This window comes from Herbaspirillum sp. Sphag64 (assembly GCF_014192645.1).
Taxonomy (GTDB): domain Bacteria; phylum Pseudomonadota; class Gammaproteobacteria; order Burkholderiales; family Burkholderiaceae_D; genus Herbaspirillum.
In genome coordinates this window covers 57,096-114,766 of the sequence record NZ_JACHYE010000006.1, presented here as the reverse complement: position 1 = coordinate 114,766, position 57,671 = coordinate 57,096, and the positions used below count along the sequence as shown (strand labels likewise).

Below are 57,671 nucleotides of genomic sequence, written 5' to 3'. Positions count from 1 at the left end.
TCCAGAAAACGGACCGCCACACCACTGGCGGCGAGCATGATCCACTGCGTCTGATGCCGGTAAGCAGCGCGGAATTGCTGCTTCTGTGGCAGGCCCTGCTGCAACCAGGGACGGTATAGCGTGCCCCCCAACACCGCCTGCAAACGTGCGGCCAGCGCTTCGCACTCGGCGCGAACCAGCCAGATGCCCAACCCTTTACCGTCAGCAGTGGTTGACGCAATGTTCATGTTCAGACCTCGCCTCCGCCTGGATTGACTGCAATCTCGCCAGCCTCGTCAGCCGCCTCGTCAACTCCGGCCTTGTTCTTCTTGACCACCCGAAACAGGTGCGTGAACTCCTTGGAATACAGGCTGGACTCAACCTGCTTGCCCTTATCCAGCGCCGCACCAACCAGCATCATGGTCGTCAGGTTCCAGCTGCCGCGTTTGGTCTCCTCCAGCACGGTACCCAGCGTGCCCTGATAGGTGCGCTGATCGGGCCAGGTCGCACGATAGACCAGTGTGACCGGCGTCGTATCGGGATAGTGCAGGCGCAGGTCGGTGACGATTTTCTTCAGATGCGGTCCGGACAGGAAGATGCACATCGTCGATTGATGCTCGGCCAGACGCGCAATCGACTCCAGTTCCGGCACCGCCGACGCACGCCCTGAGACCCGCGTCAGGATCACTGTCTGCGACACCTCAGGCTTGGTCAGCTCGGCCGCCACGGTGGCTGCGGCAGCCGTAAACGAGGATACGCCCGGCACCACCTCGTAAGCAATACCGAGCGCGTCGAGTCGTCGCATCTGCTCGGCAGTAGCGCCATAGATGGCAGGATCGCCCGAATGCAGACGCACCACGTCGATATCTTGCTCACGCGCACGTTCATAACAGGCTTGCTGTTGTTCCAGATCAAGTTGGGCGGTATCGATCAGTTCGGTACCGGGCGCGCAATGCTGCAAGACCTCGGTGGGCACCAGTGAACCGGCATATAACACCATGCGTACGCTGCCCAGCAGACGCGCACCACGCAAGGTGATCAGGTCGGGTGCACCGGGACCGGCACCGACAAAATAGACTTTCATAGGCTAACCTTCATAGTATTTCTTTCCTGTGCTTGTGTTCGTGCGCTGGAATTGCCGTGCTTCATGATTGGTGTCGTCTTTCCAGCGCCGTCTTGCGGATCAGCAAAGTCGCCAGATAGCCACTGATGGCGTGATCGCGGTCACCTGCCTCCACCTCGCGCAGGTCGTTGGCAAGGACTTCACCGTCGAGCCCGATGCGCCGTGCAAAGGCGCAGTACTGGGCGATCCCCATGTTTTTCAGCAAGTCCAGCACCCACGGCAGGCGTGCACCGACCTTCATCAGTACCACGATGTCGTGGCTTTCAATCTCTTGCCGCAGTGCTTCCGGCGTTTCCGGGCATGGCAAGATCAGGGTCCGCTCCTTGCCCACGCCCAACGGCCAGTCCAGCGCCGATGCGGCAGCGGCATAGCTGGTTATGCCGGGAAAGGTGCGATGCGGAAACACTGGCAACAGATCCTGCAAGGCTGCCAGTACGTAACCATAAGTCGAATAAGTCAATGAATCGCCGATGGTCAGATAGGCTACGCTGCGCCCGGCTTGCAGATGCGCTGCAATCTCCTGCGCCAGTTGTGCATAGTGCTCGCGCAGGACGTTGCGGTCCGGGTCCATGTTGAACTCGACATCACGCAGGCGCTGCGGCTCCAGCACGATGCCTGCCAGACATTGCAAAGCCACCGACGTCTCCGCACTACGGGCGCGCGGTACGTAAATCAGGTCGGCCTGCTGCAATGCCTGCACCGCCGCGACTGGCACATAACCAGCCGGGCCGGGACCGACCCCGATGCCCCAGAACATGGCAATGCCGTTTTTGTTTGCTTCCGCATTCATCACATGACCCATTTCAGTGCTCACTTCATCACTCAAACATGCTCTCCCAGCAAATTGCCATCCAGATCAAACAGTCGTACCTCCAGACGCTGTACCGCTGGTACACGGGCCTGGGCCAACATGGCAATCCGCGCTTCGATGGCGCGCCATAACGCAACCGATCCGGGTTCATGCCGTAATCGTTCAATGGCCGCTTCGACGGTATTGGCCTGCTCGATATCGGCGATCAGACTGGCATCAAATCCCAGCGTATCAGCCAGCTCGCGTGCCATGCGTGCTACGCCGCCCATGGCCATGTTGCTCTTGCTGGAATGGGTATCCCAGACGCCGTCGAGCACCTTGGCCAGTTTGCCGGGATGACCGGCCAGCCACAATTGTTCCAGCGTCGCGCCCTGCTCGCTGAGCGCGGTCTGGGTGAAATCCAGCGCATCGCCGAGGAAGTTGGCAATCTGTACCGTGCGCGGCTCAGGCAGACCCAGCGTATCGCGCGCAAAGCTGCGGCCAATCTTGCCGGGCAAGTAGGCTACACAGGCCGCGATACCACCTGGGCGCACCGGGTCGGCCAGCGCTACCCGGACATACACTTCGATCGAGGCAATCCATGAAGCCAATGACATCGGCTCGACGATCCCCGAGGTACCCAATATCGAAATACCACCGACAATGCCCAGACGCGGGTTGAAGGTTTTGGTCGCAATCTGTTGGCCGTCTTCGCAACCGATGGTCAGATCAAAACCAGTGTTATCGGCGACATGCGCAAGACCGACATCCGCCAGCACTTCCTGCACCGCCAGCCGCATCATCTGACGCGGCACCGGATTGATCGCCGGTTCGCCCACGGCCACGCGCAAGCCCGGCTGAGTGGCCGTACCAACACCAGGGCCAGCCAGAAAACGCAATTCTCCGGTAGTGTTGCGTGTGACCTCTGCGAAAATGGTGGCTCCGTGAGTATTGTCCGGATCGTCACCGCCATCCTTGAGCACTTCGGCCCGCACCGCACCGGTAGGCAGTACCTGCAATGCCTGAATCGGCACCAGCAGATAATGCTTGCCGTCGGGCAAACTGACTTCGACCTTGCTCATGGCTTCGCCGCCGAGCAAACGTGTCAACGCCGCCTTGACCGCCGCGGTAGCGCAACTACCCGTGGTGCGACCACGTCGCAGACCATTGGTGGCGAGTACCGCGAGGTCAAATTCGGCGCGTTCAGCTTCCGCCATCGCCACTCTCGCTCTGTATTTCGCTCTGTGCTGCAATCACCTGCCCGATGGCATCAATCATCATCGCATTGACCACGGTGGCTGCCCAAGGCGACCCACCGCGCGTGCCGCTATTGGTGATGCGCGGCACCTGCAGGCAACGGCGCAGGTCATCCTTGCTTTCGCGGGTACCAACAAAGCCGACCGGCAAACCAATCACCAGCTGCGGCCGCCAGCCGTGGTCGCGAATCAGGCGGGTTGCTTCAACGATGGCGGTCGGCGCATCACCAATTGCCAATACCAGATTGTTGCCAAATTTCTCCCAGGCACGGCGAATCCCTGCCGCCGAGCGGGTAATGCCCTGAGTCTGCGCCATCAGATGGGATTCACGGTCATGTACGCCGCACCAGGTTTCGATCCCAAGCTGCTCGACCAGAGCGCGTTTGAGGCCGGTCTGGACCATCGTAACATCCGTGACCACGCGTTTGCAGCGCAGCAAGGCACGGACGCCTGCCTCGACAGCACCGGTAGAGAAGTAAATATCATCGACGGCATTGAAGTCACCGCTGGTGTGCACCAGCCGCTGCAAGACTGTCAGATGCTGTGCCGGGAAGCCCGACCAGTCGCGCCCAGCGGCAATGATCTCAAAGCTCTCGCGCTCAATCGGATGTGGCTCATAGGGTGGAAATACCGGTGCGGTCTCGACCTCCGGTGCGCGCTCCAGCAAACCACGCACCTGCAGGTGATGCGCCTGTTGCGGCTCACCCAGTTGCTGCTCGAACCCGACGATTTGCACGCGGTACTTGCAGAGTGTGCAATTCATTGCAGCACGTCCTTCTACCGCGTCGCGGGCGCGCTCCAGCATGACGTCAGCCAGATGACGATGCACCCCCAGATAACCGGCCTTGAGCACTTCCAGTTGCGGCTCACGCTGGGCCAGATCGTCGGCAGCGGCATAAATACGTTTGACCAGCACACCATCAAACAGGAAGAACGGCAGCACCACGACGCGTGCAAAACCGAGCAAGGCAGCTGCCCGCAAGCCATCCGCCACAAGTGGTTTGGCGGTGCCGGAATAACAGACGTAGACGCCACCAAAACCCATGCCCTCTTCCAGCATCCGGGCCATTTTGGAAACTTCGCCATTGGCATCCGGGTCAGTGGTACCGCGGCCAACCAGTACCAGGCAGGTATCGTCACGACGTACGGTGTGGGGCGAACTGGCTTCCGCCGCCATCACCCGCTCTTGCGCCAGTTGCAGTAATTGCGGATGGAGATTGAGCGCAGCGCCAAAATGGAAGTCAACCTGCGGATGCTCCTTGGCCAGTGCCAGTACTTCGGCAGGCATGTCGTTCTTGGCATGCCGTGCGGCCAGCAAGACGCCCGGCACAACCGCAACCTGTTTGCTGCCAGCGGCGATATTGGCTTCGACCGCCGCGCTGATGGTGGGGCTGGAAAATTCCAGATAGCCGTGCGTCACCACTTGCCCTGGTACGCGCTGGCGCACCAGTTCGACTAGCGCCTCAAATTCACGCACCGCGTCGGGGTCACGACTGCCGTGACCGGCCAGCACGATGCCATAGGGCGCTGCTGCTGATGATGATGCTAGCGATGCTGGGAGCGTCACTTCTGCGGCGTTCAGATTCGTCACGCAACCTCCGGTGGTGGTTCGATCTGGCTGGCCATGGGGACGTGGGTACGAATGAGCATGATGCTCATGTCGCTGAATTCCTTGGTAGCGCACTCGGCTAGCGTTCCGTGCCATTCAGCTTCAGCACGGGTCAGGTTTTCCCATACCTCAGTCGGATGGTCGGGCGCTACTCCCTGTTCCAGCAGATAAGCCGCAATGTGGAGCGGCATGAAGGAGCGTGCAGCGTCCCATGGGCAAGGAATCACGATGGCGTTACGACCATCCTTGAGTACATGCACCAAGTGGCGCTTAAAAGGGCTCAGATCACCGCGCCGGTGGAAGGTGATGAAACTGGTTTCGTCGAAACAGACCTTGGCACGCGATGCCAGAATTTGCGCCGAGGAAATCCCGGGCAAGGTTTCCACCGGATGACCGCAGGCACGTTCGACCCGCTCCAGATATTGAAATCCACTGAAGTGGATATCGCCCATGAACACCACGACACAACGTTTGCCGGCATGATGGGCAGCGGCAACCTTGTCCAGCTGGGCGACCTGATCGCGGTAATTCATCAGCACCACCTCAGCACTGGCCGGGATGATGCTTTGCACCACATTGACGACCGCGTCAAAGCCAGCGACGACATCGGCATTGCGGATCAACTCCGCACCGCGCTGGGTCAGGTAGCCAATATCGCCGGGACCGGCGCCGATACAAATAATCATGTTGCGTTTCCTTGAGGGCTCATTACTGAGTATTTATGACGTATAGCTTATCGGCTTAGGCCTTGATGCTACTGCGAATGGTCAACGCCAGCATGTCGGCGGACAGGTCTTCCAGCGTCAGGCATGGGGCTCCCAGCACCTGCGCCAGTTGCGCTGCGCGCCCGAGGCGCACGTAGCCGCTCTCGGTATCGATCACCAGAGCCGGGATGCCGCGTGCCGCCAGTTGCTCGGTCAAAGTCAGCGTTTCACGCCACGGATCATTGCCAGATTGCAAGGCCACATTGCCTTTGCCATCGCTGAGCAAGACCAGGACCGGCGGCGCACTGGTATTGCTGCGCGCTGCAATGTCCAGCGTTTCCAGCGCCAGTTGCAGGGCATGCGGCAAGGGCGTACGACCGCCCGTAGGCAACTCGCGCAAGCCTTGCTCAGCCAGATCGACACTACGTGTCGGCGCCAGCAAGAGGCTGGCCTGCTCGCCGCGAAAACCGATCACGGCCACCTGATCGCGGCGCTGATAGGCATTGGTCAACAGATCCAGCACTGCGCCTTTAACCGCCTCCATGCGCCGCTGCGCCGCCATCGAACCGGAGGCATCGACCACGAACAGAATCAGATTGGCAGCCTTGCCCACCTTGACCTTGCCGTGCAGGTCACTGCTTTGCAGCGAGATCACGGTACTTTCTTCCGCGGCGCTGCGTAATAAAGCACTGCGTACGGTAGCCGCGACGGCCAGATGCCCGGGATTGCTGTCGGCCACCACGCGCACGGTGCGGCCACGACCGCTATCGGCCGGTTCGCTGCGTCGTCCCGCAACCGCACTGAGCTGGCCGGATGCACGCTCGACCTTGATCTGGGGCGCTGCACCTGCGCTGACCGCATGAAACACTTGCTCGTTGGCACCAGCGTTGTCCGGCTTGCCGTCCTGCTCCGCTTCGTTATGGTCGCTGGAGCTTTGATCGCCTGCCTCTGATTGTGCTTCTGGCTGTGATGACTGAGGTGGAGGCTGATCTTGTTGCCGATCTTCCTGCTGATGTTGCTGCATCAGATCATCAAGCTTGTCCTGATCCAACCCCGCCTGTTCAAACGGTTTGCGACGCCGACGATGCGGCAGTACCAGTTCAGCGGCGTTGCGAATATCCTCCGGCGTTACCCGCGCCCGACCATCAAGCGCCGCCAGCGCCCGTGCCGCCTTGTGCATCACGATATCGGCGCGCAGGCTGGCGACTTCAAATTCGCAGCAAAGATGGCTGATCAGGTCCAGCAAGGCATCGTCCAGCACTACTTCTGCCAAAGCTGCCTGCGCCGCCGCAATCTGCGTGCGCAAGTCTTGCTGCTGGGTTTCCCAGTTGGCAGCAAAGACGACCGGGTCAGCTTCATAGGCTAGCCGACGACGTACCACCTCGCCGCGCAACTGCTTTTCACGGGGTGCGGTGACTTCGACCATCAGACCGAAGCGATCCAGCAACTGCGGCCGCAGGTCGCCCTCTTCCAGATTCATGGTGCCAATCAGCGTCAGCCGTGCTGGATGCGATACCGACAGGCCTTCGCGCTCAATCGTATTGACACCCATTGCCGCAACATCGAGCAAAACATCAACCACATGATCAGCCAGCAGATTGACTTCATCTATGTACAGGATGCCGCGATGGGCGGCTGCCAGCAGTCCCGGTTGCAAGGTATTTTGCTCACCCTTGAGGGCACGTTGCAGATCCAGCGTGCCCAGCACCCGGTCCTCAGTCGCGCCCAGCGGCAACGTGACAAAAGGTACCGCAGCCGATACCGTCTGTTGCGCAGTATTGCTCGCATTGTCCGCATTGCAGACCGGGCAGCATGCCGCTGCTGCGCCGGGCAGGCAATTGAAGGCGCAGCCCGCAACCCGTGCAATGTGCGGCAATACACCCGTTAAGGCACGTGCTGCGGTACTTTTGGCAGTGCCCTTGTCGCCGCGGATCAGAACCCCGCCCAGACTGGGATCCACCGCACAGAGTAACAAGGCGCGCTTGAGCTGGGGTTGCCCGACGATGGCGCTGAATGGATACAGGGGAGTCATACCATTGACGGCGCTCATTTATGCACTGCGCGGGGTTTCGCCACGCGCCTCCAGTAAGGTTTCACTATTGAGATACAGCTGACGCAACTGCTCCAGCGTCTGCGCCTCGGGCTGCGCCCACATGCCACGACTGGCAGCTTCCAGCAAGCGCTCGGCAATCGCATTCTGGGCCCATGGATTGGCCTCTTCCAGAAAGCGCTGCATACCCGGATCAAACGCATAGGTCTGCGCCAGCTGCTCGTACATCCAGTCATCCATGACTTGTGCCGTCGCATCGTAGCCGAACAGATAATCGACGGTGGCAGTCAGCTCCAGACCGCCTTTGTAGCCGTGCTTCTGGATGCTCTCCAGCCACTTCGGATTGACCACGCGGGAGCGGAACACGCGCAGGGTTTCCTGCTTCAGGTCGCGTACTTCTGCGCGCGCCGGATCATGGCTGTCACCAAAATAATGGCGTGGCTGCTGTCCGGTCAGTGCCCGAATGGTGGCGATCATGCCACCGTGATATTGCAGGTAGTCGTCGCTGTCGAAAATATCGTGTTCGCGATTATCCTGATTATGCAAAGCCACCTGCACACCAGCCAGCCGGGTGCGGAAGGCATCGCGCTGATCGCTGCCCTGCGCATTGCCCTGATGGCGTGCATAGGCATAGCCGCCCCAGTTGATATAGGCCTCGGCAAAGTCAGCATCGGCCTGCCAGTTGCGCTCCTGAATCAGCGGCAGAATACCGGCGCCATAGCTACCGGGCTTGGCACCAAACACGCGATATGCGGCACGCTGCTGCGCCAGTTCAGGCGCGAGCCCCTGCCCGATCCAGTTGCCGACGTCCTGCAGATAATGCTTGCGTACGAAATTCTGCTCAGCTGGTTCATCCAGCGCGATCACGGCATTGACGGCGTCGTCGATCAACTCAATCAGTTGCGGGAAGGCATCGCGAAAGAAACCGCTGATACGCGTCGTCACATCGATACGCGGGCGTTGCAATTGCGCCAGCGGAATCACTTCGATCCCCGCCACCTGGCGGTTACCGGCACGCCAGACCGGTTGTACACCGAGCAGACAAAGAATCTGTGCCACATCGTCGCCATGGGTCCGCATGGCGCTGGTACCCCAAATGCTGATGGCGACACTCTCGGGATAGCTGCCGGTTTCGCGCAGATGGCGCTCCAGCACTTCACGCGCCAGCTGTTGGCCGACACGCCACGCGGATTGCGAGGGCACGCTGCGTGGATCGACCGAATAGAAATTGCGACCAGTCGGCAAAATATGCGCCATGCCACGCGTGGGTGAACCACTCGGGCCAGCAGGGACATAACCGCCAGACAAACCGTGCAACAGATTGCCGATTTCGTCACCGGCACGGTGCAGATTGGGCAGCAGGTTCTCGCAGGTGAAACCGAGCACCCGTCGCAAACCGGCGAAATTGTCGTTCTCGGCGCGGGCTGCAACTGGCGGCGTAACAGGCTTGGACACTGGTGCAGTGAACCGGGTACGTGCCTGTAACTTCATTTGTCCCAAGGCACTGGCAGGCACGCGGGCGGCGGCAATCTGCAGGCGTGGCTTGTCGATACTGAGATCACCAAACATCGCTTGCAGAATAGTGTCGATGGCGGCGGTCTGATAATCGTTTTCCTGCAGGGTCTGCATCAGCCGCAGGCATAGCGCATCGATCGCCTCTATCGCATCGGCACGCGTCACAACCGCCCGTCCGGCGATGCGGGCCAGCGCGCTGTCGACATTGAGGCGCTGGCCCTTGTTGTCGAGCAACATGTCTAACTTCAGGCCAAACAGCTTGGCCATCTCCTCTTGCAGGCCGGGAATATCCTGATTGGGCAACCGTGTGAGCGAGACCAGCATGTCCGGCATCTGGTCGGCATCGGGACTACGGCCGAGAATATGCAGCCCATCGCGAATCTGCGCTGCGCCGAGTTCGCACAGATAGCCATCCAGATCCTCGATCAGGTGGGCAACGTCCGCCCCGCCCATCTCGGCGAGTGCTTCGGGCAAGGCCTCGTCATGGGGGTGATCGTGGTCGTGCGCATGATCGTGACCATGCGGGTGGTCATGATCGTGGTGCCCGTGATGATGATGGTCGTGGCCGTGGTCGTGATCATGGTGCAGCAGCTTCATCTGCAGATCGCTGTCGAGATTGGTCTGTTTGACCAGCTCCCAGATCTGCTGCTGCAACAGGGGTAACTTGGAAGGGTCAAGAATCTCGACCTGATAATACTCATCCACCAACTGCGTCAATTGTGCCAACGCGCCATAACTGTCGGCCGTGGTCATCGGTGGCGTCAGGTGGTCGACCACTACCGCATGCCCTCGCCGCTTCGCCTGCGAACCTTCGCCGGGATCATTGATGATGAACGGATAAAACAGCGGCATATCACCCAGCAACGCATCCGGGAAGCAGTTTTCAGAGAGCCCGACACCCTTGCCGGGCAGCCATTCCAGCGTGCCATGCTTGCCCACGTGCACAATCGCATCGGCTTGCCAGACGTCGCTCAGCCAGCGATACAGTCCATAGTAATGGTGGGTCGGCGGCAAATCGGGTTGATGATAGATCGCATCCGGATCCATGCCGTAGCCACGTGGTGGTTGCAGCGCCACGAAGGCATTGCCCAGCGCCATCCCTGCCAGTACCAGATGCTGGTCGTGCACATACGCTTCACCGGGCGCAGCGCCCCATTGGGCCTGCATTTTTTGTTGCAGCGCCGGTGGCAACTCGGCAAACCATTGTGCGTATTGCTGAGCAGGAATGCGTCCCGCAGCCTGCTGCAACTGCTCGGCAGTGAGATAAATATTGTCGTAGGAGCAACGATCAACCAGTGCATGGATCAAGGCAGTACCGGTTTCCGGCAGCTCGCCAATCTGATAACCGGCAGCCTGCATCGACTCCAGAATCCGCATCAGTGACGCCGGTGCGTCCAAGCCGACCGCATTGCCAATCTGCGATGCCTTGCTGTTGGAGTTGGTGAAGATGAAGGCGATGCGTTTGTCGGCATTGGGCAACGCGCGCAGACGCGCAAAGCGTGTTGCCAATCCGGCAATGCGTTGAACCCGATCGGCCAGCGGCTCAAATGTAATCGCCTCACCTCCCAGCGCAGCCGTCTGTGTCTTGAAAGACAGCGGCACGCTGATAATGCGCCCGTCAAACTCGGGCAACACCACATTCATGGCGGCATCCAGTGGGTTCATACCGCGCGAGGATTGCTCCCACTGCTCCTGCGTCATGCCACTGGTCATGGCTTGCAACACCGGGACATCGAGCTGCTCCAGCACGGACACCGACCACCCCGCCGGCGTTGGCCCGCCGGGCGTGATTTCACCCATCGCAAACGAGGTAGTGTTGATGACGACATCGACATAGGTGTCGGTACCGGACTGGGCGCTGCTGAAATATTGCAACGCCGCTGGCAGGCTGGATTCTGCCACCGTCGTGCGTAGCGATGCAGTGAAAATCGGCAGCACATCGACTCCCCGCTGCTCAAGCGCTTCGACCAGCGCATCAATGAAGCGGGTATTGCCGCTCATCCAGTGCGCTCGGTAAAAAATGATACCAACCGCAGGCTTGCGGCGACCAGCAACATCGATGCGCAGGCGCAACCAGTCGGCAATACTGGCCTGTTGCTCCAGGTCGGGATGGTAGATGCCGTGCTCGGGCAAGACCACCGGTGCCTCATAGGCAAAGCCGGTCAACAGCAGCCGGTCGGCAAGATAACGTAGTAGCTGCGCCAGATTGACGCTGCCGCCCGCATGAAAGTAGGCCAGCGCTTCGCGCAGGATATCGGCGGGCACGGTCGACACTGCCGCCAGCTCGGCATCGGGCTCACCCGTGCCGCTCAGCGCGATCAAGTGCCGCCCTTGCGCCTGTGCATGACGCAACAAGGCTGCAAAACCCGGCACGCTGCCAAGACGCCCCAGCACGCGCAGCACGATTACCTGGGTATCGGCCAGCGCTGCCGCCAGCAGTGCATCCATCTGCGCGTCATTGTCGACGCGCTGCAGATTGATCCCCAGCGTGGAGGGAAACTCTTCTGGTAACTGGCTCTGTGCATGTTGCAGCATCGCCAGATCAGTCGATGCATGGGTCAGCAAGGCGATACGCGCAGCAACGATGACTTTGTGTGTCGCTGGTTGGAGATCAGACATTCGGCATCTCCTCCAGCGCCAAACCGACATCACCCTCGCCAAGCCGATGAAACACCAGATCAGTGACTTCGCGTCCTTCGGCCAGATGCTCGGCCACCACACGCTCGATGGCAGCCGCATCCTTGCAGCGATACCAGACACCCTCCGGATAAACCACCAGCACAGCCGCCTGCGATTTGCAGGCCACCATGCAATGGGTGCGGGTGCGCTTGACCTTGAGCTCCGGACGCGCATCAATCTGTTCGCCGAGGACGGCAAACATCGCTGCGGACAACACCCCGTTGTCGGTACAGCGCGGACCAGTGCACATCAGCACATGTCGCTGGTGGGTTCTCATGGGTTGTCCCTACTCAAAGCACCATGCTGCCCCGCAAGAACGGATCGGCGTCATGGCATTCATTGTTCAACGATGCAAAACGGAAGGGATTCAGACAAAGCAAATACAAGCAAGCCACCCGCGGTGGCACGCCTGTCTGAGCTGTCCGTCGATCGCCCTCCGCGATGCAAAACTTGTCGTATGCCAGGGGCCGGTCTCCGGGCTGACGAATGACACTGATCAATGCAGTGTCGGAAACCGCGCCTTCCCATGCCTGACGGCACAGTGGCTGCGTGCGGATTCACGGATTCGCTTACCGTTGCGGGGGCAGCGTCGGCATTACCCGTCTACACAACAATTGCACCAACCGCCGTCACAACAAAAATAAATGAAGATGACTTGAGAAGAGCAACTTTAAGAGACAAACGCACCGACTTCCCGTTTAAAACCAATACCAGAAAAAGTATTGGCTACCCTAGGCAATGCTATCGCGGGAGTATAGGTGGGGCGGCAGCTTCTGGCAAGCTGAGCAAGCCGGCCAAGGCGGTACTGTGCACCGCCCCAACGGGAGCGATGCCGTCCGGACAAACAACATTGAGGAGCGTTACTAAAGGTTGCTATACAGCAAGACGCGAATACTCACCGGCAGAGTTGATCGCCAATGCTGCCACATCAGGAAGGCCGGCGCTCTGATGCGCATCACCTTCCTGTGCCGTCATCAACTCCACCGGCGATACCCCGCTTCGAGCCGACAATGCCGCAGAATCTTCCTCGCCCAACTGAAAGGTACCAACCGCTTGCCACAGATTTTGCGCCTGCTGCTGCAACTCCGCCGTGGCCTGCGCAGCCTGTGCCACCAGCGTGGCATTGTTACGGGTGACCGCATCAATCTGCGCCAGCGACTGATTCAGCTCTGCAATACCGTGGTTCTGAGCATCACTGGCCGCGGCAATCTGGTCCATGATGGTGACGACCTGCCCGACAGAATCAACAATCTCGTGCATGGTACGACCAGCGTCGTCAACTTGCAGACTGCCCGCATCGATACTATCCACTGACGCGCCAATCAGGGTCTTGATTTCCTTGGCAGCAGCGGCACTACGCATGGCCAGTTGGCGCACTTCGGTGGCCACCACCGCAAAGCCGCGACCAGTTTCACCAGCGCGGGCAGCCTCTACCGCCGCATTCAGCGCCAGAATATTGGTCTGAAAGGCAATACCGTCAATCACGGAAATAATGTCGACGACGCGCCGCGAACTATCCTTGATCGAGGTCATCGTGCCAACCACTGACGCCACGATCTCGCCGCCGCGCGAGGCCACATCGGCCGCCGACCGGGCCAACTGATTCGCATCACCAACCTGCGCCGTGTTGCGACTGACCAGCCCGCTCAATTCTTTCATTGCATCTGCGGTCTGCCGCAACGACTCAGCCTGCGCATCGGTGCGCTCGGCCAGATCACGATTGCCGCTCGCCGTTTGCTGTGTCACATCGAACATGCTTTGCGCACCAAAGCGTACCTGTCCCACCGCCCGCTGCAGACTCTGGTTCATGCTGCGCAGGGCGCGCAACAGTTGCCCGGTTTCATCATTATTGCCTGGCGCAATGTAGGCCGTCAGATCCCCGGCAGCTACCCGGCTTGCCAGCTCCACGGCCTGATTGAGTGGACGGGTAATGCTGCGGTTGAGACGCCACGCCACCAGCCCCGCCAACACCATGGCGGCACCACAGATCACGATGGTCAGCAGCGTAATATTGCGACTACTCTCGGCATAGGCATCAAGGTCATGCTGAATCTGTTGTTGCTGTAACTGCACCAGTTTATCGATGGCCTCCAGCCACTGCGTCTGCAACGGCGCAACCTGCGCATTGAGCAATTTGCTGGCCTGACCGGCATTGAAACCAGCGGCAAACTCGGCAGCCTGACTGATCAATGGCTCGCTGCGCTGATCCAGCGCCTGCATCTCTTGAACAATCGCTTGCTCCGGCGCAGTCAGCCCGGCATTGACCAGCGCCGTCTGATTGAGCCGGTAACGGGCACGCTCTGCCACGATACCGGTCATTTCCTTTTGCATCCGAAACAGATCATTGAGCGTGCCGATATTGCGCGCCGCCTGCCCCTGACGAAACAGACTCTGACGCATCGCTGCTGCAATCCCGGACTTGCCATTGGTATGACGTAACGATTGCGCCAGTTGCTGCTGGGCACGATGATTGGAAAAACCGGCCAGTGCCGTCACCGCCGCCATCAACACGAGAATCAAACCAAAGCACAACGACAAACGAAGACCGATCCGAAGCGCGGGAAATTTCATGCAAGTGTCTCCTGTTACATGCCATGAAGCACCCTGAAGCGTCATGACATGGCCATGATCCAGGCCGGCAAACCAAGGAAAGCACATACCGGATCAGGCTATTTTATGTAGTTTTACTAGTTTTTTTTGAGATTCTGGCATAGGGGGGACTTAATTTCCAGAAATTTTCTGAAAATATCGCGAATTCCTGCAAAAATAAAAAGAACGAGGTAAAAGAAAGGAATGTAGTTTATGTAGTTTTGCTACTAGCGCCGATTGCAGACCATTAGTGCAAATGATCAGCACTTATCACCACGCACCATGCGCAACGCGATAGCTGCGCACGGTGATTAGCGTCGTACTCAACCGGCCAATGCCTGAGTGACGATATCTTGTGCAGCGGCAAAAATGCACTCCAGATGCGCTGGGTCGCGGAAGCTCTCTGCATAAATCTTGTAGATATCCTCGGTGCCCGATGGACGCGCCGCAAACCAGCCGTTATCGGTCACGATCTTGACACCACCGAACGACTTGCCATTGGCTGACGCCGTCGTCAGGACTTGCCGAATGGGCTCACCAGCCAGCTCTGCCGAACGGACGTTATCGGCCGACAGGCGTGATAACAGGCGCTTTTGCTCAGGACTTGCCGCAGCCTCGATCCGCCCGTTATAGGGACGACCCAGCTGCGCAGTCAGATCATCGTAGATCTGACCAGGATCGCGACCGGTACGCGCCGTCATCTCTGCAGCCAGCAAACCGGCAGTGATGCCGTCTTTGTCGGTACTCCAGGGCGTGCCATCAAAGCGTAAAAAGACCGCACCGGCACTCTCTTCGCAGGCAAAGCCCAGTGTGCCATCGGCGAGGCCGTCGACAAACCATTTAAAGCCGATCGGCATTTCCTGCAATGGGCGCTTGAGCTGCGCAGCCACCCGGTCGATCATCTGACTGCTGACCAGCGTTTTGCCAATCCCGGTGGTAGCACGCCAGCCTGGCCGGTGATTGAACAGATACCAGACCGCTGTCACTAGATAGTGATTCGACGGCATCAGTCCGGCACTGCGGGTTACGATGCCATGGCGGTCATGATCGGTATCGCAGGCAAACGCCATATCAAAGCGCTCCCTGACCGCAATCAGCGCATGCATGGCGTGCGGTGATGAAGGATCCATGCGGATCTGACCATCCCAGTCCTGCGGTACAAATCGGAACGTCGGATCAACCTCAGTATTGAGCAACTCCAGCTGCAGATTGAAACGATCCGCAATTGCGCTCCAGTAATGTACGCCAGCGCCTCCCATCGGATCGACGCCAATACGTACACCGGCATCGCGAATGGCAGCAAGATCAATGACGCTGGGCAAATCACCAACATAGGCATCCAGATAATCGTATCGATGGGTGCTGGCAGCGCGCAAGGCACGCTCGTAGCTGATCCTCTTCACGCCGCACAACGCATCACGCAAATACTGATTGGCGCGGGTTTCGATCCAGCTGGTGACGACCGTGTCGGCCGGGCCGCCATGACTTGTGTTGTATTTATAGCCACCATTGTCAGGTGGATTGTGGGATGGCGTAATCACGATACCGTCTGCCAGCGCCGTCGGATGTGTGCGGTTATGCAACAAAATCGCGTGCGAGATAGCGGGGGTCGGGGTGTAAGGTGTCGATGCGCCGCGGGCAATCATGGTCTGCACGCCGTTCGCCGCCAAAACCTCCAGTGTGGTCGCCAACGCAGGAGTCGACAGCGCATGGGTATCGATACCAAGGAACAGCGGGCCGCGTATCTGATGTGCAGCGCGATAGTCACAGATCGCCTGGGCCATCGCCAGCACATGCCATTCGTTAAAACTGTGCTGCTGTGAACGGCCGCGATGGCCAGACGTACCAAACGCAACCTGCTGTGCAGATATCACCGGATCGGGCTGCAAACTGTAATAGCTGGTCACCAGCCCTGGCACATCAACCAGGGAGGACGTGGCGGCACGCTGACCGGCCAGGGGACTGATACTGCTCATCGTGTTAGCTCATCTTCAAAAAAGTCACTGGCGCGGATTATGCAACCACAAAAGTCCATATTGTAAATTGAATAAGACCACTGCTTCCCAAAATCCTGCCGCTCTATCAGGCCGGGATGACGAAAGCGATGATTACATCAAGATGTCATTTTTCTAAGGTATTGGTAGCGATTGCCGACGTTCATTATTGTTGCGAATTTGTTGCCGCGCTGCCCTACACAACCGATTTCAGTGCGCTCAAAACAAGATAAAGAGACAATCATCAGATGGATCCGAAACTGCCTGAATTGAGTGAACTGGAGCGCATCATCGAGGCTGGTGCCCCTTTGTTGCGCACCCGCTCCGCCTGCGTCGTCAGCTTTAAGGGAAACACCTTCCCGGTCCATGTACTGAGCATGGGAAGCGACAACCCCGACGCACCAACTGTTGGCTTCTTTGGTGGCGTGCACGGTCTGGAACGGATTGGCACCCGCGTCTTGCTGGCATTTTTACGCAGCCTGCTGAGCCGTCTCAAATGGGATGCTACGCTACATCATCAACTGCAGTCAGTAAGGCTGGTATTCATGCCATTGGTCAATCCCGCCGGCATGTGGAACAACACGCGCGCTAATCCGCAAGGAGTCGATCTGATGCGCAATGCCCCGATCGATTCGGTGGAGAGAGCGTCCTTTCTGGTTGGTGGCCAGCGCCTGAGTCGCCGCTTGCCCTGGTACCGTGGCGCGATCAACGAACCGATGGAGGCGGAAGCGCAGGCCCTGTGCGACGTGGTACGCCAGGAGCTGACCAGCCGGCACTTCAGCATCGCGCTGGATTGTCACTCCGGGTTCGGCCTGCAGGATCGCATCTGGTTTCCGTTTGCACACAGCGCGCAGCCTATCCGCCATCTACCTCAGATCGCGGCACTGGAGTCGCTGTTTTGCCAAACCTATGCCGATCACCACTATGTGTTTGAACCACAAAGCCAACAATATCTGACCCATGGTGACCTTTGGGATTATCTGTACCTGGAGAGTATTTCGGGTAAGGACAAAGTATTTCTGCCGCTCACACTGGAAATGGGGTCATGGCGCTGGGTCAAGAAAAATCCACGCCAGCTGTTCTCACTCGATGGCATCTTCAATCCCAATGCTCCCCATCGCCTGCAGCGCGTGCAGCGCAGCCATCTGTTGTGGTTCGACTTCCTCACCAGAGCAGCGTTTGCGCATCAACATTGGCTGCCCGCCGATGGCGGCAAGATGCCATGAGCACATGGATCCTGCTGCGCGGCCTGATGCGTGAGGCGCGCCATTGGGGAGATTTCCCACAGGTGCTGGCGGTCGGAATACCCGGGGCGCAGATTCTGACATTGGATCTTCCCGGTAACGGCAGCCATCATCAAGAGCGCAGTCCAGGCACGATCGCGGCGATGACGGAACACTGTCGGCAACAATGTCATGCACTAGGCATCCCCTCACCCTACCACTTGCTAGCACTCTCACTTGGCGGCATGGTTGCAAGCGACTGGGCTTCGCGCTATCCAAAGGAGGTTGCAGGTGCGGTGTTGATCAATACCAGCTTGCGTCCTTACAGCCCCTTTTATCATCGGTTGCGACCGCAACAATATGCAAGCCTGATTGGATTGCTTTGCGATCCGACCAATTATCCGACACGTGAGCGCACGATACTGCGGCTGACCAGCAATCGTGCGGCGCCAGATGAGCTGCTGCAATCCTGGATACACTTTGCCAGACAACGTCCGGTGCAGCTTATGAATGTCTTGCGCCAGTTGCTTGCTGCACTGCGCTACCGTGCACAACCACCACCGTCCTCAGTTGCATTGCTGATACTCAGTGGCGGCGGCGATCGACTGGTCAACCCGCGTTGCTCACTGGCGCTGCATGACCATTGGCAAGCGCCATTACGCATCCAGCCAGACGCCGGTCATGACCTGACACTGGATGCACCGGACTGGGTGGTGGAGCAAGTACGCCGATGGCTCACTTCAGAGGAGTAATATCAGTATCTGATTCATGTTCACATGAACAAGAAATGCAATCATTGTTTTCACATGATTCAAGCAATGCACGTTACGATTGCCAAGCATGATGGAAATATATATATTGTTTATATTATTATTTCAGGAGCCATTATGGCAACCAGCAAAGCCGCCACCCCGACAACAACAAGCTTGAAAAAAGCTGTCGCAAAAACCGTCACCAAAGCGCCAGCCAAAGTAGCTACCAAAGTAGCAACGAAGCCTGTGACCAAGAAGCCAGTTGCTGCAAGCAAGGTGACCGCACCAGCAAAGGCAAGCACAACAAAGAAGGTATTGGCCAAAACAACGCCGGCAGCATTGAAGAAGTCTTTGCCAGCGGCAGTCAAGCCCGCATTGAAGCAAGTTACCAAGCCGGCAGCCAAAGCAGTGGCACCGCTCAAGGCAGAAAAGAAAACCGAACTCAAGCTCAAGAAGGTCAAGCAGGTGCGTGACAGCTTCACCATGCCCGAAACCGAGTATGCAGTGCTGAGCCAGGTGAAGAAGAATTGCCTGAAAGTGGGCTTTGAAATCAAGAAAAGCGATTTGCTGCGTATCGGCGTTTCGCTGATCAAGAAGCTGGAAACTGGCCAACTCAAGACATTGCTGGCTGGCCTGACGCCTTTGAAGGTTGGGCGCCCAAAAAAATAAGCTAGCGTCGTTCTCTTCCTTTCGAGGGTACGCAACTGCAACTGTAGAAACAGCTGCACTCGTTGCCAAGCTGGCGCAACACGACCATCATCAATGCCTTCAGCAGGGCATCAGAAAATGGGTAGTTGCGCCAGTGTCACCTCGTTTTTGCCATCAGTCGCTGGCATCATCGCAATGGTCTTGACGCCAGGCCGCAGCTTGATTGCCTGTACTCTTGGCCCCGGCAACACTTTCTCCCCCTCCGGTAGCACAGTCCACACATCTTCCCCGTATTTCAAGGCTTCCAGCACATGAATGACATGGCTTTCTGATGGCATGACCTTCCAGCGGTTGGTGGTGGTATTGGCCAAGCCCCAGCGCACGTATTGCACCAGCCCCTGAGGATTGTAACGAACGGCGGTAATGACGCGGATAAGTGCCATGGTTTCGCTCTAAAAAAGGGGCCAATGATAAAGGAAAACGTCGTTCAGTTCTTGCCTTCAATTGTTTTCAGGGCTACCCATTTCTGATCCTTGACCTGAAACACTGTGTACACAGGATTTTCTAGATTGCCGTCTGCATCAAAGCTGATCCGGCCGGTCAAACCGGTAAATTTCAAGTGATGCAGTGCCACACCCAACGCACGTCGATCCAGTGAATTAGCCTGCCGGATCGCGGCGGCGACCAGCCCGACTGCATCATAAGAGAATGGTGGTTTGAGTCCGACCTCTTCGCCAGAGCGCTCCTTGAAATTTTTCTGAAACTGCAACCAGGCAGCACCTTGATGCGGCAGCTTGCACGGCTCGAGAATGACGGTGCCGTTACCAGCAGCGCCAGCACTTTGCAAGAAGCGTGATCCGACGATGCCCCCCACCGTCACCAGCGGCGCCTTGATCTGAAAGCGCTGCATTTCTCGCACCAGTTGCGCAGCCTGCGCTTCGAGACCGGCAAACAAGACAGCGTCCGGTGCACTTTGCTTGACGCCTTGCAAAGCAGCATTGAAATCTGAGGTATGACTGCTGAAGTCATACTGACCAACGATATTGCCCTGTAATTTTCCAGCCGCAATATTGAACTGCCTGACATACTCGATACCAAACAAGGTCTGATCGTGAATGACGACGATACGCTTGGCCTTCATCTGCTCCACGACGTAGTTGGCTGTGTTAGAGGCATTTTGGCGATCATGCGGCAAAATACGAAAGGCGGCACCAAAGCCCTGAGTGGTATACGCCAACGCAGACGAACCAATTGCCAGTTGAGCAATACCAGCCGCGTTATAGATTTTGGAAGCAGCAATACTGACACCGGAATTCCAATGGCCAATCACCGCCACCACATCGGTTTTAGCGAAATATTGCGCGACCAGCTCACCTGTCCTCGGATCACTACGGTCATCCTGCACCAGCAGCTTGAAAATCAGCCGGTCGCCGTCGAGATGAATCGCCTGCCGGTTCAGATCCTCGATTGCCAACTCTGCCGCCAGCACCAGGCTCGGCGCTGCACCGGACGACACGCCTGTGAGCGGCGCGGCATAACCGATCGTTACCGTTCTATCGGCGGCCCGCGCACTGCTCAGCGACAGCATCACAAGTAGCGCCAGCATTGCCGCAGCGAATGAACATCTCATGAAGAATCTCCTTGCCTTGTGAGCATTGAACACTTGCAGCAACGTGAGAATCTATTCAATCAGAAATTGAGCTCGGCCTGGACCGGCATGCCAAGTCGTAAGGCATTGCCAAACCCGGCGACGACGATCGCGTTTTGCCCAAAGGTCACACCGTCCACCCGCGCATCAGCACGATACGTCGTCAAAGTGTCCAGCGGCTCATGGGGCCACTGCGTATCGCGCAGTCCGGAATGCTGGTCAATACCGGGCATCGGACAACGTGCGCAGGGCTTGACCAGCCGCAAGACAATCTCCTTGCCTGGCTCGCCCAGCGTGAGCGTATCAATATAGTCCTCCTCATAGGCAGGCAAGCCAGTGAGAACCAGATTGGGACGGAAGCGATTCATCGGAATGGGGGGAGCACCCTTCTGCTGCATGCGCGCATTGAGATCATCCAGGGATGCCGTGGACGTTACCAATAAAGGAAAACCATCAGAAAACTGCGTCATGACACGGCGCTCGCCAGTCCAGCGCAGACTGCATTGCCGCATCACCTCAGGATCGAAGCACACCAGTCGGGCCTCGGCACCAAGATACGAAGAGAACCAGTCATGAAATTCCGGGCCGCAGTCTAGCGCGTCCAGCGCTGTCCCCCACACCGTCACGGCGATTTTTGGTGCTTTGAATGGCACTACAGTCGGCAACACCAGTGGTGCCATGCCGGGTGCCCGTACGATCAGTTCCGATTCGCTTGCCAGATTCAGACGAATGGTTGCCATGAGCGGAAACGCACGCTGAGACAGAAAGTCACCCCGCGGATCAACCAGCATCCAGCGGCGGTCCAGCGCCAGGCCGAGCGATTCCACCGTAGCTTCGTTCAGATTGATCGCGCCGCAGGATTTGATGGGGTGGATATGGAGGCCGGTCAGTGAAATCATGAGCGAGTGTCCTAGCTTGTCTTGGTGAGTTTACTGCCGTCATATTATTGTTGCCTGCAGAGCGAGTGTAGCCGATCGCATACCTTCGGGTACGCACATCACTCTCAAAAATCTGCAGGCATGTTTTTTTTGCGACACACTGACTTCCAATGTTCACTCCGCCCAGGTAAAAGAAGGTGACATCGAGGCGAAATCAGTTCATCGCCATCCGTACATCCACGCCAACTCAGCTTTGCGTGGGAGCGGCACCACGCAACATCGTCTTGATGCCGCGTATTGCCTGACGGATGCGCGCTTCGTTCTCGATCAACGCAAAGCGGACATAGTCGTCACCATATTCACCAAAGCCAACGCCGGGCGACACGCATACCTTAGCCTGCTCCAGCAATAAACGCGAGAACTCAAGCGATCCCAGATGACGATACTGCTCAGGGATGCGCGCCCAGATATACATCGATGCCTTGGGGATGTCGACCATCCAGCCCGCTTCATGCAGGCCCTTGACCAGCACATTGCGGCGACTCTCATAATTGGCGCGAATCGTTTCAACGCACGATTGATCGCCTTCGAGTGCTGCAATCGCAGCAACCTGTACTGGCGTGAAACTGCCGTAATCGTGGTAGCTCTTGATCCGGGCCAACGCGGCGACCAGTTCCTTGTTACCGACCATGAAGCCAATCCGCCAGCCCGCCATGTTGTAGCTCTTGGAGAGCGTAAAAAATTCTACCGCCACGTCACGCGCGCCAGGCACCTGCATGATCGATGGGGCCTTCCAGCCATCAAAGGTGATATCCGCATAGGCCAGGTCATGCACCACCAGAATGTTGTGCTCCCGCGCCAGCTGGACCACCCGCTCAAAGAACTCCAGCTCCACGCATTGCGCAGTCGGGTTGGAAGGAAAACCAAGCACCATCATCTTCGGCTTGGGGTAACTCTCGCGAATGGCACGCTCCAGCTCGGCAAAGAAATCGACGTCAGGACTCATGCGCACCGAGCGGATATCGGCACCGGCAATCACCGCGCCCCAGATGTGGATTGGATAGCTGGGATTCGGCACCAGTACGGTATCGCCCTTGTCCAGCGTGGCCAGCATCAGGTGTGCCAAACCTTCCTTGGAACCGATAGTGACAATTGCTTCGCTATCCGGATCAAAACTGACGTCGTAACGGTCCTTGTACCAGTGGGCAATAGCACGCCGCAGACGTGGAATACCTTTGGATGCCGAGTAGCCGTGCGTATCGGGCCGTTGCGCAACTTCGACCAGTTTGTCGACGATATGCGGTGGCGTCGCACCATCGGGATTACCCATCGACATGTCGATGATGTCTTCGCCGCGACGGCGCGCAGCCATCTTGAGCTCAGCGGTGATATTGAATACGTAGGGAGGAAGGCGATCGATGCGCGCAAAGCTGCGCACATGGCGAGATGTGGTCATGTTGGTCTTTCACGTAAGCGCCCGGAACCGTCCGAGCGACGTTGGATCAAGGAGGATCCGGGAATGATTCTACGATAGTTTTTCAGAACTGGAAAAGTTCTTTTTTTGTTCCTGTCGCGACGGTAAGGCCCCAATCGCGATACCAACCACAATCATTGCCATGGCGATCAACAGCGTGGTCTCAATCGGCTCGCCCAGTGTCACCGACGAACACACAATGCCAAATACCGGCACACCCAGCAAGCCCAGCGAGGTCGTCATCGCCGGTAAAGCGTGGTTGACCTTGTTCATTGCCCAATACGCAATCGCAATCCCAAACGCACCACTGTAGAGAACTTGCATCGTGAGTGCGGGGTTCCAGTCGACCTGTGGCGGCCCTTCTACGAACCATGCGCAGGCCGAAAGCACACAGCTTGCCAGTAATGCCTGCCAGAACAGGAGATCAAATGTCTCACCAATCCAGCGATGGCCGCGCATGTAAAGAATGCTGGCAGCCCAGAACATGGCACCCAGCAAAATCAGTCCGTTGCCCAGCAGTGCCGGCTGATTGTTCCAGTCAAATGCCAGCGGATTGAAGATCAGCAACAGACCTAATAATCCGAGCCCGGCGCCGATGGCCCGACGCACGGTAAACGCTTCGCCGAGAAACAGTCGCGCACCAGGTGCCACCCACATCGGAGTGGTATAGGCCAACACCACCGAACGCCCTGCCCCGACATGCTGCATGCCAATATTGCACAACATCGAATAGGCCGACATGTGGAGCAACCCAAGACTACACACCACCGGCAGGTCACCACGATGGGGCAGCTTGAAGCGACCTCGACCGACACTCAGCACCAGCAATACCAGGGTCCCAATGATGCAGCGGATCGCCGCAGCCCAGATGGGGCTGAGATATTGCAGGCTCGCCTTATTGACCGACCAGGTGGTGCCCCAGATCAGCACCACCACGCTCAGCAAGACGATTGCCTGCCGCGACGATAAGGAAGATGGTCGCATCGCTTCAACGTCCCTGTTGTGCCATGCAATCACCGAGACTGCGACGCTGTTGTCCTGCATTGTCGAAATTGGCAGGATCAAGCCAGGCTTGAAACGCCAGCTTGAGCGCCGGCCAATCCGTATCAATGATGGAAAACCATGCCGTGTCACGGCTGCGTTTTTTGTACACGATGGCGCGCCGGAAGATGCCCTCAAACTGAAACCCATAGCGCAGTGCGGCCGCGCGCGAAGGGGCATTGAGGCTATCGCACTTCCACTCGTATCGGCGATAGCCGAGTTCGTCAAACACCCGCCGCATCATCAGGAACATGGCTTCGGTCGCTACGCGCGTGCGTTGCAGACGCGGCGAGAAGTTGATATTACCAACCTCAATGGCGCCATGGGCAGGATCAATACGCATGTAAGAGGCAACACCCACCGCTTGTCCGCTGGCGAGATCAATGATGGCGTGCATCAAGGGATCCTTGCTCAGACTCATCGTGGCAATCCAGTCCTGATAGGCCGCCAGACTGGCTGGCCGTTCAGCAAACAGATAGGTCCAGTTGCGACCATCCACGTCTTCACTGTTGGCGGCGTACAGCTGCTCTGCGTGTGCCAGAGCAACAGGCTCCAGACGACAGTAACGGCCTGCCATTGGCAACGATGGCGGCAACGTACGCGGGGTCCAGTCTGGCATGGCCAAGCCCACGGGCTGCCCCAGCGCGTTGTTCGTTGTGTACTTGTCTGAAGAGGTCATAGCTTGGCGATTCCTTCAAAAAATGTGAGGTGTGTGACGAAGATTAATGATAAATTTGGTTTTACAAAAGATCCAATATTCACTATTTTCAAGATACCAATTCAGTCATCTGCATTGGATCTTGTGTAACCACAAACGACACCAGCGACACCAGTAACGATGAACACTTCACCCTTCCCCTTTGACCTGACCGGATTGCAGTTGCACCCAGGCCGAGGTCTGGCGGTACAACTGGCGCAAAGTCTGCGCAACAGGATTACGCAGGGCGAGCTGGATCTTCAGGTCAAGCTGCCGACCACACGTGAACTGGCACTGGCGCTCAATATTTCCCGCACTACCGTAGTCAGGGCCTACGATCAGCTGTATGCCGAGGGCTACATCAGCGCTCGGGTCGGCGATGGCACCTATGTTTCGGCTCCCGCCACGGCGCTCGCCGACAGTATGTCGCCCGCGCCCGTCCTGCGCCCACACAAGAGTCAGCAGCGTTTATCGGCCTTGGGAGAACGTCTGGCAGCGACTGAGAAGTTACTGCCACCAGCCGGCGAACCACGTGCATTCCGGCTTGGCGTGCCGGCCCTGGACCTGTTTCCGGCATCGATATGGGTACGCCTGCAGGCTGATTTCTGGCGTCATGCGCCAACGCATCACATCGGCTATAGCGATCCGGCCGGCAATCCGCAACTACGTAGCTTGCTGGCGGGTTATCTGCGCAATACACGGGGACTGATGTGCGATCCTGATCAGATCATCATCACCGCCGGGGCGCAACAAGCCTTGTTCATGTGCGCGCAACTGCTGCTCAATCCAGGCGATCTGGCGGCGATTGAAAATCCCGGTTATCCGCGAGTCGCATCTGCCCTGACGCTGGTCGGTGCACAGCTCTTGGGAATTGACGTTGATAGCGATGGCCTGATGACGGCGCAGCTGGAACAACTGCAGCAAAACCACGATATACGCTTGACCTACGTGACACCATCACATCAATACCCCACCGGAGTGACGATGTCACTGGCACGTCGACTGGAGCTGCTGCAGTGGGCCGAGCAACACCAGAGCTATATCCTGGAAGATGATTACGATGGCGAATACCGCTACCGTGGCGCACCGCTGGCGCTTCTGAGTTCGCTGGACCGGCATCAGCGCGTGTTGTATACCGGCACCTTTTCTAAAATCGCCTTTCCGGGATTGCGACTTGGCTATATCGTCGCGCCGCCAGCATTAGTCAATCCGCTGGTGAACCTGCGAATGCAATATGATCGTCATTCTTCCGTCGCGGATCAGGCCGTGATGGCGGAATTCATCGCCCAGGGACACTTCCTGCGCCACGTACGGCGCATGCGCCGTGCCAGTCGCGCACGCCGCGATGCCTTGTGTGATAGCTGGGAGCGATTCAAACCGGGTGGCCTGAACTTACCAGTCATAGACGCCGGCTTACATTGCACCATCCGGCTAGCTGCGGGGCAGAACGAAGACGAACTGGTCGCCAAAGCCGCTTCAGCCGGTATTGAGGTGGCGGGTTTATCGCGTTTCTGGCTGCCACAAGAACGCGCCAGTGCGAACGCCGGCGGCCTGGTGCTGGGGTTCGGTGCAGTGGAACCAAGCGTCATTAACAACGCGGTCAAGACGCTGGCGAAAGCCTGGCGCTAAGGTCACACGACATCACTCGACGTCAAGCAACGCCCCGCTAGCGGGTAAGCAGCGCAGCAAAGACGGGAATCAGCCACGGCGCGAGAAAAGCAGTCAGTACACCGTTCAGCCCCATCCCCAAGCCTGCGAAAGCCCCCATTTCGGGATTGACCTGAAATGCCCGTGCGGTACCGATCCCATGCGAAGCAACGCCGAGCGCAAAACCACGCACCTCGGGCGAGTCAATGCGCAAACGATTAAACAGAAAGCGTGCCGAGATCGCACCAAAAATGCCGGTACTGATCACCAGTACCGCCGTCAGCGCTGGCAATCCTCCCAGCTTTTCTGCCACACCCATGGCGATCGGCGTAGTGGCCGACTTGGGGCCAATCGAGACTGCCATCTGATAGGAGCCGCCCAGCAGCAGCGTGATCACGACCGCTGACACAATGGCCGTAGCCGAGCCTGCCAGCAAGCCGCACAGTAATGGCAGGAACGAGCTCCGCAAGCGAGGTAGTTGCCGGGCCAGCGGAATGGCCAGCGCAACAGTTGCCGGTCCGAGCAGAAAATGCACGAATTGCGCACCTGCAAAGTAATCGCTGTAAGACATGCCCGATAGCAACAGCACTGCACTGACCAGTGCGATGGCAATCGCTACCGGATTGGCCAGTGGCGAGAACTTGCAACGGGTATAGATGGCGAAGGCGAGTACATACGCGCATAGCGTCAGCGTCAGGCCCAGCAATGGTGATGCCGCAAGATAGACCCAGATCAGCCCGAGGCGTGGCAACTCATGCATCTGGCGCTCCCGGCTTGGACTGTGGCAATGATTTCTGTTGTTCCCGCGACTGCTGCCAGCGCATCACAGCCCTTGTCACCAACGCCGTCACGGCCAGCGTCAACAAGGTACTCACCACAAGCGCAGCAATGATGGCGACCCATTGGCCGCGCACCTGCGTCGCGGCGGCGACGATACCAACGCCGGCCGGCACAAACAGCAGCGACAGGTGGCGCAGCAATTCACTGCCTGTCGCTTCGATTTTCTCCAGCAATGGCGGATACAGCACTAGGACCATAAATAGCAGCAGCATCCCCACCACGGGACCTGGTACCGGCAACTTGAAAGCAAAGGTGATTCCTTCACCGAGGCACTGAAACAGCAATAAGCTGGCAAAACTGATGAGCATGTGACCCTCGGTGTCGAAGTATCGGCGGCACTGCGGGGAGCAGTAAAGGCTGCAACCTTGTAACGTCTACGCTGCGTCAGGATAGTTTAGCTTCTTCAAAGCGCTGCGACAGTTCAGCGCGCAGCTTCTTGCGCAACTTTGCCGCTTCAAAACGACGCTTTTCTTCCCCTGTGAACGGCCGCAATGAAGGCACCGCTACCGGCTTGCGCTCACCATCAACGGCCACCATGGTGAAGAAGCAACTGTTGACATGACGGACTTCCTGGGTGCGAATGTTTTCGGCAACCACCTTGATCCCGACTTCCATCGAAGAGGTGCCGGTATGGTTGACGCTGGCCAAAAAACTGACCAGTTCACCAACGTGGATCGGTTGCCGGAACATCACCTGATCCACACTCAAGGTCACGACATACTGGCCCGCATAGCGACTGGCGCAGGCATAAGCAACCTGATCGAGAAATTTGAGAATGGTGCCACCGTGCACATTGCCAGAAAAATTAGCCATGTCTGGCGTCATCAGGACCGTCATGGTGAGTTGGTGAGATGGCATGTCCATGGTGCGCGGCTTTCTCCGAAAAAGGGAATTAAAATAAGGTCAAAACACCGGATCGACCGACCAGTTCTGATCAGCTTTGCCGACAATGAAACGCCCCCGGATCTACCTCCGGGAGCGACAAAGCGGCAAGCCTAACCGGATTGAGTCGGTCTCGCAAGTTTTGGGCCACATCTTCAAGCTTGTTGCAACATCATGGCGCTAGCCGAACATCAAATCAACGGCAAATACACAAATAGTGCAATGCGCTCAAGCAGTTGCTCAGTCTGTATAGTCCCTTGCATTGTGCAGGAACTGCCGCAACGAGGCAGTAATGGCATCCGGCGACCACCCCGCCATATGCGGTGTCAGCACAACATTGTCGAATTCCAGCAACGCTTGTGGAGGCTTTGGTTCACTTTCGTAGACATCGAGCCCGGCACCACCCAGTTCACCATCCTTGAGCACCTGTGCCAGCGCGGCCGTATCGACCACGCTGCCACGGGAAATATTGACCAGAAAGCCTTGCGGACCCAGCGCGTGCAATTCTTTGGTGCTGATCAAATGCCGGGTTGCCGCGCCACCGGGTGTCGCAATGACCAAAGCATCGGCCCAGCTTGCCAGGTGCAGCACGCTATCCAGATAGTGGTAATCCACATCGTCGCGCCGGGTACGGTTGAAATAACCGACTTCCATATCGAAGGCCGCTGCGCGCCGGGCAATCTTCTTGCCAATCGTACCTAACCCGACGATACCCAGACGTTTGCCTGCCAGCTGTGGCGGCAGGCGTAGGTCGTCGCGCCAGATACCCTCACGGCATGCCTGATCCAGCCGCGGGATATTCCGCATCACTGAGAGCAGCAAGCCCATTGCATGGTCGGCCACACAATCGTCATTGGTACCGGCACCGGTACCAACCTTGATACCGTGTGCACGGGCATGATCGGTATCAATATTTTCAAAACCGGCACCCAGCGCGCAGACCAGCTCCAGCTTTGACAAGGCCTGCATATCGGCAGCACTCAGTCCAACGGCACCATTGGTCAGCACCACCTTGACCTCGCTTGCCGCTCCCTGAATGGCGGCAATGCGCGTCTCGCGGTCAGGTGCATAGATGATGTCAAACTTGTCGCCAATGAGGGCTTGGCTTTCTTCGGATAGATAAATCAGTACCAGCAGAGGTGTTTTCATGACGAGGATCTGGAGGATGTGCGTAGAGGTCGAGGATGAGGAAGAATGCGTCTTATCTGGGCAGCATTGAAAGGTAGCAATGTGAATTTTAGGACAAATCAGTAAATATTGTTGCCGTCCTTGATCAATCGTGGATATCGGCCAAAACAGCTGAAAATCAGTGACATTTCAGCGCGAATACTCCCGGCATAACAACAAATTGGTACAAAACCAGGCTTGACTGCGTATTTACCTTCCTTTATATTGCGCCCATCTCAATTTCCCGGTGAAAACACGAAGTGGACAGTTGCTCTGGTCATAGTTGCCCGACGGGTCGATAACCCGGAAACTTCTTCTCTCGCAGCTTTTTCTCTTTGCTGCAACCGAAGTGTTTCCGGTTGCAGTATCGCGGTGAATTCTCACCCGATCCAATTCCTCCCGTCTCTTATTATTAATTTGCTTGCGCAGGGTCTGACGCGTCATGTCTTTATCTTTTCGGCATGGCGATCGTCTGCCGCCTTGTGCGCAACATGTTCGCACCATCACTTGAGGTGCGGCATTCGATGTGGAGGTAATACGAATGGATCCAGGCGTTTTTGCAGCACGTATTTTGCTGGCATTACTGCTAGGCTCGATCATTGGTGCCGAGCGGCAAATGCGGCAACGCATGGCTGGTCTGCGCACCAATGCATTGGTGGCGATTGGCGCCGCCTTGTTTGTGATGGTGTCGGCATTTGAAAGCGACCCACAGGGTGCGACCCGGATCGCCTCCTATGTGGTTTCAGGGATCGGCTTTCTCGGTGCCGGAGTCATCATGCGCGAAGGCATCAATGTACGAGGTCTGAATACCGCCGCTACCTTGTGGTGTTCGGCAGCAGTCGGCGTTTTGTCGGGACTGGGACATCCCTTAGAGGCCAGTATCGGCGCAGCCACCATCCTTGGTGCCAATGTTTTTCTGCGCAGCGTCTCACATCTGATCAATCGCCAGGACCTGCAAGGCGCGACCGAGATCGAACAGGTCTACCGTCTCTCGATTGTCTGTCGCCCCGACGATGAGGTGCAGGTCCGCACACTGATGCTGCATATGCTCAATGGCATGCCACATCTGATTGTGCAATCGCTGCACAGCGAGGACTTGCCTTCCGGAAATCAACTTGAAGTCCGTGCCGATCTGATCACCTCGCCCAGCAATCATTTGCAACTGGAACAGATTGTCAGTCGTGTGAGTCTGGAAAAAGGTGTCAGTGCCGCACGCTGGGCAGTGCTCAACCCGCTCGAAGTGTAAACAGAGATCCGCCCGCAGGTTTGACCTCGAATCAGCCTGACTGGGCGAATAGCATTAACCAAGACGACCAATACGGCGTCGCTACATGACATGGTGTCAACAAACAGCCAGCGTGCAAGCGAGCCCGGTGAAAAGGAGTCCATCATGCGTATCACCAAACTGGAAACCAAGCTCGACAGCTTCTTCAGCAACCATTATTTTCTGGCAGCGGCGCCTGCCGCACCGGTACGTCACCCGTACCAGATTCTGATTACCTGCCGCACCGATGCGGCGAGCCAGGTGGAACAATTGATTCGCACCCAGCTAGGCGACGATTTTGAGCATGTCTATGCGTTAGCCATGCAGGCGCGCGAGCACTTGCCACTGACCGACTTTGACATTGCTATCCAATGCACAACTACGGAGCGTGCGGCAGTGGTGCGTTTGGTCTCGCGGCTTGGACTGGAGGCAGATGTACGCAGCGTTTGCTGGCAAAGTGTTCCACAAGGAGCCAAGTAGTCTTGCAAGACTGGGCAGCCAATGATGGCTGCGATAAAGCGTATGAATTTACCCACTCCGATGCACAGTTGACAGCAATACTGCTATCGTATCAACTCCGGGTCGACAACCGCTCTTGCAGGCAGTGTTGACGCGGAGAAGATGTTGAAGCGATGATCGTAAAAAATCTTGAAGTGAACTGGTCAGCATTTCTAACAACGATATCCGCTCCAATGACGAAGATGGAATCGATATAAATGAGACAAAACGATGCATCTCCACTCGCTGACGAACTGACAGCGATAGGTCCGGGAGCCGTTGCCAATGCCACCCGCCGTGGCAACCCTCTACGCTTTGCCACGCATTTTGTGATCCTGGTCTGCGTTTCCATTTTCACCCTGCATATTTATTTTTCATGGAGCCTCCGGGCCCGTGACATTGATGATGCGCAGGTATCGGCGGCGAACCTGTCCGGCGCACTTGCAGAACATGCAGAAGCGACGGTGACCTCAGTCGATGCTGCCTTGTTCGGTATCGTGCAACGACTGGAAGTCGAGGGTAACTCACCAGATGCTCTCGCCCGTCTGTATCCGCTGCTGGCCTCGTTCGTGGAGGAGTTACCATCGTTACAGGGACTGTTTGTCTACGACAGCAATGGCAAGTGGCTGGTCAATTCCATGGATGACGCACCCTGGATGCTCAACAATGCGGATCGCGAATATTTTATTTTCCACAAGACCCATCCAGATCGTAATGCTCATGTCGGCACGCCGGTGCAGAGCCGCTCTACGGGCGACTGGGTCATCCCGGTGTCACGCCGCATCAATCGTCCTGATGGAAGCTTCGACGGCGTGGTGTTAGCCACAGTGCCAGTGAACTACGTTCTTAATTTCTACAGCCGCTTCAACGTCGGCAAATATGGTGCAATCATGCTGGCGACGCTTGATGGGACATTGCTGGCGCGCCTGCCATTCATGGGAGCGACGCCGGGTAGCGACGTCAGTCAGACGGATATCGTTCGCTACCACGTCAGCAAATATCCCCAGGGCGTAGCCATGATCACCGATAAACAGGGCAAAGTCTGGCTGTATGGCTACAAGCGACTAACCCGCTATCCGCTGTTTGTAACTGCGTCGCGCTCCTATGAAGAAGTGTTGTCAGATTGGCATACCCAGATCCTGATTCAATCGATCGGCGTGATGATTCTGCTGGTCTTGCTGTCCTGGATCGGACGCCGCCTTGTCAATCAGATCAAGCTCCGTGCAGAAGCGCAGCGAGAGCTTCTGCTGGCGCGTGAAAAACTGGTCGAAATGAATCTCAAACTTCAGAAAATGGCGCTTGAGGACGGTTTGACCGGTGTCGCCAACCGTCGCCAGTTCGATATTACGGTGGTCAATGAATTCAATCGTGCACGTCGCGAACGTCAACCGATTGCGTTACTGATGATGGATGTCGACAATTTCAAAAAATACAACGATACCTACGGCCATCCGGCGGGTGACGTTTGCTTGCAAAGCATCGGCCAACTGATCAAAACCAATCGCGCAGCCGATTTCTCGGCGCGCTACGGTGGCGAAGAATTTGCGGTGTTATTGCCCAATACCGACCTGAAAGGTGCAGTCGTTGTTGCCGAAAACATCTGCCAGGAGGTCCGGAATCTGAAGATTCCCCACAGCAAAAACTCTGGTGGGATCGTCACCATCAGTATCGGTGTCGACGCTTTCATTCCTGATCCGGCCGGAAGCAATGTGATTGATCTGATCAGTGCCACCGACCGCGCCTTGTATATCGCCAAGGCACGCGGCCGCAATCAGGTGTGCAGCACGCACGAACTCCCTGAGCAGCCACCAGCAATCTCAGTGCCCTAGTGGCAAATACGTGAACTCAGTGCTGTCTGAGCATTTCCAGGGCTGCTTTGCGCGCTTCCTGCTGGGCCGCCCGCTCATCGTCAAATACCAGCTCCGGCAGCACCCTCTGGCGCGGGAAAATGGCATGTCTATGCATGGGATTGCATGACGGGCCGTAAATGGTCAGGGTCGCGGCCCAATGACTGCTGTCAGCGGCCAGCCTGACTCCGGCGTACTCAACATCGTAGTTTCCTATGTGCTCTACCGGCATAATAGTCTCCTCTGTTTTTCCTGCTTTGCCTCGTTGCGAACGACGACTTGCTCATTGCAATAAGCTTGCCCTCAGAGAACAGCATAGACCTGTAATTTGCCCAAGCCAAGTAAAACTGTGGGCATTTCCCTACGTCAGGACTCTTGCATCCGATTGACCGACCGCCATACCGACTGCTACGCTGCCGCTATGCCTGAATTGTCGGTGGTCAGCATCAAAGGCCCATCGGTCGGCTTGTCGAAAGTCAATAAAAACGATACGGAGACATCCATGGAATCGACTGACTACGAGGTTCTCACAACGGCACTGGCCTGGCAGCAACAAGGCTACCGTGTGCTGCTGGGAACCGTCGTGCACACCTGGGGTTCGGCACCACGTCCAGTCGGTGCCATGATGGTGCTGCGTGAAGATGGCCATGTACGTGGCTCGGTGTCCGGCGGCTGCGTGGAAGACGATCTGATCCGCCGCTTGCTGACGGGAGATTTGCAGCAGGACCTGCCTTTTGTCGTCGAATATGGCCTCAATGCCGACGAAGCGCATCGTTTCGGCCTGCCGTGCGGCGGCACACTGAAGATATTGCTGGAGCCACTCTCGGCCCGGTCGCGCATTGCCGAACTGCTGCAGTCAGTGTCACAAGGCCTGCAGGTCATGCGGTCGCTGGATCTGCGTAGCGCTGAGGTTGAACTGGTCAGCGGCACGCCACTGCGGCAGCTATCGTTGGAGCAGGACAAGTTGCAGGCACCGTTCGGACCGCGTTATCGCCTGATCATCATCGGTGCGGCGCAAATGTCGCGCTATGTCGCCCAATTCGCCCTGGCGCTGGATTATCAGGTCATTATCTGTGACCCACGCGAAGAGTATCTGCAGGAGTGGGATATTGCCGGCGTCGAATTATCTTCAGAAATGCCCGACGACTTGCTGCTGCGCTTGCAGCTCGATGCCAACAGTGCCGTCGTCACCCTCACCCACGACCCCAAACTCGACGATCTGGCTCTGCTCGAAGCGCTCAAGTCGCCAGCCTTCTACGTGGGCGCCATTGGCTCACGCACCAACAATGTCAAACGTCGTGAAAGATTGTCCCTGTTTGACCTGAGTCATGCAGAAATCGACCGGCTGCATGGACCTGTGGGATTATTCCTCGGTGCACGCACGCCACCTGAGATTGCCATTGCAATCCTGGCTGAAATGACCGCCATCCGCAATGGCGTCAGCATCAGCCAGACGCATGCAGCGCGTCCTGCGCACATCGCCATCAATGGTGGTACCTGCATGATCAATTCCTAACTGGCTGAAAGATCGGCTCGCGTATCAATATCACGATGGATACCCTTGTCTTCCACCAGCACCTGATGCACCGGGTGACGCTGTAACAGACTGCGCGCGCCCTGATCGCCTTGCAGTTGCAATAACTGTTCGCGATGCGCCGCGCTGAACGCAACAGGATTGCCGCGCTTGCCTTGATAGGATGGCGCTGCAATGGCAACGCCATCCTGCAGCGCAGACAACAGTGCGGCATGCGTAGCAGGCTGGACAAACGGCATGTCACCGAGTGCCACGATCCAGCCGGCCGCGCCGATTGTGTGTCGTACCCCGCACATCAGCGATGTACTCATGCCCTGTGTCTCGATGCCACAGGCGACCAACTCACAACCAAGGTCAGCCAGTCGCTGAGCCAGCTCGGACTGTAGCGAAGACACAACGGCAAGCACCGGCACCACCGCCAGCAGGTTCATTGCAGCCGCCTCGACCACCCTACGGGATGTTCCAGGCAAGGTCGCCAGCAGCTTGTTATCACGCCCCTCGGCATCGAAGCGCGTACCGCGTCCAGCTGCCAGCAACAGGCCTTGAAATGGTGTCTGAGCTTGCCTAAGCACCGGTTCAGTCGGCACTGCAATCATGACCTGATCCGGTTTGCATGCTGTTGCAGCAAGGTAGTGCACCCCGCCGCTGGTAAGGGCTTGCTCAAGAAATAGCCCTGCATCTTGTCGCAACCATGCGAGCGCATAATGTCCATTTGCGCCTGCTCCTCCACACCCTCGGCCAGCACCTCCAGATGCAGGCTACGACCCAGTGCGATGATGGAGCGCACCAGCGCAACGCTATCGGCGTCGGTTGCCAGATCGCAGACAAACGAGCGGTCGATTTTCAGCTGATCCACCGGAAACCGCTTGAGATAATTGAGATTAGAGTAACCGGTACCAAAATCGTCAATCGACAATCGCACGCCCATCGCCTTCAGATTGCACATCACACCGATACTCTTTTCAGGCGATTCCATAGACACACTCTCGGTCAGTTCCAGCTCCAGATATTGAGCCGCAAGCCCAGTGTCTCGCAAGCAGTTTTGTATCATCATGACCAGATTATCCTGTGAAAACTGCTTGGCCGACAGGTTGACCGCCATCATCAACGGCGGCAATCCCATCTGCTGCCAATGGATCGCCTGCAAACAGGCCGTACGCAAGACCCATTCCCCGATCGACAGGATCAGTCCCGTCTCCTCAGCGATACCAATGAAGTGCTGTGGTGATACCAGACCGCGTTCCGGATGCTGCCAGCGAACCAACGCCTCAACACCGACAATGGCACCATTACTCAAGCCAAGTTGAGGCTGGTAATGCAGAACCAGTTGGTCTTTTTCAATCGCCTGACGCAGTTGTGATACCAGTTGCAATCGCTCGCGCACCTGGCTGTTGAATTCCGGCGTATAAAACTGGCAGCGCTCCACCGGATGCTCCATGGCGCGGTGTAAAGCGATCTCGGCGGCCTCCAGCAAGAACTCGCTATGAACACCATCATCCGGATAAAGCGCAACACCCATCTTGGAAGCCAGATAAATGGCTGGATGGCCATCCAGCGTATAAGGCTGATCCAGCGCATTGAAGATTTCCTGTACCCACAATGCACTGAGCGCCTGTTCCTGCAGCGGCAACGCCAGTGCAAAACAGGTATCCCCAAAGCGCGCCAGTGTCGCCTCGTGGCTCAACAATTGGGTGAGCCTCCGACTGACCTCCATCAGCGCGATGCCACTGATGCCCGCACCGAGGCTTTCACGCAGCGTCAGCAGGTCATGAATATCCACCAGCATCACAGCAATACACGTACCACGCTTTTCACGCTGGAATCGACTGATGTCCTGATCGAGTCTGTCGCGCAGCAGTCGCCGATTGGGCAGCCCGGTGGATTCGTCGTAATTGCTCAGACGATAGAGGCGATCTTCTGCCTCACGCCATTGCGTGATATCGATACCGCTACAAATGTAGCTGAGCACGGCATGGGCATCCTGCTGCAGGAAGGTCGTCAACCAGAGAATTTCACGCTGCTCTCCGGTGGCAGTGAGCCAACTGCTCTGGTATTGCAATGGAGTCGTTTGCTGCCGCCAGCTGAAAAAGTCTTCTTGACGCGCAGATACCTCATCAGCCGGAAAAAACATATCCCAGAAATACCTGCCCTGTACCTGTTCCGCACTGAAGCCAGTGGTACGCTCCGCTGCCTGGTTGAAGCGCATGATCCGGCCTTGATGATCGAGCATCATGCCAAGTGCACCAGTAGTATCGAAGATCGCCGACAAGAGGTTGCGCTCATCCTGCAACGCCAGTTCCATACTCTGACGGATTCTCTTTTGATGTGCCTCCTGCAATGCCCGCTCGACTGCCGAGGGCAGACGCGCCAGATTGGATTTCAGGATGTAGTCGACTGCGCCATTCTTGAGTGCCTTGATGGCGCGCTCCTCGCCCATAGTGCCGGAGACAAACATGAAAGGCGTATTGGGCGCGACGTTGCGGGCCACCACCAATGCCGACAAACCATCGAAGGTCGGCAAGGAGAAATCGCAGAGCACAACATCCGGCGTAAAACTGACCAGCGCCGTGACCAGCTCGTGTTCGGTTTCAACCGCCTGTACTTCGCAGGTCAGACCACTACGCGTCAGTTCACGACGCGTCAGTTCGACGTCATGGGGATCGTCTTCTATCATCAAGACTTTGAGTGCATTGCGTCGCATCGAATCACCTCTTTGCTGCCTGCTACTTATTGTGCGAATGAACGCGTGCTTGACTGACGTATTGTTATTATTCTTGCTGCAGCTTGAGCACGCTCAATTCATGCCGGGGAACGCATAGAAAGCGGTAAGGAAAACGTGAATGTAGCGCCCTCACCGACAATCCCCTGCGCCTCAATCTGTCCGCCATGGCGCATGAGAATGCGTTGCGCAATGGCTAGTCCGGCCCCGATTCCCTCAAATTCACTCAGCCGATGCAGACGCTGAAACATGCCAAACAGTTTGGTTTGATAGCGCATATCGAACCCGGCACCGTTATCTCTGATGCGATAGATCAGTCTGTCTTCACACTGCTCGCCACTGATCCAGATGCTGGCCTCAGGGTTATTGACGGAAAACTTGCAGGCATTGGCCAGCAGGTTGAACCAGACCTGACGCAGCAGCGGCACATCGCCTTGTGCTGCCGGCAGCTCATCGAGATGCAGGTTCACATTGTGCGTCGGATGTAGTTTGCTGAACTCAGCCAGCACCGTCTCGAATCCGGTACGCGCTATCATTGTCATGTCGACCGGGCTAGCGCTCAACTCCTTGCGGCCCAGCCGCGAGTACTCCAGCAATGCCTCGATCAGGCGTCCCATATTGCGCACATTGTCGCGTATCACCTGCAGCTTGCGACGGGCCTCGACATCCAGCTGATCGGCGATATCTTCTTCCAGGATGCGCGCAAAACCATCAATCGCACGTAACGGCGCGCGCAAATCGTGCGATACCGAATAACTGAAGCTCTCCAGCTCCTTGTTGCTGGCTTCAAGTTGTTCAATATTGTGCTTGAGTTGCTCTGTCAGTTCGCTGTTGTCGTCCTCAAGCTTGTTGCGCGCCAGGATTTCCAGCTTCAGCGCCCGGTTCAAGGCATGCAGATGGCGCGTCCCTCCGGCGGTATCGTCGGCTTGCATGGACCACTCCTGCTCGGCCTGATCCACCCCACGTTTGAGCTCATCACGTTCCTTTTTGATCAGCGCATAATCGGTGACATCTTCTGCGCGATGGATGATGTATAGCAGCTGCCCATACTGATCCAACACCGGATAATTGGACGGACTCCAATAGCGCTCCTCGAAGCCATCACCATCCGGGAGCGGCACATCGTAGCGTTGCAGTGCCATGATGTCAGGCACCCGACTCTGGATCACCCGCTGCAGCGAACTACGCAGGTTGGCAACGCCATCGGCAGCCTCATTGCCGGGATTATCAGGAAAGACATCAAACAAATGGCGACCGACAACCTGAGCACGGTCGGCTAACGTCGCCCGCAGATAAGCATCGCTGGCGGCGGCAATCGTCAGATCGGGGAGCAGCACCATAAACAGTCCAGGCACTGACTCGAAAATGAGACGAAAATCTGCACCACCAACGGCATCGTGTTCTGAAGTCATCAATTGGGTCCGTTTGCTCAATCACAGCGGTCTTCACATGATTCTCACCCCCTGCTGAACATCATGTGGAATGCGCGACCGTATTTTATTTGCTTGAATTTTGTGGGTTGCAGCAATGGTTTTTTTAGCTACGGATTCCTACTTAATGTAGCGAAATAGCTGTTACATTTCAAGCGCGTAAGCCTTGATTACACGATGATTTGCACAATCGGGACAAGAGATAACAACAAAAGAAAACATCCTTACCAGTAGGTTTTAACATCATCCCCAGTAGTCTGTTGTGCGGGGATAAATGCCTGTTGAATCGACAAGCACACTTAATAGAGTTGTCGTTCAAGCCAACGCAATGCGCCGCTGGTGGTACGAAAATCTGCCAATGACCGACATGCAATATCTGGATGCCGTTGCCGCAACATGCGCGACAGTGCCGATCCCGGTCCCAGCTCCAAGGCGACGCCAATACCCTGCTCAACCAGACTGTCCATGCAGGATGCCCAGTGTATGGTCTCGGTCAGCTGACGCAGCATCGTGGCAGCAGCCTCCTGTTGATGATGCACTGCCTGTGCTGTAACACCAGCTATCAGACGGCAAGAAGGTGCTTGCCAGCTAAGGCTGCCAAGCCATTTGGCATAGGGTGCTACAGCAGCAAGCATCAGCGGTGTATGGGAAGCCACACTGACAGGCAACAGCGTGGTGCGCACACCGGCCGCATCAAGCTCGTTCTGCACTGCACGCAAGTTGCCCATGGTACCGCCAGCGATGATGCTGTCGTCATCTGTCTCAATGGCGACGTATATGCCATACGTTTGCAGCCATGCGTGGCTTTGTTCCAACGGCATGCCGGTGACCGCCATCAGCCCTTGCGCAGGTTGTTGTGCGAGACAGTCATCCATATAGCGCGCACGCTGCACAGCAGTCTCAATTGCCGTTGCAGGCGACCACCAGCCGGCCACGCTATAGGCGGTGATCTCACCGACGCTGTAGCCAAGCACCAGATCCGGTACCGGTAGAGACGGTCGCAAGCATTCCCAGCAAGCCACACCGGCAGACACAATCAAAGGTTGTGCATAACGATTGGCAAATAGCTGTTCCGAATTTGTCAGTACGGAGGAGATACTATTCTGGCTAATCAGCCCAAGCTGCTGATCCATTCCCAGCGCCTGCAGAATCTCGCTACCACGTGGATCGGCGCGCAGCAGGTCGAACATCCCAGGATGTTGTCCGCCTTGGCCCGGACATAAAATGGCAAATCGATGACTCATGTCATTTGACTTATCTCATTGCGCGTGAGCTGCACAGATAGCCTGTACCAGACATGCTGCTGCCAGCAGATCGGCAGCGCCTCCAGGAGACAGGCGTTCCTGTACAAATTGATGATGAATTAGCTCAGCCCGGGCCTGCCAGTCCGCGGCACCTGTGCCACCGGCCTGCAGAAATGCCAGACTAGTCTGGCGCACCAGTGCTGCACCACCGGCACCACCTCGATGATAGATATTGGTGTCACTGATGTGTGCCATCAGCGCAAACAAGGTCTCCACTCTCGCAGATTGCACGTCCCGGCCAGCGGCAAGGCTTGCCTGCAACTGTGGCAAGGCAATCTCGAACACCGCCGGGAAGCCTAACGCTCCCTCCTCGCGCGCTCCACCGACTGCATGATCGGCTGCCACCTGCAAGCCGTGACTCACATCGGTAAGCGCGACATCCGTGAGCTTGATTGCAGCATGTGCCGTCAGCGCCTCTCCCCATAAAATCAGTAACACGGCCCGCACCGCCGGAATCGACAGCGCAATCTGCTGCGCCCGGCAAGCAGCCATAGCAGCACAGAGCATGCCCATGCAAAAAATGGCACCACGATGGGTATTGATTCCACCGGTTGCCTTGAGCATACGGGTTTCCGCAGTGATGGCGAGCGCTTTGAGTTCCGCAAACGAGGTGCGTCGCATACCGGCCCACGCAATCGCGCGGAAATAGTGGCGCAGCGCAAACAGGCTGCGCATGAAGGTGCTGGCATTCATATCGTCATGACTACCGTTATCGACCAACGATACCAATCCGGGCTTGGGATAGAGCGTCAATTCATGATAAAGGCTGCGCACCGCCTGACGTGCCAAGGTATTGCAGAAGGCGCGATCGGCCCGATGTGATGACCGCAGCGATGGATGACCGAGACGATGGGGCAACGATGACCGGCCGATTGGAGCTGCCGGCGGTACGACTGCTGAAGAACGTAATGCAGCCATGCCTATTCCTTCTCGACTGAGTTGATTGATTCCGGTGGTAGCAGCCTGGTCAGGGCGCCTACCACATCGGCGACCAGCAGCAAGGCCACATCATGTTGACGCTTGAGCAGTACCCGGCCACCTGGCTGGTCCGCCACCTGATGCCACTCCTTCCAGGCCACGGCACCATCCGGAAACATGACTTCGCCATCGAGTGGCAAAGCTTGCGCATAGCGCTCCAGCAAGGCCATGCCATTCACCAGTTGCGTCTGGTCTGCCGGACTAAATAGCAGATCAATATCCGAAACAGGCCGCAGATAGGTTTCGCCGGTCAGCACCTGCAAGGCCAGTGAGCCGTATACGCGCATGTCCAGTCCTTGTGCCTGCACATGCGTCTGCAATTTTTCCAGTGCCGCACGCCAGGCTAATGGGGCCTGCTCAATGACTTCGGCAATCAGCAGCGGCGCACGTGTCTCCCGTACTTCGGACCGTGGTACCCGCAATGACAGGCGCAACTTGTCACCGTTGGCATCTGGTGGGAAGGCAATGCCAATGCACATTTCGCTGGCGCGGCTGCGTGCATCGCGACGCCGTACGATCGCGGGCCAGTCATGTTGTTGCCAGCGCTGCACCAGCGCACGCTGCTCTGCGGACAGATCAGTGGCAGCCTGCTCCCAACCGGCCGCGCTCAACCACACCAGCCAGTGGCGCCGATCAAGGCTGGACATGCGTGTCATTGACGATGGCGTTGACCACACGCTGTGACCAGTTTCGACCACCACGTTGCTGACCGAGTGCTGCGCGCTGATCCTGAGCAGACGCCGTAGCCAGTGCCTCAACCAATTGTGCGGCCAGATCGCCATTCCAGATCTCTGCTACGCCACCCATGCGATGGTAATTCTCCGGACCGGGAGCAAACACCGGATTGCTCTTGGCCAGCTCCACCAGGCGCTCTTCCGGCACCTTGGTAATTCTTGCCATGGCAGGCAAGCCCATGACGCGAATCGTGGCTTGAGGCAGCGCATAGCAGGCGTCGGCCATCAGGCCGCTGGTAATGAAACCACCCGACAGCGCCTGATCATAGACCAGCGCAATGATCTTGTGCCCTTGACGCCGAGCCAGATCGATACACTTGCCCAGATGTGCCATATAGCTGTTGATCCCCAGCATTTCATCGCGATGGCGTAGTCGCTGGCCTTGGGTATCGACCAGAATCACGATGGGTCGTCCCGGATGTGTTCGTACCGTTGCCAGAATCGCCTGTGCCTGGGCCAGCGCAATCTCGATCCCGATGGGCGTATGTCCGGTGGTACCGACCACACTGACGGTATCACCATCAACCTGTGCTGTACCTGATAAAAAATAGTCTTTCTCGGTGATGCTATGACCTTGTGGGAACAAGGCGTCAATCAGCGCTTGCCAGTTCATGCTTGCCCCTTCACACGATAGTCATCGGCCAGCGCAACAAAATCATGCGCTTCCAGCATCGGCAATGACTGTGCCTGCGCCGGGCTCAAGCCAAGGTTAGTCCAGATCTGCAAGGGATCACTCGCCTCGCCAAAACGCGTAATACGCTGCTCCAGCAACGCCTGTTCCGCCTCCAGACCAGCCAGTGTCAGCGCTACATTGCCGCCTTCCAGTTTCGCTACGACCTGTTCGGTTGCCGCGCGGAAGGCATCCACATCATCCGCCACGATCTGCTGGCAATCTCCCAGCAGATAACGATGCTTGCCGCCGGTGGTGCGCCATACCAGGGCGCGATCACGGGAGTCAAACTCTTCCACGCCATTGGCGGTCTCGATCACTTCCGGGCCAGACATGGCCAGCCGCCCTTCTTCCGACATGATGATGACATTGGCACAACGGGCAACGATTCCCATCCCGCCAAAGCAGCCGTTGGAGCCACCGACGAGCACAATCACCGGGATATTCTGGGCCCGTGTATCGAGTACGGCACGCATCACTTCGGACACGGCGATCAAGCCTGCATTGGCCTCATGCAGTCGCACTCCGCCAGTTTCGAGCAGCAGCAACACCGCTGCCGGGCGTTCCTGCAAGGCACGCCTGAGCAAGCCGACCAGCTTGGCACCGTGCACCTCGCCAACCGCGCCCCCCATGAAGCCGCCCTCCTGTGCCGCCGCAAAGACCGTCTTGCCGCCCAGGCTGCCACGTCCAATGACGACGCCATCGTCGAACGATACCGGCGCATCGAGTTGCCCCAGATGCGGACTGACCACACGCTGCGCTGGCGGTAGAAACTCTTCAAAGCTGTCTTCATCGAGCAGCGTTTGAATCCGCTCGCGCGCTGTTGCTTCCAGATAGCTGAGGCTCATTTTTCCTCCACCAGAGATTCGACAGCCTGATCCAGACGCAGACTCACTACCGCCGGAGTCGCGCCCATATCATTGATGGAAATACGCGTATCTGCCAACAACCAGCGCTGGTTGAAATCGCCAATCACGGCTTCCCAGATCGCACCAAAACCGCGTGCCGCCGTCTTGATCTCAATACTGCAGGCGCCACCCAACTGAGCCGGTTCGATCAAGACTTCCAGATTGCCGGAGCTGACCACACCGACCAATTCTGGCGTGGCACTGATGCGGCGATGGCCGCTCTGTGCACCATTTTCAAAACGAAAATTTAAGGTTTCCATACTTGCTCCTACCAGTTCCGGAAGCGCTTCGGTGGATTGTAGAGACCACCCGAGGCGCGCACCAGGTCCTTCATGTTCTTCGCTGCCAGCAGATCGCGGGTCGCCAGCCGTTTGTCGATACCGAGGTCTTCAGCGCGACGGATAATGCCACGATCACGCAGATTTTCGACCATGCGCTTGTCGCGGCCAAGCCCGACCTGGGTGTAACCGGCGACGCCACGGATAGCCTGTTCACGCTCCTCGTCGGTACGACATAACAGCAGATTGGCAATGCCTTCCTCGGTCAGGATATGCGTCACATCGTCCCCGTAAATCATGACCGGTGGAATCGGCATATTGGCCTGTTCCGCCAATTGCCACGCATCGAGCCGATCGACGAAGGCGGGCTGCATATGTTCACGGAAGGTTTCGACTGTCTGCACCACCAGCTTCTGGCCGCGCGGAATCACCTGCTTGCCACGGCGGGCCTGCTCGCCTGCCTTGAGCCACGCAGCACTGGCATGACGCCGTCCGCGTGCATCCGCGCCCATATTCGGTGCGCCACCAAAACCGGCAATCCGGCCCAACGTGGCGGTTGAGGAATTGCCCTGCAAGTCGATCTGTAGCGTGGAACCGATGAACATGTCGCAGGCATAATGCCCGGCGGTTTGCGAAAAGGCCCGATTGCTACGCATTGATCCATCGGGACCAACGAAGAAAATATCAGGACGGGCACGGATGTAATCCTCCATGCCCAACTCTGAACCAAATGAGTGTACCGACTCCACAAAGCCCGCCTCAATTGCTGGAATCAGTGCCGGATGTGGGTTCAACGCCCAGTGTTTGCAAATCTTCCCGCGCAGACCAAGCGATTCACCATAGGTCGGCAAAATCAGTTCAATCGCGGCGGTATCAAAGCCAATCCCGTGATTGAGGCGCTGCACGCCATATTCGGCATAGATGCCCTTGATCGCCATCATCGCCATCAACACCTGAATTTCGGAAATCTGCGCCGGGTCGCGTGTAAACAGCGGTTCGATGTAATGCGGTGTCGGCGCTTTGACCACAAAGCCGACCCAGTCAGCCGGAATATCGATACGTGGTAACACATCCACAATCTCATTGACCTGCGCAATCACGATGCCACCGCTAAAGGTCGTCGCTTCGACAATGGCCGGCGTATCTTCGGTATTCGGGCCGGTATAAAGATTGCCGTGACGATCCGCCGCCTGCGCAGCCACCAGTGCTACCCGTGGCGTCAGATCAACGAAGTAGCGACCGAACAGCTCAAGATAGGTATGAATTGCGCCAATATTGAGCTTGCCAGCCGAAGCCAGCTTGGCCAAGCGACCAGCCTGCGGGCCGGAGAAGGAAAAATCCAGCTTCGAGGCAATGCCCTTTTCAAACACATCCAGATGCTCCGGTAGCGCGAGCACCGAGAACAGCATGTGCAGATCATGCACCCGGCCCGGATCCAGTGCGGCGAGCGCCTTGGAGAGGAAATCTGCCTGTTTCTGGTTATTGCCTTCGAGGCAAACGCGGTCTCCGGGCTCAATCACGGCATATAACAAATCGGCAATACGCGCGGCGGGCAAGAGCTTGCCCTCGAGTGCCGTGCCAAGCACGTTCGCGGCACGCTGCAACCGTTCGGCGCGATTGAGCTGCCGACGATTCCAGCGGTGGTCGGTGGCCAGCATTTACTTCACTCCCATGATCAGATCGGGCAGGCCAGTGGCAATGCCCGGGAATACACACAATAAAAAGACAGCCAGGAACATCAGCGCCAGGAACGGTATCGTGCCCTTGATGACTTCCGACAAGGGAATATCCGGCGCAATATTCTTGATCACAAACAGATTCAATCCGACCGGTGGATGGATCAAGCCCATTTCCATGACCACGGTCATGACGATACCGAACCAGATCAGATCAAATCCAGCCTCGCGGAGCGGAGGAAGAATGATCGGCGCGGTCATCAGAATGATCGATACCGGTGGCAGAAAAAATCCCAGCACAATCACCATCAGCAGGATCACCGCCAACAGCAGCCATTTCGACAGGTGCATATCGACCACCCATTGCGCGGCAGACTGACTGATGTGCAGGTAACTCATCACATAGGAATACAGCAGCGACATGCCGATAATGAGCAGCAGCATGCCAGACTCCTTGATGGTCGAGCTCAGGAAGGGTACCAGCTCACGCGGCTTATAGATGCGATACACCACAGCGATCAATACAATCGCCAGCAAGGCACCCAGTCCAGCCGTTTCGGAAGGCGTTGCCAGACCACCGTAGAGCGCAATCATGACGCCGATGAGCAGGATCAGGAACGGCAACACGCGCGGCAACATTTCCACCTTTTGTGCCATCGTAAAGTGCTCATCCTCCAGATAAGCGGATTTGACGCCACCACTTTGATACAGCGCATGCGCGATCTGGTATTCGCGTCGCGCCCGGTAGACGGCATAGCCAGCAAACAAGAACACCAACAGCACGCCAGGACCGATACCGGCAAGGAACAGACGGCCCAGCGATTGTTCGGCTGCGACGGCGTACAGAATCATCGTGATCGATGGCGGCAACAAGATGCCCAGCGTGCCACCAGCAGCAATAATGCCCGCCGCAAATCCGGGCGAGTAGCCACGCCGCCGCATTTCTGGAATCCCGGCCGAACCAATCGCCGAGCACGTTGCTGGCGACGAACCTGCCATTGCCGCAAACAGGGCGCACGCAAATACATTGGCGATACCAAGCCCACCAGGCACCCGATTGAGCCAGGCGTGAATGGCCGAGTACAGGTCCTTGCCAGCCGGTGATTTACCAATCGCTGCACCCTTGAGGATGAACAACGGAATGGACAGCAAGGTGATCGAGGCGATTTCCTCGTAGACGTTTTGTGTGACGGTATCCAACGAAGAAGCTGGCATGAAAAAATACATGAAGCTTGTCGCCACCACACCGAGCGCGAAAGCAATCGGCATCCCAGAACACATCACGACAATCGTGACGATCCCATATAACGCTCCCAGTACCAATGGTGTCATGCGCCCTCTCCCTGCTCAACGGTCCCGGTCAACCGCGTCAGTATCTGTGCAAACAGTTGCAAGGTCAGCACGCTCATACCTACCGCCATCATCGAATAAGGAATCCACAGCGGCGCACCGAAGGTCGATGACGTTGTTTGATCATCTACCCAGGCTTCCATCAATAAGGTCCATGATTTCCAGGCAAAGAAGCAGCAAAACAGAAACGACAGCAGATCGACCAGCAACAGGCGGAACTGGTTGGCACGTGGCGACAGATACCCTGCCAGTGCTTCGATGCCAATATGTCCACGCAAGGCTTGCACATGTGCCGAGCAGAGAAAGATCATGCCAACCAGCATGAATACCGACACCTCATCCTGCCACTCGGTGGGCGCATGAAAGAAATACCGTGCCACCACCGAGTAGGTCAGGATCAGTGAAGTCACCATCAATGCCAGCATTGAAAAAAATACGGCGACCCGGTTATACCAGCCCAAAACCCGCACCAGCGCAGCGACAGCTGGATTGGCTGGCACCACCGGCCGCGCTGTCTGAGGCAGCTCGAAGCCGTGACTCATAGCAGTTTCTCCGCCAGTTTGAGCAAGTTGGCACAGCTCGCGTTACGCCCGGCAAAATCCTTCCATGCCGTCTCGCGGGCGATGTCCTGCCATTTCTTGACAGTGGCTGCATCGAGATCAACGACTTTGGCACCGGCTTTTTGATACAGCGCGGCGACGGCGACATCGTCGGCCTGCGCTTCCTTGAGCGCAAACTGTTCCATATCGGCACCGACTGCCATGATGATGTCTTGCTGATCCTTGGGTAAGCGCTCAAACACGGCGCGTGACATTAACAACGGTTCAAACATGTACCAATACGCCTTGTTGCGACCAGTCGTCAGCGCCTTGGCCACCTCTTCCAGACGGAATGAAATGAAAGAAGTCGACGAAGTCATCGCTGCATCCATGGCGCCAGTCTGCATCGCTGCATAGATTTCATTCGAGGGCAGAGTCACTACCGCAGCACCGGCTTCCTTGAGGATCATGTCCATTTCACGCGAGCCGCCACGCACCTTCAAGCCCTTGGCATCAGCCGGATCGACAATCGCCTTGCTGCGCGACACCACGCCACCTGCCTGCCAGATCCAGCTGACAACCAGCACGCCCTTGTCGGCCAGAACACGTGCCAGCTCCTTACCAACCTCAGCGTTCTTCCAGGCGGTTCCTTGCGCATACGACGTTACCAAGCCGGGCATCAGACCGATGTTGGTTTCCGGTACTTCGCCACCGGCATAATTGAGTGGTACCAGCGACATGTCCAGTGCGCCCTTACGCAATGCCGAGAATTGGGCATTGGTCTTCATCAGGGATGAACCAGGATAGATTTCAAACTTCAATGCACCTTTGCTGCGCTTGCCGACTTCTTGCGCAAACTGACGCACCAAACGATCTCGAAAATCACCTTCAGTGATCGTGCCACCAGGAAACTGGTGGGAAATTTTCAACGTTCCCGCGCTTTGCGCCCAAGCGAAATCCCCCAAACCGAGCAAAGGCGCTGCGGCCATGGCACCAAGCATGCTTCTACGGACGTGTGAAGTCATTTTGTTCCTCCTAAAGTGAAAGACGATCAAGCTTTTGCTTTTTTATGAATCTTCCTTGTATACACATTCAATCAAAACGAATACATTGTCAAGTGTAAGAGGCAGGTTAATATTTACATATTGCATACTAGGCAAGAAACATGGCAACACCAAAAAACCGTTCCGAGACGCTACGCGAATCGATAGAAGAACTCATTGCCGTTGGCAAGCTGGCACCGGGCCAGCATCTCGATGAGACCATGCTGGCTGAACAGTTTGGGGTGTCCCGCACACCGATCCGGGAGGCATTGATCCAGCTAGCGTCGATGGGCATCATCGTCATGCGTCCGCGGCGTGGCGCTATCGTGGCCGAGATTGGCCCGCAACAATTGATCGAAATGTTTGAAGTGATGGCAGAATTTGAAGCCATGTGTGGCCGCCTGGCTGCGCGCCGCATGACACCGACCGAGCATGCGAGCTTGAAGGCAGCACATCAGGCCTGCAAAGATGCACAGGAGCAGCTCGATCCGGATGCCTATTTCTATCAGAATGAAGTGTTTCATGAACAAATCTATGCTGGTAGTCACAATCACTTCCTGGCAGAACAAGCACGTGCCCTGCACCGCCGGCTACGTCCGTATCGGCGCTTGCAGTTAAGGGTCAGGGAAAGACTGAAGAATTCCTACGAAGAGCATGAAGAAGTCGTCAACGCCATCATCGCTGGCGACAGTGAACGCACAGTGGAACTGTTACGCGAACATATTGTGATTCAAGGGCAACGCTTTGCCGACCTGATTGCTTCACTACACCTACTGAAGAATGCCGACGCAAATTAAGCCCGACCTACGACACTTCATAGCTCACGCTGACTTTCAAAGATGCGCGGCAAGCCGCTCAATGGATCCTCAAAGGCGATCGAACGTGCCAGTAACTTGAGTGGCGCAGAAAAATCGTCCGGGGTATCAGCTGCGACCGGATGCGGATAGAACAGATCATTGACGATAGGCACACCAAGTGCCGCGAGATGCACGCGTAGTTGATGCTTACGGCCAGTAACGGGCTTGAGTCGATACAAAGCATGGGCGCCACGTTGCCCGATCAGATCAATGTGGGTTTCTGAATTGGGCTCCCCAGCCTCTTCACGCATGAGAAAAAACTTGTCGCCATCGACCAGGCGACTGCGATGAACGAAGGGAAAATGCCGCCCAGCCATCATGCCTGCCAGCGCTTCATACGTCTTGTCCATACGACGCTGCTGAAACAATGACTGATACGCGCCACGAGTTGCCGGATTGAGCGAAAAGATAATCACCCCGGCAGTCTCACGATCAAGCCGATGAATCGGCGTGAGCGACTCCAGTCCGGTCTTCTTCTTCAGCCTGACCAGCAATGTCTGATGCAGGAAACGACCGGTCGGTATCACCGGAAGAAAATGCGGTTTATCCACCACCAGCAGATGCGCATCCTGATGCAGGATCTGTTCCTCAAAAGGAACTTCCCGCTCAGTCACTTCTGGCTCACGATAGTAAAAGAGGCAGGCGCCACGGCGATAGGCCATATCGGAGGTAATCGCTGCACCGTCGGCATCGCACACCTCGCCACACGCTATGCGCTGGCGCCAGACGGTTTCCGATACTGCCGGAAATCGCGCCACCAGAAAACGCAACATCGTTGGCCACGCGCCATCAGACAGCCATACATAACTGGCAGCAACGCCATCCTTGAGCGGCAATGGGGAATGTCTTGCCGAAGACATTAGTACTGACCGCGCGCGCAGCGCAAAGGTAGCGTATCGCTTTGGAACAGCGACATCTCTGCGACGGGCTGCGGCAAAGCGCGATATATTGCCATCAAGAAAAATTGCATCACAAAATGTCAGGTTTATCAGGCCGCCATTTTATGATGCATTACCGGAAAATCAAGCAACGCTGCTTGAGGTATCCTGCCACACTTGAGCAAAGACCCAGATCAGGCAAAGGTATCGACGTTGCCGCCGACATTGGGATTGCCCGATTTTGGCAATTCCTCCAGCAAATCGGCTGCTGCCTGCGCCTGCGTATCGAGTGCTTTGCGCATCATCGCGATGGCAATGGCATCGTTGGCCTGCTCGACGGTATAGGTCGTGGACACGGTTGAAATGGTATCGATATCCATGATTCCTCCTGTGGTGACGATGTCTCTTTATCGGCAGACTTATTCGATACTTTACACTTGCTGCAAGGAACAAAAAATGGGGCAAAATAGGCCGCGAGCGCACTATTTCTGCAGAAAAACACATTTGCCACGCAATGCGCTGGAACAAGCTGACAAGATCGCGTTCTCAGCTCCACTCATTGAAGAATCACTGCACTTTCCCGAACGAACGGCCGTGCATCCCCATACGAAACCAAATACGCATGCTTCATCTTCTTGAAAAAATACCCCTCAATACCGGTTCGCCAGAGGCGGACCAGCTCGATGCACTGATCGCACTGGTTGACGCCATTCGCCCCGAACGCGGTCAGCAGATTGACAGCGCAACCGACAAGCTGCGCAATCTGACCTACCTATTGGTGCAGCATCCTCATTTCGCCACAGCGCTACGGCAGTACTTGCGGCACCAGCTATCCCTGCGGCGCCAGAGCAGCCTGTACACCGATGTTGGTATCCTTTCCAACGATGGCTTTTTCAGTGAACTCAAGCGCCGCGTGGTGTATCGTTTTCTACCACCCGCGCTCGATGAGCGCTTCCTGGTCGATTGCCTGGATAAATTATTCCCCTTCGACAAGGATTATGTCTGGCTGCAAGCCATTACCCCGCAAGACTGGGATGCCTTTCTGGATGCACTGCATCCCGGCACCAGCGAAAATCCAGCCGAGCGGGAACAGACACCGGACCAGCAAAAAAACCTGACCGAAATGCTGCAGGCCATGCAGGTACTTTCCTACCGTATCAGTGCCATCGGTATTGAACCTGAGCTAATCCGCATCTACAGCGAAGTCAAAGCCTTCGAATCGCCGTTCCTGATGCAGAACGTCGAATTGCATCGCTACGTTGATGGTTACCAGCGTCATCTCAATGGCGACCCAACGCCGCCGGAAGACGCCAGCCATGTGTTGGTGATGCTGGAACAGTGCCAGGAAGTGGTCAACAAGATCCGCAAGAATGCCCTGCGTCTGGGAACCAGCGTGGCGGTCACTTATCGTCTGGTGCGGCTGGACCAGCATCTGGATCGCCTGCACAAATTGCTATCGCTGGTAGACGTAGCCGCGACACAGCAGCAAAAACGCCATATCGGACTCAATCTCACGCTGGAGCTGATCGAGGCCCATAATCGAAAATACACGGTACGCGAACTGTTTGCCGACAACATCAACCTGCTGGCGCGCAATGTCACCGAAAACGCCAGCCAGACCGGCGAACATTACATTGCAGAAAACCGCAGCGAATACAACGCCATGTATCGCTCTGCAGCTGGTGCCGGCTTCATCATCGGCTTCATGGCACTGATCAAGATTCTGGCTTCCTACCTGCATGCGCCACCACTGGTAGAGGCTTTCCTCTATAGCATGAACTATGCACTGGGGTTCATGCTGATTCACCTGCTGCATTGTACGGTCGCCACCAAGCAGCCGGCCATGACGGCTTCGCGCATTGCTGCCGGGCTGCACAGTACCGATGGCCGCAATATCGATCTCGACAGCCTGACCGACATGATCGTCAAGGTAATCCGTACCCAGTTCATCGCCGTGATCGGTAATCTGAGTGTAGCCTTCCCGGTAGCCTGGCTCTTGGTGAGCGGCTACGCTATGCTGAGTGGGCATCACTTTGTGACACCAGACAAGGCGGCACATTTGCTGCAGGACATTGATCCTTTCGGCAGTCTGGCGCTGTTCCACGCTGCCATCGCCGGCGTCTGCCTGTTCCTGGCCGGGTTGATCTCCGGTTATTACGACAACAAGGCGCTCTATACCCATATGGCGCAGCGCGTGGTCCGCCTGCGCTGGCTCAATCGCCTGCTCGGCACTGCCCGCACAGCACGCGTGGGCAACTATCTGGAGCATGGCTTGGGCGCGCTCACCGGGAATTTCTATTTTGGCATTCTGCTGGGCAGCATTGGCACAATCGGTTTCCTGCTTGGCCTGCCGATTGATATTCGCCATATCACCTTTTCCACCGCCAATTTTGCTATTGCACTGGTAGCACTCGACTATCACGTCAGCTGGCAAGTCATTGTCATTTCCAGTCTTGGCGTGCTAGGTATCGGGCTGGTCAATCTGTGGGTCAGCTTTTCACTAGCGCTCTTGGTGGCGATGCGCTCCCGGCAAGTGCATTTCCGGCACGGACAGCCTTTATTGAAGTCGCTGTGGCAACGTTTTTTGAGCCGTCCGATAGAATTTATTATAGCGCCCAGAGATAGCAAGCAATCTGTTCAAGGCGCAGCTACCTCGGAAACTGACAAACCGACCTGATGGGTATATTTAGCGATTAGTCAACGCCCCTGTATTGACGCGGATTTATAAAATTTTGATAAATAATCCGTTTTTATTACAAAACTAATTCATATTTTTATCAACGACGGACAATTTAAGACTGGTCTTATTTTTTCTATCTTGACTGACTATATAGACTCAATTCTCTGCACAACAAGTGCAGCCGCTGTCCCTATGACCCATGTTCGCAGACAAGCATGTCTCATTGAAAATATTGTGATGGCATCGCACTATTTTTTCTTGTGACATTGACTTGCTTAAAAACCATCGTTACATATCAGGGAGTAAATTTCTATGAATGTATCAGTAACCAATCATCTTCCATCAATTAGCGGCAACCAGCAAGCGCAACAGTCAGATCAGAAGAACGAAAAATTATCTGGCATGACTCAGGCAATTAAAGTTGTTGCATCGACTTCCCGAACACCTGTGATAAACACGGCGTGTCAGCACCAGTAGCACAAGCTTCGTTAGAGAAAAACGAAACTAAAATCGTTTCCGAGGAAGACCAGAAGACAATAGATGTTCTCAATAAATGGTGGAAATCCTTGGAGGAATTAAAAGCGAACCTCAGAAGCACCACCAAAGGAATCACTGAATTTCAAAAGCTCAAGCTGGAAGCCAATCAAAAGGTAGAAATAGAATATCTGCCTAAGGTTCGCGCAATGGTGGACGCGTATGGTTACGAAACATTAGAGAGATTACTAGAAAGTAATAAAATAGTAGAGCTTGGGCTGAAGAGTCTGATATCTCCGGGAACGAATTCTTTTTCAGAGAGATGTACAAATAGAGGCACTCCCGGATTCTCGCAAAGGCAACTCAATATATCAAAAGCGAAGTTAAAGTCAGATCCAAATACGTCGTTACAATCGAAGCGCTTAGCACCTCATAAACTACCCCACCAAAGGCACAAGCAGTCTTGATTAAATAAGGTCACTGGGCAACGGGGCAACGGGGCAACACGCGCACGTAAATGGCATTTTTCCGTTCGCACGACGCAAGAAACATATGATGCTAGACATGGGCGTTGCGCAGTGAATTGAGCGTTAAGCATCATCACCTGTACTGATGGATTTATTCTGACATTCGTTAGATCGTTTATTTCGTCACAACATCGCGCTGCATTGGTGCCAGCAGCGCCAGCAGCTTGTTCTGAACACGAAACGGGATATGCGACTGGTCCATCGCCAGTTGCAAATCCTCAACCAGCGCATTGAACTGCATGTTGCTCAACCCAAGCCCCTGATGCACCTCCTTCATCGGATCCCCACTGTACTTGCAGGGGCCACCGGTCAGCTCACAGAACTGCTCGGTGATGAGCCGCGCCAGCCGCTTCATATTGGTATCCTTGAAGGTATCCTTAATACGAATATCTGCCAGCGCCAGCACCAATGTAGCGTCGACGAATTGGGTGATGACAGGCAAACCGCCGAGGTCTTGATAGAGCGTAGGATCCTTGCTTGCTGTTGGCGCTACTGGTACAGGTGCCGCAGTATCCGGCAGATTCTGGGACAACGCTGTCAATGAGAATGGCAGCGAGCTAACGAAACACAGTGCCACCAGCGCTATTTTACGTGCTTGTGTCATCATCAGAAACCCACCTGTGCAGAGAGATAGACGCCATCCTGGCGCTTGGGGTTGTAGACCGTAATCTGTCCGAGCGAGACATAGGCTAGCGTTAGTGACAGATTCTTGCTGGGGAACCAGGCGATAAAGGCATCGTAGTAATCCTTCTGATTGTCGGTTGCCAGATTATGCGGACTCATCCGGTATTCGGTACCAATCGCCAGATTGCGGTTGAGCAGGTAGGCGACGGAGGCTTCCAGCATGGGCTGGTAATGATCATTATTGGGGCCGCCAAAGCCAAGCAGACCCATCTGATCGGCCTTGGTCATCCGCAACGTGGCATTGAGCAGCAGACTCTGATCCAGCAACAGCTTGGTCGCTGCCAGATAATAGTCAATCCCGTTGTCACTGGTTGCCCCCAGCTGCGTAACATTGGTCGTGCTTCCCAGTCCACCGAGACCGCTGTTGCGCTTGACCATAATACCGGCCGCAATCTGCGGCATCCAGCTGTCCTGATCGTAGACCAGATCGCCTGCCAGCTTGAGCTTGGCACCATAGATATCCTGTTCGATGCGCAAGTTGTTGAGCGGCGCCAGACTGCCTGTAAAGCGTTGCTTGGCAACCGACAATTCCACCCGATCCGCGATACCGACAGCAGCACCGTAGGTACCGAGCGTGTAATCCTGGGTGCCAACGTAGGTGTAATGCACATTGGCACCATAGCTATCGCGGCTGCCATAACCGGTGATGGTGGCCCATGGCACCAGACCACCGCCACTGGCCCCCTCCACCTGTGTGACGCCCGAGGTTGCCAGAAGCTTGCCGAGATCGGGCGTCAACACGCTCTGTGCTGACACACTGGCACCGGCAGTCAGCAGTACCGCAAGCAATGACAGATCCAGGTACCACCGATGTCTTTTCATTCATGCCTCCGGTTTCTTGCAGCTTCTTTTACAGCTTGTTTTATCACTTGTTTGCTACTCGCTATGCACTGCTCGCGAATCGCAACCTGACCTAAGATCTCGACTGTCATCCGGACCAGTGATCACGTCGCCGGAACACGAGGCACTTCAAACTCAGACTGCTCGAGTCCGGCCGGCGGCGTCCATTGTTCGAGCCAGGCAATGAATTTGTCGCCCGGCATGGGCTTGCTCATATAGTAACCTTGCCCCTGATCGCATCCCATCTGACGCAGCAGCTGCCAGGCCGGTAGCGTTTCCAGCCCTTCGGCAACGACTCTGAGACCAAGATTGTGACCCAGATCAATCGTCGATTTGACGATCTTGGCATCGTCGACGTCATGCTCCATGTTGAGCACAAAGGATTTGTCGATCTTGAGCTCATCAACAGGCAGGCGCTTGAGGTAAGCCAGCGAGGAATAACCGGTGCCAAAATCGTCAATGGCCAGCTCCAGTCCCATGTGATGCAGACGCTCCAGTGTCAGCTGGGCGCGTACCGGGTCATCCATGATGGCGCTTTCCGTGATTTCCAGACATAGCGCAGACGGCGAGAGCTGGTTGCGCGCCAGTATGTCAGCAACGCGTGCCGGCAAATCCTGATCCAGCAAGTCGCGGGTCGATAAATTGACCGAAAACTTGAGCGAGTATCCCTTCTTCTGCAATTCGGCACACAGAATTCCGGCCTGCCCCAGCATCCAGGTCGTCAGCAAGCGGATAAAGCCCGTAGTTTCCGCAAATGGAATGAAGTGATCTGGACCGATAAAACCTTTTTCAGGATGAATCCAGCGCACCAGCGCTTCCGCACCGACCACTCTGCCTGATGCCAGATCGACTTTGGGCTGTGCATACAGCAGGAATTCGTTACGATCCAGTGCACGGCGCAACTCAGTGAGCAGACTGAGACTTTCCTGACTACTTTTGTCAATGGCAGGATCGTAGACCACGATGCTGCTGCCGCGCCGCTTGGCGACATACATCGCCACTTCGGCCGTACTCAGCAGTGTATCGCTCGATTGCCCGCTTTCCGGATAGGAGGAAATACCGATACCAGCGCCAAGATCGACCGTCTGATCGTCGATGGAAATGGGTTGCTCCAGTGATTGATGAATCCGCTTGGCCTGCCGCATGGCCTCTGCCATATCGGTGTCGGGCAGCAATATGGCGAACTCGTCGCCACCCAGGCGCGCCACCTTGGCACCCGGGCGCTCCAGTTGCTGCTCAAGACGTCGCCCGACCTGACGCAGCAGATTGTCGCCAAAACTGTGCCCGAGCACATCGTTGACATGCTGGAAGCGATCCAGATCCATCATCAGAATATGGCATTGCCCACCGCTCGAACGCGCCTGCCCGATAGCCTCCTTGAGCATGGCCGCAAACTGCACGCGATTGGGCAAGTCAGTCAGCGAATCCCAGTAAGCCAGACGCCGGATCTCCAGTTCACGATTGGCAATACCGGTACGCATGCTTTCGAAAGCTTCTGCAAGGCGACTGATTTCATCATCACCCTTGACCTTGACCTCAATCACCGTCCGATAATCACCAGCACCGAGCCGCTTGGCGGTCTCGGCCAAAGCACGCAGCGGACTGGTAATGCGACGCGCCATGAAAGCACTGGCGAAAATGGCAACGATCACGCCCACCACACTGATGGACAGCAGGATCAGTTGCAGGCGGCGATAAGGAGCAACCGCATCACTGATGGACAGCTGCAGCACAGCGATTGCTGTCTGACGACTGGCGCCTTGGGTCAATATCAGCATGCGCGCGCTGTACTCGTTATCACCGAGCGAGAGTTGCGGCATTTGTGTGCTGTGAGATAAGGTCGCTGGCAATTTGCCCGGCAACATCGCTGCTTCCGGCAAGGGCAAGGTCGATGCATCCTGCTGCCAACTGCCATCCGGGGCACTGACCAGCACACTGACCTGGAGCGATGATAAGGCACGCATGTCGGTGACCAGCTTCTGGTCGACCGGGAACCCCATGACTACCCAGCCAATCGTCACCGGCGCTTTGACTGGCACTGCCACAATTTGATACAGATGCCCATCAACGATGACCGTATTCGATGCACTGCTGCTGTCGCCAGCCTTGACGACCAGCTCCAGACTACTACGTTGCAGATCGCTGCTGGGATTGGCCTCGGTTGAGGCCTTCACTGATTGATCAGTACCGATCAGCATCGCCAAGGTGGAACCAATACGGGCACCGTGATTGGCGAGCACTGAGCCAATCGTTTCGCGGTCATCAGTGCCGATCGCCTGCCGAAAACCATAATCGGAGGCCAGTAGCCGGGCGGCCTGGGTCAGCTTCTCGGCATTTTGCTCGAGCACACGAGAAAATACCCGCTCGCCAATGACCAGCTCGTCAGAGATCGATGCCCGGGCATTTTCATCAATGGCCTTACGAATGACAAAAAATCCCGCTAGCTGAACTAGCAGGATCAAGATAATGAACAACGCAACGATGCGATTTTCCAGGCGATGCCAGCGCACTTCTTCCCCGTTATTGAATGGACATTTGCCTACAGTGACAGATAAAAATGACTCTACATGATACTAAATGACTCTATTACTCAACCGGAACCGCCTTCACATGCAATTTTGTCGCCAGCGACAAATCAGTACCTTGCAAGGAAAATGCCTGCTCCAGCGGTGCCTCATTGGCTGCCATGCGGAAATACCAGACCTTGAGGACGTATTTGCCATTGACCAAGCCATCCAGTTTAACGCTTCCACTCATATCGGTCTTGCCGAAGT

Annotated in this window: 51 protein-coding genes and 1 riboswitch (2 of these 52 cut by a window edge); of the genes, 11 read left to right on the top strand and 40 right to left on the bottom strand. The window is 56.4% G+C overall.

Annotated features, from left to right (window positions below):
• From FHW66_RS11875 to pgm, 11 genes are all read right to left on the bottom strand, one after another.
• Window positions 1-227: the beginning of a cobalamin biosynthesis protein gene (locus tag FHW66_RS11875; RefSeq protein WP_183380014.1), read on the bottom strand. 607 nt of this gene lie to the left of the window's left edge; the window shows 227 of its 834 coding nt (coding positions 1-227); its start codon is at window positions 225-227; its stop codon lies beyond the left edge, outside the window.
• Window positions 228-229: 2 nt separating this feature from the next.
• Window positions 230-1,063 carry a precorrin-4 C(11)-methyltransferase gene (gene cobM, locus FHW66_RS11870; RefSeq protein ID WP_183380013.1) on the bottom strand — a complete coding sequence of 278 codons (834 nt, stop codon included), beginning with the start codon at window positions 1,061-1,063 and terminating at the stop codon, window positions 230-232.
• A 61-nt stretch (window positions 1,064-1,124) separates the two neighbouring features.
• A complete protein-coding gene (gene cobI / locus FHW66_RS11865) occupies window positions 1,125-1,859 on the bottom strand; it encodes a precorrin-2 C(20)-methyltransferase (protein ID WP_183380115.1) in 735 nt (244 codons plus the stop codon).
• 65 nt (window positions 1,860-1,924) lie between these two features.
• Window positions 1,925-3,109 carry a cobalt-precorrin-5B (C(1))-methyltransferase CbiD gene (gene cbiD, locus FHW66_RS11860; protein ID WP_183380012.1) on the bottom strand — a complete coding sequence of 395 codons (1,185 nt, stop codon included), beginning with the start codon at window positions 3,107-3,109 and terminating at the stop codon, window positions 1,925-1,927.
• The gene (locus FHW66_RS11855; RefSeq protein WP_370543452.1) at window positions 3,096-4,739 is read right to left on the bottom strand and encodes a precorrin-8X methylmutase; all 1,644 of its coding nucleotides are present in this window, start codon (window positions 4,737-4,739) and stop codon (window positions 3,096-3,098) included. The genes cbiD and FHW66_RS11855 overlap by 14 nt, the downstream gene beginning before the upstream one ends.
• Window positions 4,736-5,443: a cobalt-precorrin-7 (C(5))-methyltransferase gene (locus FHW66_RS11850; protein ID WP_183380011.1), complete on the bottom strand. Its 708-nt coding sequence runs from the start codon at window positions 5,441-5,443 to the stop codon at window positions 4,736-4,738. Before FHW66_RS11850 ends, FHW66_RS11855 begins: the two co-directional genes overlap by 4 nt.
• Window positions 5,444-5,498: 55 nt before the next feature.
• Complete coding sequence (locus FHW66_RS11845; protein WP_255458936.1) at window positions 5,499-7,511, bottom strand: putative cobaltochelatase; 2,013 nt, start codon at window positions 7,509-7,511, stop codon at window positions 5,499-5,501.
• Entirely contained in the window at window positions 7,512-11,645 is a 4,134-nt protein-coding gene (locus tag FHW66_RS11840; RefSeq protein ID WP_255458935.1) for a cobaltochelatase subunit CobN, read from the bottom strand.
• A complete protein-coding gene (locus FHW66_RS11835) occupies window positions 11,638-11,982 on the bottom strand; it encodes a ferredoxin (protein ID WP_183380009.1) in 345 nt (114 codons plus the stop codon). Before FHW66_RS11835 ends, FHW66_RS11840 begins: the two co-directional genes overlap by 8 nt.
• A gap of 170 nt (window positions 11,983-12,152) precedes the next feature.
• Window positions 12,153-12,454: riboswitch (cobalamin riboswitch) on the bottom strand.
• Between the two features lie 124 nt (window positions 12,455-12,578).
• Window positions 12,579-14,276, bottom strand: a complete 1,698-nt coding sequence (locus FHW66_RS11830) for a methyl-accepting chemotaxis protein (RefSeq protein ID WP_183380008.1) — start codon at window positions 14,274-14,276, stop codon at window positions 12,579-12,581.
• A 341-nt stretch (window positions 14,277-14,617) separates the two neighbouring features.
• On the bottom strand, window positions 14,618-16,270 hold the full coding sequence (gene pgm / locus FHW66_RS11825; RefSeq protein ID WP_183380007.1) for a phosphoglucomutase (alpha-D-glucose-1,6-bisphosphate-dependent): 1,653 nt from the start codon (window positions 16,268-16,270) through the stop codon (window positions 14,618-14,620).
• Between the two features lie 266 nt (window positions 16,271-16,536).
• On the opposite strand from pgm, the gene FHW66_RS11820 reads away from it, so the two are divergent.
• From FHW66_RS11820 to FHW66_RS20940, 3 genes are read left to right on the top strand one after another with little or no spacing between them, the layout of a single operon-like run.
• Window positions 16,537-17,514 (top strand): M14 family zinc carboxypeptidase, encoded by a 978-nt coding sequence (locus FHW66_RS11820; RefSeq protein WP_183380006.1) that lies wholly within the window; start codon window positions 16,537-16,539, stop codon window positions 17,512-17,514.
• A complete protein-coding gene (locus FHW66_RS11815; RefSeq protein WP_183380005.1) occupies window positions 17,511-18,263 on the top strand; it encodes an alpha/beta fold hydrolase in 753 nt (250 codons plus the stop codon). Before FHW66_RS11820 ends, FHW66_RS11815 begins: the two co-directional genes overlap by 4 nt.
• Window positions 18,264-18,287: 24 nt before the next feature.
• On the top strand, window positions 18,288-18,932 hold the full coding sequence (locus FHW66_RS20940) for a hypothetical protein (protein WP_255458934.1): 645 nt from the start codon (window positions 18,288-18,290) through the stop codon (window positions 18,930-18,932).
• A 110-nt stretch (window positions 18,933-19,042) separates the two neighbouring features.
• Here the strand turns inward: FHW66_RS20940 and FHW66_RS11805 are convergent, their stop codons facing one another.
• The 6 genes from FHW66_RS11805 to FHW66_RS11780 form a co-directional block, all read right to left on the bottom strand.
• Window positions 19,043-19,354 (bottom strand): hypothetical protein, encoded by a 312-nt coding sequence (locus tag FHW66_RS11805; protein WP_183380004.1) that lies wholly within the window; start codon window positions 19,352-19,354, stop codon window positions 19,043-19,045.
• Window positions 19,355-19,398: 44 nt separating this feature from the next.
• Window positions 19,399-20,541, bottom strand: coding sequence for a branched-chain amino acid ABC transporter substrate-binding protein (locus tag FHW66_RS11800; protein WP_183380003.1), 1,143 nt, complete (start codon window positions 20,539-20,541; stop codon window positions 19,399-19,401).
• 59 nt (window positions 20,542-20,600) lie between these two features.
• A complete protein-coding gene (locus FHW66_RS11795; protein ID WP_183380002.1) occupies window positions 20,601-21,458 on the bottom strand; it encodes an MOSC domain-containing protein in 858 nt (285 codons plus the stop codon).
• Between the two features lie 226 nt (window positions 21,459-21,684).
• The gene (alaC, locus tag FHW66_RS11790) at window positions 21,685-22,893 is read right to left on the bottom strand and encodes an alanine transaminase (RefSeq protein ID WP_183380001.1); all 1,209 of its coding nucleotides are present in this window, start codon (window positions 22,891-22,893) and stop codon (window positions 21,685-21,687) included.
• 69 nt (window positions 22,894-22,962) lie between these two features.
• Window positions 22,963-23,895 carry a DMT family transporter gene (locus FHW66_RS11785; protein WP_183380000.1) on the bottom strand — a complete coding sequence of 311 codons (933 nt, stop codon included), beginning with the start codon at window positions 23,893-23,895 and terminating at the stop codon, window positions 22,963-22,965.
• 4 nt (window positions 23,896-23,899) lie between these two features.
• Complete coding sequence (locus FHW66_RS11780) at window positions 23,900-24,631, bottom strand: GNAT family N-acetyltransferase (RefSeq protein WP_183379999.1); 732 nt, start codon at window positions 24,629-24,631, stop codon at window positions 23,900-23,902.
• Window positions 24,632-24,790: 159 nt separating this feature from the next.
• Here FHW66_RS11780 and FHW66_RS11775 point away from each other — a divergent pair, with 159 nt between their 5' ends.
• The gene (locus tag FHW66_RS11775) at window positions 24,791-26,278 is read left to right on the top strand and encodes a PLP-dependent aminotransferase family protein (protein ID WP_183379998.1); all 1,488 of its coding nucleotides are present in this window, start codon (window positions 24,791-24,793) and stop codon (window positions 26,276-26,278) included.
• A 37-nt stretch (window positions 26,279-26,315) separates the two neighbouring features.
• On the opposite strand, the gene FHW66_RS11770 is transcribed toward FHW66_RS11775, so the two are convergent.
• The 4 genes from FHW66_RS11770 to FHW66_RS11755 form a co-directional block, all read right to left on the bottom strand.
• Window positions 26,316-27,056 (bottom strand): LrgB family protein, encoded by a 741-nt coding sequence (locus tag FHW66_RS11770; RefSeq protein WP_183379997.1) that lies wholly within the window; start codon window positions 27,054-27,056, stop codon window positions 26,316-26,318.
• Complete coding sequence (locus FHW66_RS11765) at window positions 27,049-27,444, bottom strand: CidA/LrgA family protein (RefSeq protein WP_183379996.1); 396 nt, start codon at window positions 27,442-27,444, stop codon at window positions 27,049-27,051. The genes FHW66_RS11770 and FHW66_RS11765 overlap by 8 nt, the downstream gene beginning before the upstream one ends.
• Before the next feature lie 76 nt (window positions 27,445-27,520).
• On the bottom strand, window positions 27,521-28,000 hold the full coding sequence (locus tag FHW66_RS11760; protein ID WP_053198921.1) for an acyl-CoA thioesterase: 480 nt from the start codon (window positions 27,998-28,000) through the stop codon (window positions 27,521-27,523).
• 258 nt (window positions 28,001-28,258) lie between these two features.
• Window positions 28,259-29,167, bottom strand: a complete 909-nt coding sequence (locus FHW66_RS11755) for a 2-hydroxyacid dehydrogenase (RefSeq protein ID WP_183379995.1) — start codon at window positions 29,165-29,167, stop codon at window positions 28,259-28,261.
• Window positions 29,168-29,726: 559 nt separating this feature from the next.
• On the opposite strand from FHW66_RS11755, the gene FHW66_RS11750 reads away from it, so the two are divergent.
• From FHW66_RS11750 to FHW66_RS11730, 4 genes are all read left to right on the top strand, one after another.
• Entirely contained in the window at window positions 29,727-30,431 is a 705-nt protein-coding gene (locus FHW66_RS11750; protein WP_183379994.1) for an MgtC/SapB family protein, read from the top strand.
• A 144-nt stretch (window positions 30,432-30,575) separates the two neighbouring features.
• Window positions 30,576-30,929 carry a hypothetical protein gene (locus tag FHW66_RS11745; RefSeq protein WP_183379993.1) on the top strand — a complete coding sequence of 118 codons (354 nt, stop codon included), beginning with the start codon at window positions 30,576-30,578 and terminating at the stop codon, window positions 30,927-30,929.
• A gap of 236 nt (window positions 30,930-31,165) precedes the next feature.
• The gene (locus tag FHW66_RS11740) at window positions 31,166-32,776 is read left to right on the top strand and encodes a sensor domain-containing diguanylate cyclase (protein WP_183379992.1); all 1,611 of its coding nucleotides are present in this window, start codon (window positions 31,166-31,168) and stop codon (window positions 32,774-32,776) included.
• 520 nt (window positions 32,777-33,296) lie between these two features.
• Complete coding sequence (locus FHW66_RS11730) at window positions 33,297-34,310, top strand: XdhC family protein (RefSeq protein ID WP_183379990.1); 1,014 nt, start codon at window positions 33,297-33,299, stop codon at window positions 34,308-34,310.
• Here FHW66_RS11730 and FHW66_RS11725 read toward each other — a convergent pair.
• The 13 genes from FHW66_RS11725 to dctP all read right to left on the bottom strand — a co-directional run bounded on the left by FHW66_RS11725 (window position 34,307) and on the right by dctP (window position 47,939).
• Entirely contained in the window at window positions 34,307-34,924 is a 618-nt protein-coding gene (locus tag FHW66_RS11725) for an NTP transferase domain-containing protein (RefSeq protein WP_183379989.1), read from the bottom strand. The genes FHW66_RS11730 and FHW66_RS11725 overlap by 4 nt on opposite strands.
• Window positions 34,921-37,029 carry an EAL domain-containing protein gene (locus tag FHW66_RS11720; RefSeq protein WP_183379988.1) on the bottom strand — a complete coding sequence of 703 codons (2,109 nt, stop codon included), beginning with the start codon at window positions 37,027-37,029 and terminating at the stop codon, window positions 34,921-34,923. The genes FHW66_RS11725 and FHW66_RS11720 overlap by 4 nt, the downstream gene beginning before the upstream one ends.
• A 98-nt stretch (window positions 37,030-37,127) precedes the next feature.
• Entirely contained in the window at window positions 37,128-38,459 is a 1,332-nt protein-coding gene (locus tag FHW66_RS11715; RefSeq protein WP_183379987.1) for an ATP-binding protein, read from the bottom strand.
• A 317-nt stretch (window positions 38,460-38,776) separates the two neighbouring features.
• On the bottom strand, window positions 38,777-39,721 hold the full coding sequence (locus FHW66_RS11710) for an ACP S-malonyltransferase (RefSeq protein ID WP_183379986.1): 945 nt from the start codon (window positions 39,719-39,721) through the stop codon (window positions 38,777-38,779).
• Between the two features lie 15 nt (window positions 39,722-39,736).
• Window positions 39,737-40,699, bottom strand: coding sequence for a triphosphoribosyl-dephospho-CoA synthase MdcB (gene mdcB / locus FHW66_RS11705; protein WP_183379985.1), 963 nt, complete (start codon window positions 40,697-40,699; stop codon window positions 39,737-39,739).
• Window positions 40,700-40,701: 2 nt separating this feature from the next.
• Entirely contained in the window at window positions 40,702-41,406 is a 705-nt protein-coding gene (mdcG, locus tag FHW66_RS11700; protein ID WP_183379984.1) for a malonate decarboxylase holo-[acyl-carrier-protein] synthase, read from the bottom strand.
• On the bottom strand, window positions 41,393-42,106 hold the full coding sequence (gene mdcE, locus FHW66_RS11695; protein WP_183379983.1) for a biotin-independent malonate decarboxylase subunit gamma: 714 nt from the start codon (window positions 42,104-42,106) through the stop codon (window positions 41,393-41,395). The genes mdcG and mdcE overlap by 14 nt, the downstream gene beginning before the upstream one ends.
• Window positions 42,103-43,011, bottom strand: coding sequence for a biotin-independent malonate decarboxylase subunit beta (locus tag FHW66_RS11690; RefSeq protein ID WP_183379982.1), 909 nt, complete (start codon window positions 43,009-43,011; stop codon window positions 42,103-42,105). Before FHW66_RS11690 ends, mdcE begins: the two co-directional genes overlap by 4 nt.
• The gene (mdcC, locus tag FHW66_RS11685; protein WP_183379981.1) at window positions 43,008-43,331 is read right to left on the bottom strand and encodes a malonate decarboxylase acyl carrier protein; all 324 of its coding nucleotides are present in this window, start codon (window positions 43,329-43,331) and stop codon (window positions 43,008-43,010) included. Before mdcC ends, FHW66_RS11690 begins: the two co-directional genes overlap by 4 nt.
• Before the next feature lie 8 nt (window positions 43,332-43,339).
• Window positions 43,340-45,007 (bottom strand): malonate decarboxylase subunit alpha, encoded by a 1,668-nt coding sequence (mdcA, locus tag FHW66_RS11680; RefSeq protein ID WP_183379980.1) that lies wholly within the window; start codon window positions 45,005-45,007, stop codon window positions 43,340-43,342.
• A complete protein-coding gene (locus tag FHW66_RS11675) occupies window positions 45,008-46,357 on the bottom strand; it encodes a TRAP transporter large permease (RefSeq protein ID WP_183379979.1) in 1,350 nt (449 codons plus the stop codon).
• Entirely contained in the window at window positions 46,354-46,917 is a 564-nt protein-coding gene (locus FHW66_RS11670; RefSeq protein ID WP_183379978.1) for a TRAP transporter small permease, read from the bottom strand. The genes FHW66_RS11675 and FHW66_RS11670 overlap by 4 nt, the downstream gene beginning before the upstream one ends.
• Entirely contained in the window at window positions 46,914-47,939 is a 1,026-nt protein-coding gene (dctP, locus tag FHW66_RS11665) for a TRAP transporter substrate-binding protein DctP (protein ID WP_183379977.1), read from the bottom strand. Before dctP ends, FHW66_RS11670 begins: the two co-directional genes overlap by 4 nt.
• 140 nt (window positions 47,940-48,079) lie before the next feature.
• Between dctP and FHW66_RS11660 the strand changes: the two genes are divergently transcribed.
• Window positions 48,080-48,754, top strand: a complete 675-nt coding sequence (locus FHW66_RS11660; RefSeq protein WP_183379976.1) for a GntR family transcriptional regulator — start codon at window positions 48,080-48,082, stop codon at window positions 48,752-48,754.
• Between the two features lie 17 nt (window positions 48,755-48,771).
• On the opposite strand, the gene FHW66_RS11655 is transcribed toward FHW66_RS11660, so the two are convergent.
• Together FHW66_RS11655 and FHW66_RS11650 are read right to left on the bottom strand one after the other, a co-directional pair.
• Window positions 48,772-49,674 carry a pseudouridine synthase gene (locus tag FHW66_RS11655; RefSeq protein ID WP_183379975.1) on the bottom strand — a complete coding sequence of 301 codons (903 nt, stop codon included), beginning with the start codon at window positions 49,672-49,674 and terminating at the stop codon, window positions 48,772-48,774.
• Window positions 49,675-49,886: 212 nt separating this feature from the next.
• A complete protein-coding gene (locus FHW66_RS11650) occupies window positions 49,887-50,072 on the bottom strand; it encodes a YjfB family protein (protein WP_183379974.1) in 186 nt (61 codons plus the stop codon).
• Between the two features lie 242 nt (window positions 50,073-50,314).
• Here FHW66_RS11650 and FHW66_RS11645 point away from each other — a divergent pair, with 242 nt between their 5' ends.
• Window positions 50,315-52,369 (top strand): site-specific recombinase, encoded by a 2,055-nt coding sequence (locus FHW66_RS11645; RefSeq protein WP_183379973.1) that lies wholly within the window; start codon window positions 50,315-50,317, stop codon window positions 52,367-52,369.
• A 464-nt stretch (window positions 52,370-52,833) separates the two neighbouring features.
• A complete protein-coding gene (locus tag FHW66_RS11640) occupies window positions 52,834-53,313 on the top strand; it encodes a hypothetical protein (RefSeq protein WP_183379972.1) in 480 nt (159 codons plus the stop codon).
• Window positions 53,314-53,488: 175 nt separating this feature from the next.
• On the opposite strand, the gene FHW66_RS11635 is transcribed toward FHW66_RS11640, so the two are convergent.
• The 4 genes from FHW66_RS11635 to FHW66_RS11620 form a co-directional block, all read right to left on the bottom strand.
• Window positions 53,489-53,980, bottom strand: a complete 492-nt coding sequence (locus FHW66_RS11635; RefSeq protein WP_370543451.1) for a group 1 truncated hemoglobin — start codon at window positions 53,978-53,980, stop codon at window positions 53,489-53,491.
• On the bottom strand, window positions 53,980-54,879 hold the full coding sequence (locus tag FHW66_RS11630; RefSeq protein WP_183379971.1) for a DUF3034 family protein: 900 nt from the start codon (window positions 54,877-54,879) through the stop codon (window positions 53,980-53,982). Before FHW66_RS11630 ends, FHW66_RS11635 begins: the two co-directional genes overlap by 1 nt.
• 122 nt (window positions 54,880-55,001) lie before the next feature.
• The gene (locus tag FHW66_RS11625; RefSeq protein ID WP_183379970.1) at window positions 55,002-57,407 is read right to left on the bottom strand and encodes an EAL domain-containing protein; all 2,406 of its coding nucleotides are present in this window, start codon (window positions 57,405-57,407) and stop codon (window positions 55,002-55,004) included.
• Between the two features lie 76 nt (window positions 57,408-57,483).
• Window positions 57,484-57,671: the 3' end of a methylamine utilization protein gene (locus tag FHW66_RS11620; protein WP_370543450.1), read on the bottom strand. It continues 457 nt past the right edge of the window; only the last 188 of its 645 coding nucleotides appear in the window; its start codon lies beyond the right edge, outside the window; the stop codon is at window positions 57,484-57,486.

What these genes read in the sequence shown, in the direction of transcription:
- cobM (WP_183380013.1), bottom strand. Translation starts at nt 1,063, where the DNA reads ATGAAAGTCTATTTTGTCGGTGCCGGTCCCGGTGCACCCGACCTGATC.
- cobI (WP_183380115.1), bottom strand. Translation starts at nt 1,859, where the DNA reads ATGTTCTGGGGCATCGGGGTCGGTCCCGGCCCGGCTGGTTATGTGCCA.
- cbiD (WP_183380012.1), bottom strand. Translation starts at nt 3,109, where the DNA reads ATGGCGGAAGCTGAACGCGCCGAATTTGACCTCGCGGTACTCGCCACC.
- FHW66_RS11850 (WP_183380011.1), bottom strand. Translation starts at nt 5,443, where the DNA reads ATGATTATTTGTATCGGCGCCGGTCCCGGCGATATTGGCTACCTGACC.
- FHW66_RS11845 (WP_255458936.1), bottom strand. Translation starts at nt 7,511, where the DNA reads ATGAGCGCCGTCAATGGTATGACTCCCCTGTATCCATTCAGCGCCATC.
- FHW66_RS11840 (WP_255458935.1), bottom strand. Translation starts at nt 11,645, where the DNA reads ATGTCTGATCTCCAACCAGCGACACACAAAGTCATCGTTGCTGCGCGT.
- FHW66_RS11835 (WP_183380009.1), bottom strand. Translation starts at nt 11,982, where the DNA reads ATGAGAACCCACCAGCGACATGTGCTGATGTGCACTGGTCCGCGCTGT.
- FHW66_RS11830 (WP_183380008.1), bottom strand. Translation starts at nt 14,276, where the DNA reads ATGAAATTTCCCGCGCTTCGGATCGGTCTTCGTTTGTCGTTGTGCTTT.
- pgm (WP_183380007.1), bottom strand. Translation starts at nt 16,270, where the DNA reads ATGAGCAGTATCAGTCCCCTGGCCGGTCAGCGTGCCGCCACGTCCTCC.
- FHW66_RS11820 (WP_183380006.1), top strand. Translation starts at nt 16,537, where the DNA reads ATGGATCCGAAACTGCCTGAATTGAGTGAACTGGAGCGCATCATCGAG.
- FHW66_RS11815 (WP_183380005.1), top strand. Translation starts at nt 17,511, where the DNA reads ATGAGCACATGGATCCTGCTGCGCGGCCTGATGCGTGAGGCGCGCCAT.
- FHW66_RS20940 (WP_255458934.1), top strand. Translation starts at nt 18,288, where the DNA reads ATGAACAAGAAATGCAATCATTGTTTTCACATGATTCAAGCAATGCAC.
- FHW66_RS11805 (WP_183380004.1), bottom strand. Translation starts at nt 19,354, where the DNA reads ATGGCACTTATCCGCGTCATTACCGCCGTTCGTTACAATCCTCAGGGG.
- FHW66_RS11800 (WP_183380003.1), bottom strand. Translation starts at nt 20,541, where the DNA reads ATGAGATGTTCATTCGCTGCGGCAATGCTGGCGCTACTTGTGATGCTG.
- FHW66_RS11795 (WP_183380002.1), bottom strand. Translation starts at nt 21,458, where the DNA reads ATGATTTCACTGACCGGCCTCCATATCCACCCCATCAAATCCTGCGGC.
- alaC (WP_183380001.1), bottom strand. Translation starts at nt 22,893, where the DNA reads ATGACCACATCTCGCCATGTGCGCAGCTTTGCGCGCATCGATCGCCTT.
- FHW66_RS11785 (WP_183380000.1), bottom strand. Translation starts at nt 23,895, where the DNA reads ATGCGACCATCTTCCTTATCGTCGCGGCAGGCAATCGTCTTGCTGAGC.
- FHW66_RS11780 (WP_183379999.1), bottom strand. Translation starts at nt 24,631, where the DNA reads ATGACCTCTTCAGACAAGTACACAACGAACAACGCGCTGGGGCAGCCC.
- FHW66_RS11775 (WP_183379998.1), top strand. Translation starts at nt 24,791, where the DNA reads ATGAACACTTCACCCTTCCCCTTTGACCTGACCGGATTGCAGTTGCAC.
- FHW66_RS11770 (WP_183379997.1), bottom strand. Translation starts at nt 27,056, where the DNA reads ATGCATGAGTTGCCACGCCTCGGGCTGATCTGGGTCTATCTTGCGGCA.
- FHW66_RS11765 (WP_183379996.1), bottom strand. Translation starts at nt 27,444, where the DNA reads ATGCTCATCAGTTTTGCCAGCTTATTGCTGTTTCAGTGCCTCGGTGAA.
- FHW66_RS11760 (WP_053198921.1), bottom strand. Translation starts at nt 28,000, where the DNA reads ATGGACATGCCATCTCACCAACTCACCATGACGGTCCTGATGACGCCA.
- FHW66_RS11755 (WP_183379995.1), bottom strand. Translation starts at nt 29,167, where the DNA reads ATGAAAACACCTCTGCTGGTACTGATTTATCTATCCGAAGAAAGCCAA.
- FHW66_RS11750 (WP_183379994.1), top strand. Translation starts at nt 29,727, where the DNA reads ATGGATCCAGGCGTTTTTGCAGCACGTATTTTGCTGGCATTACTGCTA.
- FHW66_RS11745 (WP_183379993.1), top strand. Translation starts at nt 30,576, where the DNA reads ATGCGTATCACCAAACTGGAAACCAAGCTCGACAGCTTCTTCAGCAAC.
- FHW66_RS11740 (WP_183379992.1), top strand. Translation starts at nt 31,166, where the DNA reads ATGAGACAAAACGATGCATCTCCACTCGCTGACGAACTGACAGCGATA.
- FHW66_RS11730 (WP_183379990.1), top strand. Translation starts at nt 33,297, where the DNA reads ATGGAATCGACTGACTACGAGGTTCTCACAACGGCACTGGCCTGGCAG.
- FHW66_RS11725 (WP_183379989.1), bottom strand. Translation starts at nt 34,924, where the DNA reads ATGATTGCAGTGCCGACTGAACCGGTGCTTAGGCAAGCTCAGACACCA.
- FHW66_RS11720 (WP_183379988.1), bottom strand. Translation starts at nt 37,029, where the DNA reads ATGCGACGCAATGCACTCAAAGTCTTGATGATAGAAGACGATCCCCAT.
- FHW66_RS11715 (WP_183379987.1), bottom strand. Translation starts at nt 38,459, where the DNA reads ATGACTTCAGAACACGATGCCGTTGGTGGTGCAGATTTTCGTCTCATT.
- FHW66_RS11710 (WP_183379986.1), bottom strand. Translation starts at nt 39,721, where the DNA reads ATGAGTCATCGATTTGCCATTTTATGTCCGGGCCAAGGCGGACAACAT.
- mdcB (WP_183379985.1), bottom strand. Translation starts at nt 40,699, where the DNA reads ATGGCTGCATTACGTTCTTCAGCAGTCGTACCGCCGGCAGCTCCAATC.
- mdcG (WP_183379984.1), bottom strand. Translation starts at nt 41,406, where the DNA reads ATGTCCAGCCTTGATCGGCGCCACTGGCTGGTGTGGTTGAGCGCGGCC.
- mdcE (WP_183379983.1), bottom strand. Translation starts at nt 42,106, where the DNA reads ATGAACTGGCAAGCGCTGATTGACGCCTTGTTCCCACAAGGTCATAGC.
- FHW66_RS11690 (WP_183379982.1), bottom strand. Translation starts at nt 43,011, where the DNA reads ATGAGCCTCAGCTATCTGGAAGCAACAGCGCGCGAGCGGATTCAAACG.
- mdcC (WP_183379981.1), bottom strand. Translation starts at nt 43,331, where the DNA reads ATGGAAACCTTAAATTTTCGTTTTGAAAATGGTGCACAGAGCGGCCAT.
- mdcA (WP_183379980.1), bottom strand. Translation starts at nt 45,007, where the DNA reads ATGCTGGCCACCGACCACCGCTGGAATCGTCGGCAGCTCAATCGCGCC.
- FHW66_RS11675 (WP_183379979.1), bottom strand. Translation starts at nt 46,357, where the DNA reads ATGACACCATTGGTACTGGGAGCGTTATATGGGATCGTCACGATTGTC.
- FHW66_RS11670 (WP_183379978.1), bottom strand. Translation starts at nt 46,917, where the DNA reads ATGAGTCACGGCTTCGAGCTGCCTCAGACAGCGCGGCCGGTGGTGCCA.
- dctP (WP_183379977.1), bottom strand. Translation starts at nt 47,939, where the DNA reads ATGACTTCACACGTCCGTAGAAGCATGCTTGGTGCCATGGCCGCAGCG.
- FHW66_RS11660 (WP_183379976.1), top strand. Translation starts at nt 48,080, where the DNA reads ATGGCAACACCAAAAAACCGTTCCGAGACGCTACGCGAATCGATAGAA.
- FHW66_RS11655 (WP_183379975.1), bottom strand. Translation starts at nt 49,674, where the DNA reads ATGTCTTCGGCAAGACATTCCCCATTGCCGCTCAAGGATGGCGTTGCT.
- FHW66_RS11650 (WP_183379974.1), bottom strand. Translation starts at nt 50,072, where the DNA reads ATGGATATCGATACCATTTCAACCGTGTCCACGACCTATACCGTCGAG.
- FHW66_RS11645 (WP_183379973.1), top strand. Translation starts at nt 50,315, where the DNA reads ATGCTTCATCTTCTTGAAAAAATACCCCTCAATACCGGTTCGCCAGAG.
- FHW66_RS11635 (WP_370543451.1), bottom strand. Translation starts at nt 53,980, where the DNA reads ATGATGACACAAGCACGTAAAATAGCGCTGGTGGCACTGTGTTTCGTT.
- FHW66_RS11630 (WP_183379971.1), bottom strand. Translation starts at nt 54,879, where the DNA reads ATGAAAAGACATCGGTGGTACCTGGATCTGTCATTGCTTGCGGTACTG.